Here is a 48,283-nt window from a genome sequence, read left to right on the forward strand (position 1 = left end):
AGTCTTTGAACCCATTATTAATAATTACTACAAGAAAGATAAAGAAGAGGCTTTTTTCAGCATTCTTCCTACCGCAACACAATATGCACGTAATGCTATTTTTTCTGGTTTAATGCCTAGTGATATGGAAAAGTTATTTCCACAATATTGGAAAAATGATACGGATGAAGGTGGTAAAAACCTGCATGAAGCTGATTTTTTAGAAACACAATTAAAAAGATTAGGCTTATCTAATCTTAGTTATGAGTATCATAAAATAACTAATTTAAAAAATGGAAAAAAACTAGCTGATAATTTTAAATCTCTAAAAGACAATGATTTATCGGTTATCGTTTATAATTTTGTAGACATGCTATCCCATTCAAAAACCGAAATGGAAGTGGTTAAAGAGTTAGCATCAAACGATAAAGCATACAGATCGTTGGCCCTTAGTTGGTTTAAAAACTCGCCACTTCTTGACATGATTCAGCAAGCCCAACAATTAGGTTTCAAATTAATATTAACAACAGATCATGGAACTATAAATGTGAAAAATCCATCAAAAGTTATTGGAGATCGGGATACCAGTTTAAATTTAAGATACAAAACAGGGCGAAGTTTAACATATAATGACAAAGATGTACTCGCTACAAAAAACCCAAAAGAGTTGCACCTGCCTACTATTAACATGAGTAGCTCTTATATTTTTGCTAAAAGTGATTTATTTTTCGCTTACCCAAATAACTACAACCATTATGTTAGTTATTACAGAAATACCTATCAACATGGCGGGGTTTCCCTTGAAGAAATGATAATTCCTTTCGTTGTTTTCAACCCCAAGTAATTCCATAAAAAGCAAAAATCATCGATGAAATACATTTTTTCTTAGGTTTTTAGAATTTAAATTATTAATATTGTCATTAAATTATATTTCAATTGGAAATTTGTTATGGAATTAATGAGGTTGAATATGTTTCAAAACAACTCATTAAGAATTTAAAAACAAAAACACTTCTGTTTTATGGAGATATGGGTGTTGGTAAAACAACACTAATAAAAACGCTTGTTAAATCTCTAGGAAGTGATGATGATGTTAGTAGTCCAACATTTTCAATTGTAAATGAATATGAATTAAAAGGTGAAAAAATTTATCATTTTGATTTGTATAGAATAAATAATATTGAAGAACTATACAATTTTGGAATTGAAGATTATCTAGATTCTGAGCATTGGAAATTAATTGAATGGCCAGAAAAAATTGAATCAATTTTAGATGATGATTATGACAAAATTGAGATAAAATTAGACCAAAAAAACAACCGAATTTTAAGTTTAAATAAAACATAAAAAACCAATAACCTGCAAGCTAATGACGCATAAATAACATAATTCGCTTCCACTTTTTGAAGTTTTACGGAAAACCCACAACGTAAATATGCAAAATTATTGTTTTTAACATAATTTTAACATTTATCGATAAACTTCAGGATACTCTTTATATACTTTTGAGGTATTAATTAATTTAAATCCCTTATAATATGAAGACTAAAAAGTATTTAATTGCAATTGCAATTTTCGGAGGTGTGTTGTTTATGGCGCAAGCTGCTAACACTTACAATGTTGATGCACAAGACACAGCAAAAATCGAAAGAAGTAAAATTAGGCTTGCTCCCAGAGGATAAAAGAAGCTTAGTAATAGGTACAGTTGTAGGTACATTAATCGCTATAACTCCGTACTTGTTTTATTTATATGAAAGTGTTCCAGATATACAAATTTGGGACACTTTTTTATTTACTTTTAATAGTAATTTCTATCAAAGTGCTAAGACCGCTATTTGGATTTTAACAGGTAAATTAATTCCTGTTTACTTATTATTTATTTGGTTTTTTACCTGCAGACATTGGTGGTATCATGTACTATTAGTGCCTATTGCCATGTACATATTTCAAATTATGAATATATTAAATGATGATATATCATATGTTGATGAGTTACAGATGATCTATTTAATACCCGTTATGGCTATTGTGATTCCTTCTATATATTTAATTAGAGCTAGAATTTTCAATAAAATTAATGATGCCAATAAATCTTTAGAAGAATTAGAAGAAGAATTTAAAATATCACCAAAAAACTTTTGGGGTAAGGTCAAAGAATATTTTTAAAACTATTCTAGTCTATCACGTTCGTTAAGTTCTATTTCCTTTTTATTAGTAGTTAATCTAAAGTTTCCAAACTTATAATTAAACCCAAAAGTAAGCAGTCTATTTTCTATTCTTGAATTAAGAAACAGATCTTGGTTTAAATATTTAGTGGTTTGTCTAAAATTTAATTTATTAAAAATATCTACAACTCCTAAATTAATAGACGCTCTATTATTCCATAATGATTTTCTGAAACTTATATCAAAACTAGATTTTTCACTATAATTAGAAGCGTCTTCAACAAAAGGCGATATATACAAATACGATATTTCAGCAGTTAAACTTTTATCTTTTAATAATGACAAATAATTATTTATTTGTCCATATACACTCCATTGCTTTGTATTAAGCAATTGATTACCACTTTCTATAGCAAAAAACTGGTTATCATAATAATAAACAGAAGATAGAACATATAAATACCAATTATCAAGAATTGGCGTATAGGTTGTAAAATCCAAACCATAAGTAATACTTCTATCAATATTAGTATTAATTATTTTTAATAACTTTTCATCATTGTCTTGAAATACTATTTGAACAGCTGGATCGCTTTCATAACGGTAATAAGCCTCAAAAGTATATTTTTGGTTAAATGTATAACCTAATGTAAAAACATCATCTATTTGAGGTTTTAAACCCGGGTCTCCTGTTATATAAGAATTGTCATTTAAAAAATACTTAAATGGGTTTAATTGACTATATCTAGGTCTGAAAATTCTTTTCTGATAATTAAAATAAACTTCATTTTTATCATTTAAAGCATGTAATATATGGAGTGATGGAAAAAACTTTATATAATCTGAATTGTTTACAGAATTATTTGATTCAGAGGTTCCTTTAATATCTGTTAATTCTGTTCTTAAACCCAATTTCAAACTCCATGAATCCCAATCTTTTGAATAACTAGAATATGCAGCATAATTAATTTCATCATACAAAAACGAATCAGAATTTTGTAAATCTTGCTCCCTAATGTCGTTTTCAAAATTATACTGAGTTAAAATATTTTCAGAGTTTATATTAGATATTTTTGCTCCTGCTTCAAATAATTCAGAATTATTTATTGGTAATTCATAGTCTATTTGCCCAGTATATAATTTTATCTCTTGACTTGAAAACGTTTGAAATCGATTGTTTCTAATTAACGATTTGTCAGGAAACAAATAATCTGTATCTACATTTTGAAAACTAGAAAAATCATAATTAGTATGATGCAAACTTATTAAAAGCTTCTCTCCCTCTTTTCTAAATTTATGCATATAGTCTAGAGTAAAAGCAAGATTAAAGGCCTCGTCAACTTTTTGGTTATCTGTTATAAATGTAGAATCCAAAACTTTATTATTGCTAAAAACATCTGTTTTAGAATTCACATCATTTTGAGTATTAGCCCTTGGAGATATAAGCATACTTGTTGAAAACCCCAAACTATTATTTCCATTTAACGCATAATCAATATTTGCATTTATATTTTGATTTGCCGTTTCACGAGTTCTTTTAAAATCTGTTTCCCAACTGGATGTTACTTGATTGTTATCTATAAAATTAACAAACTCATCATTATCACGAAAATCTTTTCTTGGGCTTATACTATAATTTAAATAGGTATTAAGCTTTTTAGCTTTAAAAAAATGACTTGTACCAAAAGCATATTTTGGAAATTGACTGCCTTGTTTATAATTTCCAAAAACACTTCCATTATAACCAGCAATAATATTTTTACTTGTAGTAATATTTATTACTGAACCGCCTTCGGCTTCATATTTTGCTGGAGGATTTGTAATGACTTCAATTGATTTTATATTACTCGCTGATGTCCCTTCTAGAAGTTGTTGTATCTCATTTGAAGATAAATGTACTCGTCTATCATTAATATAAATGACAGGTTCAGATAGTTTTACAGTAATTTTATCATTATTTACAAAAACACCAGGGGTATGTTTTAAAACATCCAAAACATTACTATTAGAAAGGGTTGTGTTTTCAACATTAAAAACTAGTCGATCAACCATTCTTTTTACAGTTGGTCGTTTTGCTATTACTGTTACGCCATCAAGTTCTTGCAAACGTTCTTTAAGTATTACTAATCCTAAATCAGTATGATCAATAAGTTTTATTTCTTTTAAAAAATCTTCAAAGCCTAAAAAGGTTATTTTAATATTGTAATCTCCTTTTTCAATATTATCAATTTTAAAAAAACCTGCTTCATTGGTTGTTGAACCTTTAATATCTTCTGGGTTTTCTTTATTTATTAATATAACATTGGCATATGCTATAGCTTTATTAGTTGTATCATTTACACTTCCGCTTATTGTATAATGTTGAGAGAAACAAAAAGATGTAAATAAAAAAGTTAAAAAAAATATTGGTTTTGTATACATGTAGCAACTTATAATACAAACTTATAATAATTAATTTAAACCATTTTGAGGCAAACCCGTAAAAAATTTTAATATCTTTCTTACATGAAAAATAAAGCCCTTTCGATTTATATGTAATTACTAAGAATAGAATTATTATTTTTAAGTTTACATCTGCAATTAAGAAATAATTTGTAATTTGAATTTTAATAATCCATTCTAAACCATGTCGAAACAACCACTTTCGCCTTTTACTAAGCAACAACTTTTACCTCAAGAAGAAACGCTTGAAATATTTAAGAAAAAAGGCGAGTTATTTATTGGTATTCCTAAAGAAACAGCTTTTCAAGAAAAGCGTGTTTGTTTAACTCCAGATGCTGTTTATGCATTGGTTAATAACGGTCATAGAGTTTTAATGGAATCTGGTGCTGGTAAAGGTGCAAACTTTAGCGATAAAGATTATAGTGAAGCTGGTGCTGAAATCACAAAAGATACTGCAAAAGTGTTTTCCTGCCCTATGATTCTAAAAGTAGAACCCCCTACTTTAGACCAAATAAAGCTTATAAATCCGCAAACCATTTTAATTTCTGCTTTGCAACTTAAAACGCAAACAAAAAAATACTTTGAGGCGCTAGCATCAAAAAGAATTACGGCTTTAGCTTTTGAATTTATTAGAGATACAGATGGTAGTTACCCCGCAGTAAGGTCGTTAAGTGAAATTGCTGGAACCGCATCCGTACTAATTGCTTCAGAATTGCTGTCTGATACAAAAACCGGAAATGGTTTAATGTTTGGTAATATAAGTGGTGTACCGCCAATAGAAGTTGTTATTTTAGGGGCTGGTACTGTTGGAGAATTTGCAGCAAGAAGCGCTTTAGGTCTTGGGGCTGGTGTTAAAATATTTGATAATTCTATAACGAAATTAAGACGGATTCAATCACAATTAGGACAGCCACTTTTTACATCTACCATTCAGCCTAAAAATTTACTTAAAGCATTAAAACGCTGCGATGTTGTTATTGGAGCTGTTAGAGGTACAAACAGGTCGCCAATTGTAGTATCGGAAGGTATGGTTCAGTCTATGAAAAAAGGCGCTATTATTATTGATGTTAGTATTGATATGGGTGGTTGCTTTGAAACAAGTGATGTTACCTCACACAAACAACCAACATATATAAAACACAACGTTGTTCATTATTGTGTGCCTAATATCCCTGCAAGATACCCCCGTACTGCTACAGTTTCAATTAGTAATATTTTTACGCCTTATTTACTTAAGATTGCTGAAGATGGTGGGATAGAAAATTCTTTAAGATTTGATAAAGGTTTGAAAAATGGGTTGTACTTTTACCACGGTATTTTAACAAGCAAACCTGTTGGTGAATGGTTCGATTTAAAATATAGTGATGTTAATTTGCTCATATTTTAATTGAACACTTACTATTTTAACCCTAAATGTTTTAAATGACACTTATTCAGCGTATTGGATATTATCTTGGAGGCTTTTCTATAGGATTAGTTATTCTAGCTTTCTTTTTAAATGGTAAAAAAACATCTTGCAGTTACGGTCCAGACGCCAGAGTTTTAAAAAATATAAACACAAAGACCATTAATTATAGTGAAAATATTTCTCAGCTTTTTAACAATAAAATTATTGATGCTTCAGATATAAAATATATTCTAAAAAAAGGGGATATTAATTTTTCTAAAAGTAATCCAAGACTAGAACCTTGTGCTGTTTATGTTGTGGAAGGTAAATATAACGATGAAAAAAAAGAAGCCACTTTAATTGTTGAAAATTGTGATAGCATCGCAACAATTTTAAACTTAAAACTTCACAAATAGCATGTCAAAACGACTATTTGACATTGTTTTTTCATTACTAGGACTAATATTACTATTCCCTATTCTAATAATAATTTCTATTCTTATAAAATTAGATTCAAAAGGCCCTGTGTTTTTTATTCAAGGTCGAGTTGGTAAAAACAATAAGGACTTTAATATTTATAAGTTTAGAACCATGAGCATGCTCTCTGATAAAAAAGGACTGCTTACTCTTGGAAATAATGATGCAAGAATAACCAAAATTGGATATTTTTTAAGACGTTATAAAATTGATGAATTTCCCCAACTAATCAATATTATTAAAGGAGATATGAGTTTTGTTGGCCCTAGACCAGAACTCCGTTATTATGTTAATTTTTATAATGAAGCTGATTTAATAATATTTCAGATTCGGCCAGGCATAACAGGCTTAGCTTCTTTAAAATATAGAAATGAAGTTGAGCTTTTAAAAGCCGCTGAAAACCCCGAAGAGTTTTTTATAAAAACGATTATTCCAGACAAATTAAAATATAATAAGGACTACATAAACAGACGCAATTTCTTTTTCGACCTGAAACTTATTGCACTCACAATTATAAAAGTGATAAATAAATAAATTTCTACTTCTATCTTATTTGTAGTAAATCATAATTATTCCTAATTTGCAAATGTATTTCACCTAAAAAATACATCGCTTTAACGAATATTAATAGCCCCATGAATAAAGAAACTGCAAATCATATTGATGAATTATTATATGATTCTGGTCTTTTCCCTTCAAAAACAAAAAATCAAATAGATAAAATTTCTTTCGATTTTTCTGACGAAACCATTTTAATAACAGGAGCTGCTGGGTCTATTGGAAGTGGACTTACCAAACAATTGATTCACTGCAATTATAAAAAACTTATTTTAGTTGACATCGCAGAATCTCCGCTATATGAACTCCTCAAAGAGTTAGAATTTGAAGCTATTAGCAATATAGATTTTCTGATACTTAATATTACTGATGAAGCGTCATTAAAAGACCTATTCGAATCTCAAAAACCTTCTATTGTTTTTCATACAGCAGCATACAAACACGTTCCTTTAATGGAAAGCAATCCTTACGAAGCTAATAAGCTTAATATCCTTGGCACTAAATTACTAGCGGATTTATCAAATAAACATCAGGTTAAAAAATTCATTTTTATTTCCACTGATAAAGCAGTAAATCCTATCGGGATTATGGGGATATCTAAAAAAATTGGAGAGCATTATTTAAATCAATTAAACACAATAAGCAGTACTAAATATATTATTGCAAGGTTTGGAAACATATTTGGTTCCAACGGTTCTGTGGTACCTCTATTTAAAAAGCAAATAGAATGTGGACACCCAATAACAATTACTGACACTACTATTACCAGATATTTTATTAGTAAATATAAAGCCTGTAACCTGATTTTGAAACTTGCTTCTATTCAAACTAATAACCATAATTTATTCACATTTAATATGGGCGAATCAATAAGAATAACAAATATTATTGAAAGATTACTTTGCTTTTATGATAATCTTGAAAAAACCCCAGAACTAAAAATTATTGGTTTACGCTTAGGTGAAAAGATACATGAAGACATTATTTCTGAAGATGAGAGTTTAATTCCAACAGATGATTTGGATATTTTTGCAGTGAAAAAAAATAACCTTTCTAAGGCAGAAAATATTGATTTTACTGAATTAATAAACATCAAACCTCAAATGTCAACTTTAGAAATCAAAAATATTTTACTTAAGTATATTTAAGCTTTAAAGTGTTTTTCTACGCTTTTTTTCTTTAGCTAATAGCGCTAACTCTCTTCCCGTTTGTCCAGCAACCGAAGTGTTTTCCTCAGCTCGTCTTATCAAATAAGGCATAACATCTCTCACAGGGCCAAAAGGAACATACTTTGCTACATTATAACCTTTATTAGCCAAATTAAAACTGATATGGTCACTCATACCATATAATTGCCCAAACCAAACTCTCGGGTCATTATTAAGTAAACCGGTTTCAGACATCAATTTCATTAATAGATAAGAACTATCTTCGTTATGAGTTCCTGCAAATAATGACATACAATCTAAATTATTAATCATATAGCGCAATCCTTTATTAAAATTTTCATCCGTTAAGGCTTTACTAGTACAAATTGGAGATTTATATCTTTTCTCTTCTGCTCTATCATTTTCTTTTTCCATATAAGCGCCTCTAACAAGTTTAAAACCAAGAAAATATTTACCTGTTTTAGCTTTTTTATGTTCTTCTTTTAAAAACAATAATCTATCATGTCTATACATTTGCAAAGTATTGTAAACAATAGGTTTTTCAGTATTATACTTTTGCATCATTTGAGTAACCAAAGCATCAGCAGCACCTTGCATCCAACTTTCTTCTCCATCAATCAATACTGCAACATCATTATCTTTTGCTTTCTCACACACGACGTTAAATCTATCAATAACTCTATCCCATTCAAGTTTTTCTGCTTCAGTTAAATTATCTCCTCTAGTTATTTTTTCATATATTTTAAAACGACCAAAACCTGTAGGTTTAAATACTGCAATCGGAATAGCATCAATTTCTTTTGCAAAATTTATAATATTTAAAACTTTATCTTTTGCTAAATCAAACTCTTTTTCACTTTCTTTTCCTTCAACAGAATAATCTAAAACAGAACTCACCCCCTTTTGGTACATGTTATCAATAACAGATAAACAATCTTCTTCATTAACACCACCACAAAAATGATCAAAAACTGTCGAACGTATTAATCCTTCAATGGGTAAATGTGCTTTAATAGCAAAGTTAGTAGCAGCAGTGCCAATGCGAACTAACGGTTCAATAGAAATCATTTTAAATAAGAAATAAGCACGTTCTAATTCAGAGTCAGTTTTTAAAGAAAAAGCAATTTCTGTGTTATCAAAAATTAAATCTGTATTCATTTTATCAAAATTTATATAAATATAATTATAGCTAAGTTATAATTTTATATAAAATCTCCTTATTTTCACTGCCTTAAAAACAAAGTCTTTTTCATGGATTCTATTAAAGCTAACAATAGTGTAATTCATTTTAACAATAATTGCTATACTCATATAAATCAGCATATTGAAAAAAATAATTTTTCTAAAATTTTTATTTTAGTAGATGAAAACACGCATCAATATTGCTTAACTAAATTTTTAGAAAAATTAAAAACAGATAAAGTAATAGAAGTTATTGAAATTGAATCCGGTGAAATAAACAAAAATATTGATACCTGCTTAGGAGTTTGGAATACACTTTCGGAACTAGATGCAGACAGAAAAAGTTTAATGATTAACATTGGGGGTGGTGTTATTACAGATTTAGGTGGGTTTGTGGCTTGTACTTTTAAGCGCGGAATATCTTATGTAAATATCCCTACTACACTATTATCAATGGTAGATGCTTCAGTTGGAGGTAAAACTGGTGTTGATTTAGGGCATTTAAAAAATCAAATAGGTGTTATAAGTAATCCAGATTTAGTGCTTATAGACACCCAATATTTGGATACTTTGCCAAAAGACCAAATGCGTTCTGGACTTGCCGAAATGCTAAAGCATGGATTAATAACAGGAGAAGGCTATTGGAATAAATTTGAAGATTTATCAAAACTGAATCTAAACGATTTAGATGAACTCATACATGAATCTGTTATAATAAAAAAAAATGTAGTCGAAGAAGATCCTTTTGAAAATGGATTACGTAAGACTTTAAATTTTGGACATACTCTTGGGCATGCAATAGAATCCTACTTTTTAAGTCATCCTAAAAAAACCACATTATTACATGGCGAAGCTATTGTAATAGGAATGATTTTAGCAAGTTATATTTCATCAAAATTAGTCGAATTTCCAGAAGAAACCACTGAGAGTATTAAAAAACTGTTTCTTAGCTATTATGATAAAGTCGAAATTAAAAAAACTGATTATCCCGCTATTATTGAGTTATTGAAATATGATAAGAAAAATAATCATGGTGATATTAATTTTGTGCTTTTAGAATCTATTGGTAAATGCAAGATAGATTGTTTAGTTGATAATAAAGTGATTATTGATGCTTTTGAATATTATGCTAAGTAAATCGAATATATTTACTCAAAAAAAAACATCTTATTTAAAAAAAGATGTTTTTTCGTTTTATAAGTGTGATATATTAAGCCTTTTTGAACCTGCTGAAAATACCTTTTTTTTCTGGGATCCCATAATAACCATATTTTGCACCATATCCAAAATTTGATTGCTTTACATCGTTAACTACAAACATCATATTATTGAGTTTCTTTTCTGTATGCAATTCCTGAGCAAAGTTCAATATTTTCTTTTCGGTATGATCTGCCCTTGTTACATATATAGTATGTCCAGCATACTGACTAATTAATAACGTATCTGTAACTAACATTGAAGGCGCGGTATCTACAATAACGTAATCATAGTTTTCTGAAACATTATCAAATAAGTCTTTAACTCTTTCGCTCATAAGTAATTCAGCAGGATTGGGTGGAACTTTACCTGCTAGTAAAATATCAATACCTATATCATTTATCATGTACTTATTAACTGTATCAGATATTTCAATAGACTTATCAACTATATAATCAGTTAATCCTAATTTTGTTCTATCAGTATTCTTATCTTTCTTATTCTTAAATGCTGAATAAATTTGTGGGTTTCTAATATCAGCGCCTATTACTAAAACCTTTTTTCCCGTATTCGCAATTGTAAGAGCCATATTCAAACTAATAAAAGATTTCCCTTCTCCATTTATTGTAGACGTAACAAATACAACGTTATTAAAGTTCTTATCATTAGTACTCCGCCTTATATAATCAAAATTTGTTCTTATAATTCTAAAAGATTCTGATAAAATAGATCGATCATTTCGTTCAATTAAGCTTTTGCCATTTCCAGAGATTCTGGGTATTTCTCCTAAAACAGTAATGTCTTTTATTACTTTTTCTAAATCTTCTTTATTATGTATTTTTGTGTCTAGCAAATCTTTAATATAGAAAAAAGCAAAGGGAACACATAAACCTATAATCATCCATGCAAGGTATATAATTGGCTTGTTTGGAGAAACAGGACCTCGCTTTGAACTAAACGCAGAATCTACTATCTTAGCATTAGGTGAGGTAGATATTAGAGAAATGGTAGCCTCTTCTCGTTTTTGTAATAAAAATAAATACAATGATTCTTTTATACCTTGTTCGCGTTCAATATCTCTAGATTTTCTAACTTGTCCTGGAACTGCATAAATTTTAGAATTAAGTTTAGTTGATTGATTTTCAAGACTTCTAATTCGTAAACCAACTGAATTACCAGAATTATCCAGACTCTGTTTTAAACTATTTTTTAAGCTACTAATTTGCTGATCTAAATTAACTATTATTGGGTTTTTTTCATTTGAACTTTTTAATAGTCGGCTTCGATCATTTAATAATTCATTATACCTTTTTGCTAATGTATTTATTGTGCCATCAGTTAATCCAACATTTGAAGGTATTTGAGCAAAAGAATCATCAGTAATTTGATTCTTCATATAATTTATCATATTAAACTCAGTACGACTTTTAGCTATTTCTTGCTCTGTTTGTGCATTAGATTTCAAATAAAGTTCAGCTTCAGAGGTAATATTAGTTAATTTATTTCCAGTTTTAAATTGTTCAATATCATCATCAACTTCAGATAAATCCGAAGCAATTAAATCAATTCTCTTATTAATAAAATCTGCTGTATTATTGGATTTTGCACTTTTTTCTTCAATCGAAACTCTATTATATTCATCAATCAATTTATTAATAACATTTTTTGCCTTTTCAATTACTTCATCGTCTAAAGATATATTTAATACTTTTGAAAATTCAGCACTTGGTGCAATGTCGATTGATTTTTTATAGTATTCAGCCACCTTTTCTACTGGAGTAATTTTAACATCGATAATTTTATCGATTAAATTACTCAATTTCTGGATGTTCGGAGTTACAACAATATCTCCTATAGGAGTAGAAACATTTTTACCAAAATCGTGTTGCTCTGAGACTTCTGTTTCTTGTCCAGAGTCAGAAATAAAATTGTAAGATCTTTCAGATAGAATATGAATACTGAAATTATATCTTGACTTATCAATAAGACTGTCAGTCGCAATAAAATTGATCTTTATAGGGGCCTTTTGAAGAGGGTAAAATTCAGTATTATAAAATCTGCCTTTAGCAAAAAACTGCTTATTTAAATTTAGTCCTTTAACCACACCATACATTAATCTTCTTGATGTCAGGACTTCAATTTCATCTTCAACGTTCTTTTTTTCAGTGCTAGATATTTGGCCTAAGTCCTTAAGAACTTCTTCTGCTGGATTAGATACTCTATTATCATCAACTAGCATTATTTTTGCATAAGCATTGTATTGTGGTGCAGTATATCTTAAACTAACGTAAGCATACACAATACAAAGAATACAACTCAAAGCAAACCATTTCCATTGTTTTAGATAAGTTGTAAGAATTTTTTTTATATCAATATTTTTGTCCATCAATTTATTTTAATCTTAAGTTATTATTAAAAAACAAAAATTAGTTTCTTGTTACAAATATTAATGCTGTTGTAATTAAAAAAGAAGATATACTTATTATTGTTCCAATTCTAGTATCACCAGACGCACTACTAATAGCTGAATTATTTGGTTCTACATATACAATATCATTCTGAGTTAAATAATATACTGGAGAGTTAAACAATTCTTTATTAGTTAAATCAACCCTTGTATAAGTTTTAGTGCCATTAAAATCTCTTATAACTAAAATATTTTCTCTATGCCCTTTTATATTTAAATCACCAGCTAATGCAATAGCCTCCAGTATAGTAATTCTTTCTCCAGAAACGTCATATCTACCTGGAGATCGAACCTGCCCAAGTATAGATACTCTGAAATTTAAAATTCTAATATTAATTATTGGATCTTTTAGATATAAAGAAAGTTTTTCTTTAAATAAGTCTTGAGCCTCTTGAACTGTTAGCCCCATTAATTTTACTTTTCCTAAAACTGGATAATCTATATTACCCTCAATATCAACCAGATAGTCGATTAATTGAGGTTGATTTGAATTACCACCATCAACAAATAAATTAAATGGCTTAACAGCTTCTAAATCAAATGTGGAGACATAAACACTAACAATATCATTTACCTTAAATTTAGGGGTAAACGTATCAGTATCTACAATTGTTTCAAAATCTTTTGCATTTTGAAAATAGACAACTTCCTTTTTTGAAACACAAGATGATAATGATAGTAAAATAATAATACAAGTTATAGCAAACTCCTTATTAATACAATTTGAAAACATTCTATATAGGATTTGGGGTTAAATTACGAGATTTTAAATAAATTCTATTGAACTGACTTGAAAACTTTAGATTCATTCGAATTATTTTCTATAATACCTTTAGCTTTTTTGTAGATCTTAACTCTCGTATCGAACTTCTCGTATTCTGAGTTATTAGATTTATATTCAGGTATTAAACTCTTCATTTTCATAACGATGTTATTATTTTGAAAACGATTAGTTATACAAAGTTCTTCAATCTCAGTCTTTATTCTGGTATAATCCAATTCTCTTGTTTTACTAATTAATATTTTTTTATGGTATGTTGAAAGTGTATTTTCTCCATTGGCCAATAACTCTTCATATAATTTCTCACCAGGTCTTAGGCCCGTTATTTTAATATCAATGTCTTCAGGGTATCTTAAACCAGAAAGTTTAATCATATTCTTAGCCAAATCATATATCTTAACTGACTCTCCCATATCAAAAATAAATATCTCACCTCCTTTACCCATCGTTCCTGCTTCAAGAACCAATTGAGAAGCCTCAGGTATAGTCATAAAATATCTTGTAATATCTTTGTGGGTTAAAGTCAAAGCGTTCCCAGACTCGATTTGTTTTTTAAATAAAGGTATTACTGAACCATTAGAGCCCAAAACATTACCGAAACGTGTAGTAATAAATTTAGTTTTACTTTCTTTTTGAAGGCAACTAATGTACATTTCAGCCATTCGTTTTGTGGCTCCCATTACGCTAGTTGGGTTTACAGCTTTATCTGTGGAAACGAAAACAAATTTTTTAACATTGTAGCGCGATGCAGTATCTGCCAATAATTTTGTTCCATTTACATTTATTTTTATAGCTTCATAAGGAGCCTTCTCCATTAAGGGCACATGCTTATATGCTGCGGCGTGAAATACCATTGTTGGCTTGTATGTTTGAAAAATAGTATCAATTCTGAGACCATCTCTTATATCCGCAACAATAGCAGTATAATTATGTTTCCCGTCTCGTTTTAAATCCTGTTGCACATCATAAAGAGCAGATTCAGCTTGATCAACCAAAATTAAATGCTTAACATCAAAATTAGAAAGTTGATTTACTAACTCACTACCAATCGATCCAGCAGCCCCAGTTACCAGAACTGTTTCACCTCTAAATTTATTCAATAAATTAGGATTATCTATTTCAATTGGTGGGCGCCCTAATAAATCTTCAATTTGTACTTGCTTTATCTGTTTCGTACTTAACTCACCATTAATCCATTGTTCAATTGGTGGTACTTTAGTTATTTTTACCTCTGAATCAGATAAGTTATCAATAAGTTTTAATAACTTATTTGTATCGACATTTTGGTCGGCAACTATGATTTCATCAATATCATTTGATTCAACATAATTTTCATCTAAACTCGAAAATGAAACAATAGGAACCCCGTTTATAACTTTACCATTCTTTCTAGCATTATCATCAACAAAAGCAATAATGTTAAAACTAGTTTTTGCATTATTCAATAAGGCATTATAAGTTACGATAGCAGAATCACCAGTACCATAAATAAGAACTCTTCTTGTTAGTAATAATTTAGATTTCAAATATTTATATGTCATTTTAAAAAGCAATCTACTTGCACTAAGCGTTACAAAACTTAGCAAAGCGTGCATAACTATTATAGAAAGCGGGATTGTAAACTTAGGAATAATGTTGGCAAATCTATTTATTAATACTAGAACAATACATATCAAAGCCATTAATACTATAGATTTAAAAACGTTAACAACATCAGTAAAGCCAGTGTGCCTGATAACACTTTTAAAAGAACCTACAACTAAGAAACTTAAAGCTGCTACAACCAAAATTAAAGGTAGTTCAAAGTAAAATTGATTCAAATCAAAATTAAGTGTAAAGTTAAATCTTATAAAATAGGCTAAAAAGAATGTAGCCAAGATTAAAGCCAAATCTATACTAAAAACTAGCCATTTAGAAGCGTATTTCTGTGAATAATAAGCAAAGTAATTATTTATCATAATTTGAGGGTATTAATAATAATATTAAGAATGCGCTGTAAGTCATCTTGACTTAAGTTAGATCCACTAGGTAAACAGAGCCCTTTATCAAAAAGCCTCTCCGAAGTTCCATTTGTAAAATGCAAATAATTTTTAAAAATAGGCTGCATGTGCATGGGCTTCCAAAGTGGTCTTGATTCAATATCGTCTTTTAATAATTCTAATCTTAACTTTTCTCTAAGTTCAAATGATTCTGTTTCAATGCAAGTAATCCATCTGTTTGAGAAAAAATTCTTTGGTTCTTCTAAAAAAGTGATTTCATTAAATTGAGATAAATGTTTTTTATAGAATTCAAAATTCTTTCTTCTAGCTTCCACCCTATCATCAATAACTTCCATCTGCCCTCTTCCAATTCCGGCTAAAACGTTACTCATTCTATAATTAAATCCAATAGAAGAATGCTCATAATGCGGGGCATTATCTCTAGCCTGTGTTGATAAAAACACAGCTTTATCTTTTAATTCTTTTGTTCCAACAATTAGAGCTCCACCACCAGAAGTGGTTATTATTTTATTTCCATTAAATGATAGAATTCCTATATCTGAAAGACTTCCACATTCACGGTTAAAATATTTACTTCCTAAAGCTTCGGCACTATCTTCAACAACAGGAATATCATACTTTTTAGCAATAGCATTAATTTCATTCGCTTTATATGGCATGCCATATAAATGAACAGCAATTATAGCTTTAGGTTTTTTATATTTTTCAATTCTATCCTTAATTGCAATTTCTAGTAATTCTGGCGACATGTTCCATGTATCCAATTCACTATCAATAAAAACAGGTGTTGCGTCTTGATAAATAATTGGATTAGCAGAAGCGGAAAAAGTAAAACTTTGACATAAAACCTCGTCTCCTTCAGAAACATCCAGCAATTGAAGGCCCAAATGAATGGCTGCCGTTCCAGAACTTAGTACTGCAACACATTTATCACCACCTAAATAGTTTTTTAAATCATTCTCAAAACCATCTACATTAGGACCCAGTGGAGCTATCCAATTTGTTGCAAAAGCTTCATCAACAAATTTTTGTTCTGAACCTCCCATGTGCGGAGATGAAAGATATATTTTAGTTTTAGTCAACATTCAATTAACAGCTTACTTTATTAAATATATTGCATAAGTTAACACCCATAGTTAAAACAACTATACTATTTGTTAAAAAAATAACTTTTTGGATATTCCCTCTTGCATATGAAACAAAATTAATTTTTCTTTAATAACTTAAATTAATTTATACTAAACGTTCTAAAAATATTTTATAACCTTACTTTGAGTAATGATTTATATTCGAGAGTTCTTGAAAATATTTTTATTTACTTATTTAATACAATTAAATCAATAATGCTATTAATCAATTCAATTCTGTTTAACAGTGTAAATTTAGTAATTGTTTTAATGCAACAAAGATAGAAAAGGGTTATTTCGCTAAAAGAGTAATTAAAATCGGTTAACTACATATTGCTTATTTTAAAACAGAAAAAATAGTAGGTTGTCGATATCTTATGCTATAATTATAGAGTACTAAGTATTTATTAATTCATCCCATAAAATGGAGCAAAAACCTTGAATTACTTGCTAAGGTTAACGAACTTAAATGAACAAAAATTGATGTGGAACTAAAAGAATACCTTTAGACTAATCCAACTTCTGCATCATAACATAACTTTTAATCTTTTTATAGATTTTCTGTTTTTAAAATTGTTTTTAAAAAAAAATTATACGTGCTTTACAAAAAAAAGTATGTGCGGTATATATTTAACTAACATTCCTTACCAAGAAGATCTTGTAAAAGCAAAATTAGAATCTATATCTTTTAGAGGACCTGACTATACGGGTGTTGAAAAAATAAACAACCTCACACTTGGTCATCTTAGATTATCAATTTTGGATTTAGATGCCCGATCTCATCAACCTATGATTCACGCAAATCTTCATATAGTGTTTAATGGTGAGATTTACAATTATAAATATATTAAGAAAGAACTACTAACAAAAGGGTATAATTTCAAGACTGAAAGTGACACTGAAGTTCTTCTAATAGGTTATAAAGAATGGGGAGCAGGTATACTACAAAAAATAAACGGCATGTTTGCTTTTAGCATTTATGATACAGAAAGTAATATCATATTTTCGGCAAGAGACAGATTAGGAGTAAAACCATTTTATTATTATTGGAAAGATGGACAATTTGAGATCTGTAGTCAAATAAGACCTTTACTCAAAAATAAAAAAATTAACGAAGAAGCAATATCGATGTTTTTAGATTGCATGTTTATACCGAGTCCCTATACTATAGTAGAAGATGTTTTTAAGTTGCCTCCAGGTAATTCTTTAATTATAGATTTAAATTCTAAAAAATTAGAAATTAAAGAATATTGGAACTTAAAAGATGTAAAAATTAGAGATATTTCTTATGAAGATGCCAAATCTGAACTCCATGAATTATTAAAAGATGCTGTAAAAATCAGATTACAATCTGATGTCCCTATAGGTTCTTTTCTGTCTGGAGGTATAGATTCTTCTTTGGTTTCAAGCATTGCTGCCAAAGTTTCTGATAGTCAAATAAATACATTTTCAATTGGCTTTGAAAACCCCATATATGATGAAAGCAAAATAGCAGAGCAATTTGCCGAAATAATAGGTTCTAACCATAAAACGACTATTTGTAGTTCAGAAGACATTTTAAAGTTAATACCTAAACTTGTAGAGGTTTACGATGAGCCTTTTGCTGATACTTCAGCATTACCTTCGTTATTACTTAATTCTGTTACAAAACAATATGTTACAGTTGCGCTATCGGGCGATGGCGGTGATGAGAGCTTTATAGGTTATCCCTATTTTGATTCTTTAATAAAAAATAAATTTATCATCGACATTCCTTTTATTATAAGAAAAAATCTTTCAAACCCTAAATTATTAAAATTATTTGGTTTAAACTCACATAGGGTTAGAAATGCCTTAAATACAAAAACAAGAAATGATTTTATTGAGAATATATTTTCAAGAAAAGGCTTTCTTTTAAAGGAAAAGAAGCAAGGCTATATGAAGCATTATCAAGGTTATAAAAAATGGTCGAATATTTTTTTACAAAAGGCTGCCGATTTAAACATTAAACTCTGGTTAGAAAATGATAGTAATGTGAAAGTAGATCGTGCAAGTATGGCATATTCGGTAGAGGTAAGAAGTCCTTTCTTGGACTATAGGGTTATTGAATATGCAAGATCTTTACCTATATCTTACAGATATGAAAAAGGCAGACAAAAAAAGATTTTAAGAGATATACTAAAAGAATATATTCCCGAAGAAGTTTTTAACCAGCCCAAAAAAGGCTTTGGAGCTCCAATTAGCCTATGGATGAGAAATGAAATTAAAGATGAAGTTCTTTCAGCTCTAAATGATGATTTTTTACATAAAGTACCAAATTTGAATGTTATAAAGTTTAAAAAACTACTAAAAGAACATATGGAAGAAACACACAATCATTCAGCTAATATTTGGAAAGTTTACGTTTTAAGTAAATGGTATTCTGAATTTGGTTTTAACTAAAATCAAATGTTTTAAGCAAAGAAATGAGGTTCTAAAAACCCTCATTTTTTATCCTTAATGCTTTATTTTCTTCTTTTAACCGAGGCATCAATAACAGTTAATCTTCCTGAATTATTTAAAGTATGCATCGCTAATAGTTTTTTATTCCAATTAGGATAAATAGATTGTACTTTTATTTCTTTGTAATTTTCCTCGTCAATAGTTATGATTTCTTTAATTTTCATACCATAACCATAACGCTTTGAACAATTCTGTGAAGGTCTAAAAATTCTATCATTTTCTATAAAAATGTTACCGGCAGGTCTAGATGATTTAACATCGGATACAATAGGGTTAAAAGGATGTGGTATCCAGTCATTAGTGATTAAATTATCAGAATAGAATAAAAATAATTCATCAAATGAAGACGCTCCTTTATTCTCTTTAATATTGCAAAACAACCAATATTTATTATCTTTTTTAAATATTGTAGTATCTACAGCATAAATGTTATCCATTAAAGTTTTAACTAATTCCCATTTATCTGGAAACTCAGTACACTTATATAGTTCTATAGTTCTATTTTGAGCTGTTTCAGGAATCATAAATAATTCATTATCCTCTTCAAAAATAAATGGATATGATAGATGGTAATCTCTTTCAAGAACAGGTTTTGGTTTATCATAATTACCTTCTTTATCCATCTCAATCAGTGCTATTTTTCCTTTGTTTTCAGAATACAATAACTCTTCAAAATAAATAAAAAACTTGTCATTTCTCTCTATAATAAAAGGATCTGCCCAAAACCTATCTTTTGGTGGCAATATTTTTTTAAACCTAAAAAAAGACTTTGAATACTTTTCTGTTTTTTCTAACTTAAACATCAAAATCCATTGTTCGAAAAAGAAATAATTTGTAATCTTTTTACTGAGGTTACCATAAAATATATTCCATACTCCTTTTAAAGCCTCTTTATTACTTGGATATGTAAATAACTTGTTATAATAAAAATATGGAGTTGAATTGATTTTATTAACGTTTTCAATGAACTTCTCCTCTCCTAATGTATGTAGCTCACTTAGTTTTCTTGGTATAAGTGCTAATGCCTTCCAATAATAGTTGTTTTTATTTCTTGTAATACTTGATTGGTCTGTTTTAGAAAAACCCTCAGCTAACTTTACACCGTTATCTAAGTCTTCCGTTAAAATTTGAAGCAACACGCCTGTTTCATCCCATTTCTCAAATACCTCCCAAACTCCGGCAGGTCCTCCTCTATTTACACTATTATCCCCATGATGAAAAGACCAAACACCATACTTTGAGCATTTTAGAATGTCTCCTCTTAAAATTTTAAAGCCTATTCTAATTAAAACATCAATATTTTCAGACTTAATTTTTTCAATGTCATCATCTAAAAATCTATGGCTAAATTTTGTTTCTTTAGGTTTCACCACGATATCCTTACATTTCAATAAATGACTAATATCTTTGGATTCAAAAGCATCAAATTTAACAGAATGACACCTGTCTTCAAACTTTTGATAAAAAGTGTAGATTAAGTTTTTTCTTTGATCCCACACAGACTTAAGCAATGGCTTTTTCAAAGTCTCAACAGACTCTTTTCTCACCGTTAACACAATTTCAGAATGATCAGAAAGATTGATGATTTCAATCATTTTATAAGCCCAAGCTGGTACTGAAAAACTGTTAATAAGTAGGCCAATTCGTAATTTGTTACTATTCAAATTTTATATTTTTTTTATAAAAAACAGCTTTTAATACTTTTTAAACTCAACTAAAAATTCTAGTTGGCAATTAAGTTATCCATCAATGACAATAGATTTTTAATTAGTTATCAAAAGTAATTTTATTTTTATGATAACCCAACTGAAGTTCTAAAAAGTAATTATTTTTTATTTATTTGTTGAATCCAACAATTAATTAATTGCATTCATATTTACTATGTTCCTAGCATCATTTCATTAAAGGACTGTTCATTTAAAAATTTAATATCTCGACAATCATAATAATTTTTCAAACATAATTTACAGCCACATTATCAACTCCAAAAAAAAACTAATTTTTAATACTATTAAAATTATATTGTATATAAATAGTCATCTCTATTGTTTTGGTTTCCTTCCTCATTGTCTACTGTTATTATGAAGTCAGTTTTTTCAATTTAAGTTTTAAACCATTGATTTTTCCCTTTAATAATTCTGACTTAACAAATGATTGAATCATTTTATTTTTATAAATCTTAATAGTATACTGCACCATACTTTCAGGTCCCCATGAGCTTTTATGGAAACTGCTTCCATCCATGAAATCATAATCAAATCTTCCCTCACTCATAATCTCCTGCAGTACCAAAACGCGCAAAAGATTACCAGGTGTTTTGATAATATCATTTTGGTATACATAGGCCTCTTGAAATAAATAAACTTTATTCTCTCCAACAAAAAAATGCTGGTAACCCAAGACTTCTCCTTTCTCTGATATTAAGGCATAAAGCCTCATTATTCCACCCTCAACTAACCATGATATTTTTTTCCTAAAAAAACTAATCCGGTATTTTTTATATCCTCCAAACGCTCCCATATGTCCTTCAGCTTCCCAACGGTTTTGATGAAGTTTTATAAAATTATCTAACGAGTCCTGATCATCAACTAATCTTAATTTTAAATGAAGTTTTGATGCCTCTTTTGTCATTTTTCTAACTTTCGTTCGCATACGAGGCTTCAATAATTTAATATATTCTTCAAAATTTTTCTGGTTTTTTACTATTAAATACTCCACCTCTATTTCATCCTTCATTATACCTTCTATCCTCTTTAGGACACCATTCAAAAAACTTGTAGGTAATAAAAAATTAAAATTCCAAATATGAACGCTTTTGTCGTTAAAAATTTCGGTAATAGCTAAGATAAAATCCTCTGGATTGTTTTCATTTGTTATAGCATCCAAATCTTTACTTTCTAACAAACTACTCAAAAACTGCCAAGTAATTATTTTTTTGCCTAAGATTTTTTTTGATTTTAAATATCCAGGGATAATTGCCTTAACTTGTCCTAGGTATTCAATTACAATAATATATAAGTTATCTCCAGGATGCTGGTCATTATAAGCTAACCACCAATTATATTGCCAATCAAACTTTAAAAAAGGAACTTTCGAACTATTAATTCGATTCCATTCACCTTTCAGTCTCAAAAATTCTTCATTCTTAGTAACTATTCTAATTTCCATTTTGACATATTATTTTAAGTTTAATAATCTTATTTAGTTATGTTTAAAAATGACTGATTCTAAAAAACCTCTATGTTTTACGCCAACCTGTAAGCAGTTCTTTATAAAAATGTTATTACATTATTTTATATACCTTTTTTGCGTCTGTGGTCATGAAACGGTAAATTTTGAATTTTTTAGTTTCATTTCTAAATGAATAGTCGTATTAACAAGCTTGTTTATCTTAATCTTACTATTAAATTTTTCTTGACATAAATTATGGTTAGAATTAACCCTCAATTAGTTTTAATTATTCAATATTTAACAAAAAAACCAGAATTAATTAAACAGGCTGTAAATTTAATGCTTTTAAAAATTATTAATAATTTTCTTGTTAAGGTGTTATTTCTTTCGGTCAATAGGACTAAATTTATATTTTACTTACACTTAAGTGTAAAGTTTGTCGATAAACAGTAAACACCTTTAGCGTTGGGCTATAATAAGCAAAAAAATAAATTTATGGTAATGAAGATTATTACGTGCTCTTGCTATAAATATGAATAACCTCTCTACCTAAGCAACCTTTAGTTCAAAAAATAATGTTTTTTTTCGTACCATTTGTGGCTATTCTAGCTTGAAATCTCTTTTTCTTATAAGTCCTTATATAAAACTCAGGTTTTAAAGGACAGTGAAATTGCAAACTCATACTTTTATTCATAAAAAAACCACTGATAGATTATCAGTGGTTTTAATCACATCCTAAATCAAATATATTTTAGTCAAGAGTCCTATTTAAAAACTCTTCAATATTTGTATAACCATCTCCATCTCTATCTTCTAAACTATCATCTATATTTTTATTATATCCATTCGCATCCTCCCATGCATCAGACATTCCATCATTATCACTATCTGTCAAAGGTGTACCACTATCTAGAATTGGAAATGTACCTGAAGTATTTGCTGCTGTAGATGTTCTCGTTACAACATCATTAATAGCTCTAGTGTCTTCGCTATCTCTTGTAGGATAGGACGCTCCAACATGGTCTTTAAGACTATCAACTAAGTTTACAGCCTTTGTCAATACCACACCATCATTAATAATAGGTGTACTTTTAGGTGTTGTTACCCTATAATCCGTAGTTAATCTTTTTTCAACATCATCTTGTCCACCTCCTGCTTGTATAACACTCCATTCTTCATCCCAATTAACAGGAGAAGTTATAGAAGTTCTTAAAGGACTAATATTACCTTGAGTAAAAATTGATACAGGATAAGCAGTATCTACAAATAACATATTTCTTGAAAACCCAGAATCAATACAAAGGTTATTGATATAGTTTAAGTGTTTAGTTCCTGCTGCTGCAATGTTGTTTGGAAAAGAAGCGTGCCATTTACCCTCTAAAGTTACTGTATTTATAATTTCAAAATAAGTTTCTTCATTAGCATAATTACCAGTTTCGTTTTTAATTAATGGCTGTCTTTGACCTACACTTGCAAAAACAAGATTATAGAATGTTAATCTATCAACGCCACCAGAACATATAATACCTTTATCAATACCTCCCCATGCAGTGTCTATTAAACTGTTTTGTATGGTTACATTATAAACATTTGCTCGATTATTTCCGTCATAATCGTAAATTGCGATGTTTTCATCACTAGCCCAACTAAATGAACAATGATCTACAATTACATCATGGCAACTTGTAATGACAAGACAATCTGAATTTTGTTCTGACACTTCCGATTCAGAACGTCTAATAGTTAAATATCTAATTATAACATCGTTAGCTTGCACTTGTAAAACTACTTCATTTGGAGTACCTTCCATACTTAAAGTAATACCATCTCCTGGTGCTGTTTGTCCTGCAATTGTAATAAATGGGTCATTTATGGTAACAGTGCTGGTTAAGTTAATTCTACCACCAATCTCAAAAACAACTATTCTAGATCCAGAAGCTTCGCAAGCTGCCCTGAAACTACCAGAACCACTATTATTTAGGTTAGTTACTTTAATTATTCTACCACCTCTACCTCCAACGGCGTTTTTGCCATATCCTTCGGCGCCAGGAAAGGCTTTCAATTCAGTCTCTATATCATCTATAACTGCTTCAACAGTTATAGTAACTGTTGCCGTATCACAATTCTCAGAGTTTGATGCATCACAAACAGTATAGTCAAAAGAATCAATTCCAGAAAAACCTGCGTTTGGTGTATAAACTATGGAATCATCTAAAAAATTATTTGGTGTTGAATTATCATTGATAGTCAAAACACCATTAGATGGGTTTGTATTAGAAATTGTGATTGTTTGTGGCAAATTTTCATCATTTAAATAAGGCTCTAAATCAACGGCAATGTTTTCAGTAGTAGTTACAGTATCATCTACTACATCTATTGGAATTACTTCATCCTCAGTGTTCGGAGCGTCTTCTTCTTCAGTAGGCTCAGTTTCTTCTACTACAATTGCAGATTCTTCTACAACAAATATTTCTTCATTATTGCATGATGGTAATAGAAATAATAAAAAGAGGATAATAGTCAATAATTTTGTGTTTACTAGTAGGTTTTTCATAATAATATTAAATTAGATTTTAAGGGGTTGTCAAATATAAATACTTTAAATCGATTATTTTTGCATTTCATCGAAAAACTGTTATTATTTGTAAGTATTAACTTCTATTTAGCATTTCGTCGATAAAATAGATGTATATTTTTTTTTCGTTTCAATCATATACGGCAATTTTAAGCTTAAGGACTATATTATTTTAAAAAAAATTTAGTTTGTCCTAATAATAAGTAGTTGATCGGATATTTAATACCAATTGATAATATCTTGTGGAAAGGTTTTTTGATATATCAAGCACACCAAAACACAGTTTCGATATAATAAAATATTAAACATTAATATAGAATTAAGGTTGGTTAGGTACATAAGTCATTACAACAGCATCCAAATTCCAGTTTTAAATACAATATGGTTAAATTAAGGTAATTAAGATTTTAACGAGTTTTATTTCTTTTCATCTGCAATTACATTAGCATTAATTTCTTTTTCACATATTTGTAATCAAAATAGCAAATAACCCCTCAAATCAAAAAAAAATGAAAATACTTGTAACTGGTGCCGCAGGATTTATTGGTTTTTATACCTCAAAAGTTTTAATAAACAAAGGACACACTGTAGTTGGCTTGGATAATATTAACGATTATTACGATATTAATCTAAAATATGCCCGATTGAACGAGCTAGGCATAAATAAAAATGAAGCTTCAATATTCAACAAGAGATGTAAAAGTCAGTCGTTTGACGAGTTTTCATTTGTTAGAATGAACTTAGAGAATCGTGAAACTCTTCCAAAACTTTTTAAAAGTGAAAACTTTGATGTAGTGTGCAACTTAGCTGCACAAGCTGGTGTAAGATATAGTCTTGAAAACCCTGAGTCTTATATTGACTCAAATTTAGTCGGTTTTTTAAATATTCTAGAATGTTGTCGAAACTTTAATATTAAACATTTAGTATACGCAAGTAGCTCAAGTGTATATGGATTAAACAAGAAGATTCCATTTTCAACAGATGACAACGTAGACCATCCAATCAGTTTATACGCAGCAACAAAGAAAAGTAACGAATTAATGGCGCATACTTATAGTCATCTGTTTAATATTCCAACTACAGGACTTCGATTCTTTACTGTTTACGGTCCTTGGGGACGACCAGATATGGCTATGTTTTTATTTACCGATGCTATAGTTAACAATAAGCCAATTAAGGTATTTAATTATGGGAAAATGGAACGTGATTTTACATATATAGATGACATTGTTGAAGGTGTGGTCAGAATTCTTGAGCATCCTAATAAAGAACGAATTGAAAAAAACGATTTATATAAAGTATATAATATAGGTAATAATAATTCTGTGAAGTTATTAGATTTTATAAAAGAGATAGAATTAAACCTTGAAACTGAAGCTAAAAAGAACATGCTTCCAATACAGCCAGGAGATGTAGAGCGCACTTGGGCAAATGTAGAGGATTTAATCAATGATTATAATTACAAACCCAACACCTCTATAAGTGCTGGTGTTAAAGCGTTTGTGGATTGGTATAAAACATACTATAAATAATTAAATACAAGTTGTATACCTACTTTTTATCGATTAAAATCCTTTAAAAATTAGCACTTTGATTTTAATCGTAAAAAACGTCAACTTACCATAATAATCGTAAATGTTTAAATATTTTTTTACATATTTGCGGTAGCTATTAACCACAAACCCAAATTTAATGCTAAAAAATCTACAAAATAAGACTATACTAGTTACAGGTGGTGCCGGTTTTATAGGCTCAAATCTTTGCGAGACACTTCTTTCTAATAACATAAATACGGTTTGCTTGGACAACTTCTCGACTGGCAAACGTGAAAACATTGAACCTTTTTTAAGTGACAACAATTTTAATCTTGTTGAAGGTGATATAAGAAATATTGAAGACTGTCACAAAGCGTGTAAAGATGTTGATTACATTTTACATCAAGCTGCGTTAGGATCTGTACCAAGATCAATTAACGATCCAATCACAACAAATGATGTTAATGTATCTGGTTTTTTGAATATGTTGGTAGCTGCCCGTGATGCAAAAGTGAAACGATTTGTTTATGCAGCGAGTTCTTCAACTTATGGAGATCATGAAGCATTGCCTAAAGTAGAAGATGTTATAGGAAAACCATTATCGCCTTATGCTATAACAAAATACGTTAATGAATTGTATGCAGATATATTCCAAAAAGCATATGGCTTAGATACTATAGGTTTACGCTATTTTAATGTTTTTGGTAGGCGACAAGATCCAAATGGTGCTTATGCAGCTGTAATTCCTCTTTTTGTAAAACAATTTATAAACCATGAATCACCTATGATTAATGGTGATGGAAGTTATTCTAGAGATTTCACATATATAGATAATGTAGTTCAAATGAATCTATTAGCTATTACTACTAATAATCAAGAGGCTTTAAACAACGTATATAATGTTGCTTTTGGAGATAGAACAACACTACTAGAGTTGACAACATTATTGAAGGAACATCTTTCTCAATTTGATGATTCTATTAAAAATATTGAAATAAAACATCGCGAAAATAGAGTTGGTGATATACCTCATTCATTAGCATCTGTTGAAAAGGCAAAAAAATTATTAAACTATAATCCTAAATACAATATTAACGACGGTATAAAAGAAGCTGTTAATTGGTATTGGAAAAATTTATAATAAAATGAAAATCACAAAAATTTGTTGCATTGGCGCAGGATATGTTGGTGGGCCTACAATGGCAGTTATTGCTAATAAAAACCCACATATTAAAGTAACTATAGTAGATATTAATCAAGCTAGAATTGATGCTTGGAATGATCCTGATGCTTCTAATCTGCCTATTTACGAACCAGGTTTGGCTGAAATTGTTGAAGAAACAAGAGGTAAAAACTTGTTTTTTTCTACTGAAATTGACAAAGCTATAGATGAATCAGAAATGATTTTCATATCTGTTAATACTCCCACTAAAACTTATGGTAAAGGAAAAGGTATGGCTGCTGATTTAAAATACGTAGAACTATGTGCCAGAAATATTGCAGATGTTGCTACTACGGATAAAATTATAGTTGAGAAATCTACTTTACCAGTAAGAACTGCACAAGCTATTAAAAGTATTTTAGATAATACTGGAAGTGATGTAAAGTTTGATATTCTGTCAAACCCAGAATTTTTAGCTGAGGGTACTGCAATTCAAGATTTATTAAATCCTGATAGAGTTTTAATAGGTGGTGAATCTGAAGACGCTATAGAAAGTTTAGCAAGTATATATGGAAGTTGGGTGCCTGAACATCAAATTCTAAAAACAAATGTTTGGTCTTCTGAGTTATCTAAACTTACAGCCAATGCCTTTTTAGCACAACGCATATCCTCTATTAATGCTATTTCAGAGTTATGTGAAAAAACTGAAGCAAACGTTGATGAAGTTGCAAAAGCCATAGGAATGGATTCAAGGATTGGTCCCAAATTCCTTAAATCTTCAGTAGGCTTTGGTGGATCATGCTTCCAAAAAGACATATTGAATCTTGTTTATATAGCTAGAAGTTATAATTTACACGCCGTTGCTGATTATTGGGAACAAGTTATCATATTGAACGATCACCAAAAAAGGCGTTTTGCAGACCATTTAATAAGCACGCTTTATAATACGGTTTCAGGAAAGAAAATAGGTTTCTTAGGATGGGCGTTCAAAAAAGACACCAATGATACTAGAGAATCTGCAGCTATATATGTTGCTGATCATTTATTAAATGAGCAAGCTAACATTGCTGTCTACGACCCTAAGGTTTCAAATGAAAAAATGCAATCAGATTTAAACCATTTAAACACTAGGACTGAAGAAGAAAACAGTAAGTTAGTTCAAGCGACTAAGACACCTTACGAAGCTTTAAAAGGTGCTCATGCTGTTGCTATTATGACTGAATGGGATGAATTTAAAACGTACGATTGGAAAAAAATATACTCTGAAATGAAAAAGCCTGCCTTTATTTTTGATGGTAGAAACATACTTGATAAATCTGAAATGGAAAACATGGGTTTTGAATATTCTTCAATAGGTCAATAAAATATTATGGATAAAGAAAAAATAGCAATTATAGGATTGGGATATGTAGGGTTACCTCTAGCCCGCTTATTCGCTACAAAATATTCAGTTGTAGGTTTCGACATCAATGACAAACGAATTTCTGAATTAAAGCAAGGCAAAGACGTTACTTTAGAAATTGAAGATGATGTTTTGAAGGCAGTACTTAAAGATAGTGCTGATTCTAGTGACGGTTTATATTGTTCTTCTAATATTAATGATATAAAGGATTGCAATTATTATGTTGTTACCGTTCCTACCCCTATTGACAAGAATAACAGACCAGATTTAACACCTTTATATAAATCTAGTGAAACTGTCGGAAAAGTACTCAAGAAGGGAGATATAGTCATTTATGAATCTACTGTTTACCCTGGAGTAACAGAAGATGAGTGTGTGCCTATTTTAGAAAAAATAAGTGGACTCAAATTTAACTCCGATTTTTTCGCTGGATACTCACCAGAGCGTATTAATCCTGGCGACAAAGAACATACTGTTGATAAAATTTTAAAAGTTACAGCGGGTTCTACTCCAGAAATTGGAGTAAAAGTCAATGACTTATATGCCAGCGTAATTACTGCCGGAACTCACCTTGCTCCTACTATTAAAGTTGCCGAAGCAGCTAAGGTTATTGAGAATTCTCAAAGAGATATCAATATTGCTTTTGTAAATGAGCTTGCAAAAATCTTTAATCTGTTAGATATAGATACACATGCCGTTTTAGAAGCCGCTGGCACCAAATGGAATTTCCTTCCATTTAAACCTGGTTTAGTTGGTGGGCATTGTATTGGTGTAGATCCTTATTATTTAGCTCAGAAAGCTCAAGAGGTTGGATATCACCCCGAGATTATTTTAGCAGGTAGACGGGTTAATGATAGTATGGGGCAATATGTTGCAAGTGAAGTAGTCAAAATGATGCTTAAAAATGATATCAAAGTTAATGGAGCAAAAATATTAGTATTAGGCATCACTTTTAAAGAAAACTGCCCCGATGTAAGAAACACAAAAATTGTTGATGTTATAAAACATTTAAAAGATTATAGCCTCGATATAACTATATACGACCCATGGGTTAGTTCTGAGGAAGTGTTACACGAATATAATTTGGAAGCCATTAATGATGTGCCAAAAGATAAGTTTGATACTATTATCCTAGGTGTTGCCCACAAAGAGTTTAACAACCTGAACTATTCTCATTTATTAACACCAAAAGGCTTAATTTATGATGTTAAAGGTATTTTAAAAGATAAAGCTAATAAGTGCCTTTGATTTAAATAACATAATTACTATCGTATAATAAACTAATACCAATATTCTTATTATCCATAAGAAATAAAAACTAAAAGTATTGAATGTCAAGAATTTCCAAATCTATAAAGAATGCGAAAGTTGGTATATTTTTTTTCGTTATATCAATTGTTATACAATTCTTTGCAAGAAAAATATTTCTTGACAATTTAGGAGACGATTTTATAGGATTAGATTCTACAATAAGAAGTATCATAGGTTTTCTAAACTTAACAGAACTAGGTATTGGAACTGCAATTGGTTTTGCTTTGTATCAACCCGTTTTTGATAATGATCGAAACGAAATAAATAAAATTATAGCGCTTCTAGGGGTTCTTTATAAAAGAATTGGCTTATTCATAATAGGATTGGGTGTTATTATTTCTTTATTCTTTCCTTTGATATTTTCCAAAACTGATTTTTCATTTACTTTAATATATTTTGTATTTTATTCTTTATTATTCTCTTCGCTATTAGGGTATTTTGTTAATTATCATATGAGTTTGCTTGGTGCCGATCAAAAAGGATATGTTGATAATACGATATACCAAACACTTAATATAGTTAGAGTAATTTTACAAGCTCTAATTGCAATCTATTTAAAGAATCTATATTTATGGATTGCGATGGAATTGGTGTTTAGTATTATTTTTAGTATCGTACTTAGGGCAAGAATAAAGCAAGAATACCCATGGCTTATTATTAACTCCTCAGAAAAAGCACAAATTATAAAAGAATACCCCGTTATAATTAAAAAAATAAAACAAGTTTTTGTGCATAAAATCGTGGCGTTTGTTAAAGGAGGAACTGATAATATACTTGTTTACGCCTTTGTAAACTTGCAAAGCGTTGCGTTCTTTGGGAATTACCAATTAATTATTATTAAACTTAGTGGCTTAGTAAAAATGTTGTTTTCAGGAACTGGTTCAGCGGTTGGAAATTTAGTAGCTGAAAATGATAAAGAACATATTAACAAAATATTTTGGGAGTTAATGGCAATCCAATTTTTTATAGCTGGTTTTTTAAGTATAACACTATATTATCTTATGGGGTCTTTTATTATACTATGGCTTGGAGAAGAATATATTTTATCAAATAGCATTTTATTATTAATGATTGGTAATTTTTTTATTTATGAAATAAGTTCTCCTATTGAGCGCTTTAAAAATGCATATGGTTTATATTCTGATACATGGGCTCCAATAGTTGAAGCCATAATAAATCTTTCAATTTCATTTGTTTTTGGAAAGCTATGGGGTATTGAAGGAATTTTACTGGGAACCTTAGTAAGCCTTATACTAATTGTAGTAATATGGAAACCATATTTTGTGTTTAAAAATGGTTTTAACAAAAATGTTTGGCATTATTGGAAAGGTATTATACCTATAGTAATAATTTTATCTATATCAACGTTTCTAATAAATTATTCAATCACTTATTTTCCTTACAATGAAAGCTCCTCAAATTTTATTAATTGGGTAATTTATGCATTTAAAGTATCATCAATAATAACACTTATCTATGGTATTTTATTATTTTTATTTATTAAAGGTTTTAAAGATTTTTGTTTCAGATTGAAAAAATTAATTGAACATAAATTATTTAATAATTAATAACACATTTAAATTTGAACAATAAAAAAAAGAAAATTGGTTTTGTTATAGGTTCACTTACATCAGGCGGAGCAGAACGAGTTATATCTACATTAAGTAATGAATTAATAAACAAGTATGATATTACTATTATTACCTTTGTAAAAACTACGCCTTTTTACAGACTTAATAGTGGAATTAAAGTTATAGCATGTAAAGAAACTATCCTCACACCTACTTCAACCTTAAAATCACTAAAGCTTAATTTTGAATTAGTACGGAGTGTTTCAAAAATTATAAAATCTGAGAAATTAGATGTTCTAATTGGTTTTATTACAACAGCCAATATTATAACGACAATAGCAGCCAAATTAAATAGAATTCCAAGTATAATTAGCGAAAGAAATAACCCAATGATGGAGGATGTTCCCAAATTTTGGGTTATGATGAGAAATTTAATTTACCCTAAGGCAGATAGAATAATTCTTCAGACAGAAGGTGTAAAAAGATTTTTTACGAATAGAATTAAATCTAATAAAATAGCGATACTTCCAAACCCAATTTCTAAGGATTTATCTTCTTTAAAAGACGATAAGATTAAAAAAGAAAACATTATTCTTACTGTAGGCAGATTAGATAAAAATAAATGTCATGATTTAATTATTAATGCTTTTAAAAGGGTTAAATCTAACAATTGGAAACTTTTAATTGCAGGAACTGGACCAAAAGAGAATGACCTGAAAGAGTTAATTAAAAGAAACAACTTAGAAAACTCTGTTGAAATTTTAGGAAAAGTAAATGATATAGACAAGCTTTACAATAGTGCCAGGGTTTTTGTGTTTGCCTCCAGAACAGAAGGGTTTCCTAATTCACTGTTAGAAGCCATGTATTTTGGTATCCCTACTATTTCTACAGATTGTAATTTTGGTCCATCAGAAATTATAGAAAATGGTGAAAATGGATATTTAATACCTGTGGGAGATCAGGATATGTTAGAAAAAAGATTAAATACTCTTATTAATGAAAAAGGAGTTAGAGAAAAGTTTTCTGTAAAAGCAAAACTAACTACAGAACGCTTTCATAGCAGTAATGTAGTCAAAAAATGGGATGAAGTAATCTGCTCATTGATTTAAAGAATTTGTGTAATAAATGAAATTGCTAAAAATATTAAAGTTTATTATAGCCGCATTAGTTTTACTAAATGCTCCCGCAGTAGTTTTAATGAATACAAGTGCTACTATAGGAAGTTTGGCAAGCTATAGTACTATTATTTTACTGGCTATATATTATGTCCTTGTAAAGAAAACTGAGCCCAACGTCTGGATGATTGTTTTAGCTCTATCTTATTTTGTTATTTCAAGCTTGCAGTACTATGGTATTCCAAGTGAGTTTGTTTATAATTGCATTAAATACTTGATAGTTGTTATCTGCGGTTATGAATTAATAAAAAAAATGAGTGCTACTGACATGTTTTACCTTTTTCTTATTGGGACTTTAAGCATAGGATTTGAAGCAGTTTTTTTAACAAGTAAATGGGGTAGATACAGTGGTTTTTATATAAACCCAAACGTAGCAGGTTTTATTTGTATTTATGCCTATGCCTTAACTTACGGAATTAAAAACCGTGGACTTAAACTTATCGGACAATTTGTTTTTACATTAATGGGGTTACTAACTTTTTCAAGAACTTTTATTGTTATATGGGTTCTATTAAACTTGATATCCCTTAGAATTAGTATTAAAAATATTAAAATGCTTGGGATTGGTTTTTTAATTTTAAGCACACTATTCTTTATAGATGAAATTGTGGGTCTAAACAATCCCAGATTTGAACAGCTTAAGAGAATTGCATCAAATGAAAAAGTCTCAACTCGAGAAATAAATGAAGATTCCAGAGCAGATACATGGGCATTATATTATGATCAAGTACTAGACTCTCCATTTATTGGAAACGGATGGGGCACTTTTTCTGGTGTAACTGGTCCCCTTGGTGCCCATAATTCATTTTTAATGGTTGTTGGTGAGGCTGGTATTTTACCTTTATTAATTATGATAGCAATGTTTTTTGTGATGTTTTGGCAGGGGTATGTTTATTTTAAATATGCTCCTAATCTAATTATGCAGACCATTGCATTGTCATTAGTTTTACTAGCTAATCACAATTTTTTCAACTTTTATTACTTTACTTTTGCTACAATGTGGATACAGTATCAACTAATGGTCCAAAAGAATAATAAATTGTATAATCAGCAAGAAATAACATCATGATAAAGTCAAAAGCAGATTATTATGACTATTTAAAACAAGATGAAATCGCAAATGGCTTTCAGTCATCTGGTGTTTTTCAATCTATAGTTAATATAATAACTCCAAATCCTATTAAAATTTTTTTAAAGAGGTTAAGAAAAGCTGAGTACTACAAAAATACTAAGTCTAACATATTTAGCAATGCTTATTATTTCTACCTGAGATATTTACTAAAAAAATCTTCAGTTAAGCTTGGCTTCTCAATACCAGAAAATGTCTTTGGACCTGGTTTAGCATTGGTTCATTACGGTACTATTGTAATTAATGCTAAATGTAAAATTGGAAAAAATTGTAGGATGCATGCTGGTGTAAATATAGGTGCTTCAGGTGGGGAAAAAGAAGCCCCTCAATTAGGAGATAATGTATATATAGCCCCAGGTGCTAAAATTTATGGTAATATTTCTATTCCTAACAATACAGCTATTGGAGCTAATGCAGTGGTTAATAAATCATTTGATGAAGAAAATACTGTTATCGCAGGAATACCTGCAAAAGTTATTGGCAAAGTAGATATAAAAAAAATCATAAGACATGTATAATCAAGAAGGTAAAAATATAAGAAGTAGAGTGTCTGATTTTTATCGAAAATCAGACATTGGATATTTATTTCTAAGGCCTTTTTATAAGTTATATGAACTTGTACTTTCAATAATTCCTGACAAATTAATTATTCAAAGAAGTTTTAAAAAACATATGGGGTATTCGCTTGATTTAGAAAACCCTAAGACTTTAAATGAAAAAATTAATTGGCTGAAGCTTTACGACAGAAAAGACTTATATTCTATAGTTGCAGATAAGTATAAAGTAAGAGAATATGTTGAAGAAAAGATTGGTAAAAAATATCTAATACCACTACTGTATCACACAAAAAACCCAAATGATTTAAAACCTGAAAACTTACCTAGTAATGGTAATTATATAATTAAAAGTAACCATGATAGTTCGGGAGGTCTTATTGTTAGAAACCCATCACTAATTAATTGGTATACCGCTAGGAAAAGATTCAAACGTTTACTAAAGGAGAATCATTATTATAGTACCATTGAATGGCAATATAAAAACATAGAACCAAGAATTGTAGTAGAAGAATTATTAACATATGATGACGAAAGCATTCCTGATGACTACAAGTTCCATTGTTTTAATGGAAATTTGGCTTTTGTTATGATTGATTTTGACAGACATTCAGGTGAACGAACAAGAAACCTATATGATACAGATTGGAAGCTGTTACCTTGTAATTGGGGAAGACCAAATGGTAAAGAACTCAATAAACCAGAAAATTTTGAAGAAATGAAAATGTTAGCTGAAACTTTAGCTAAAGATTTCAAATATTCCAGAATAGATTTTTATTTGGTAAGAAACAAAATATATTTTGGGGAAATAACATTTCATCATGCATCAGGATTTCAAAAATTTTATCAAAAAGAATGTGATGAAAAATATGGTAGTATGCTAGATTTAAAGCTCTAAATAAAAAAATAATATATATTATAATCTTATGGATAAAATTAAAGTCTTTTTTGTTATTCCAACACTTTATGGTGGCGGTGCTGAAAGAGTAATATCTTATATACCTCAATTTATAGATAAAGAAAAATTTGATGTAACATTAATTATAGTAGGTTTCGAAAAAGATAGTACTTATGATGTTACAGGGATTCCTGTAAAATATTTGAATAAAGCAAGGGTTCGCTATTCATTATTTGCTCTCTTTAAAATTCTATTTATAAATAAACCCAAGATTGTATTAAGTACCATTGGAGATTTAAATGTAACGATGGGATTTTTTTCTGTGCTATTCCCAAGTATCAAATTTATTGGAAGGCATACTATAGTAAGCCAAACAGTATTTAAGGTGCCAGTAAAGAAAGCAACCATAGGAAGAAAAATAATCGGAAAAATTTTTAGAACTGGCATCAACTTATTGGACGTAGTACTCTGCCAATCCAGAGATATGTTTGATGATATGCAGATTAACAAATACAAGGTATCAAAGCATAAATTAAGAATCATTCATAACCCAATGCGAGATAACTTTAAATTAAAATCTAAAAGCTCAGTACAGGATGGAATGATAAGATTTATTACTGTTGCAAGGCTTGTGCCGTTGAAGGGTCATGAAAGAATATTAAAAACTCTTTCAAAGTTAAACTTCAAATTTCAATACACTATCATTGGCGATGGTAGTGAAAAAAATACTATCTTCAAATTAATAGAAGAATTTGAGATGCAGGATAAAATAGTACATATATCTCATACTAGTGAGGTTTCAAAATATTTAACTGAAAGCGACTATTATTTAATGGGCTCATATGCCGAAGGGTTTCCCAATTGTCTTATAGAAAGTTGTTCTGTAGGCACACCTGTTATAGCATTTAATGCACCCGGAGGGTTAAATGAAATCATTGAGAACGGCGTTAACGGGTTTTTAGTAGAGAATGAATCAGAGTTTATTGAAAAACTTAACTATAAACAAGATTGGGATGCGAAAACAATACGAGAATCTGTTTATAAGAAGTTCAATAAAGACAAAATAATTAAAGATTACGAAAATTTATTTTTTGAGATTTTAAAATAATTAGTATAAACATTTAATTCACTCAGATAATCAGATGGGATCATTAAGGAAATTAGTAAAAAATGGTATTCAATCAACTAGGGTTTACCTTGATAATAGGGATAGAAATCAAACTGCCTTTCGGCTCTTAAAAAGCATAGAGGAAGAAAAAGGAAAACTTAAATTATCTGACAAAAAATTATGTCAAGAATATGCGGTGGATGTTTTAGGTAATAAGGTATATACGCCTTGGCTATTTGTTTATAATGCCTTTTCTGGAGAATTTAAGGAAGGTTGGATCCCCGATAATTATTATGCTCAGTGTGTTATTCCAAATGTGGGTGGTTCTTATGGAGAAATTTTAGAAAGAAACGCTATAACTGATAAATTATTAAATGTTCGCAACTCTTTAGATATTTGCTATTATATTAACAATTTCTTTTATGGAATAAATAATGACGTACTTAATGAAAATAATTTAAAAGAAATACTTTTTAAGGAAAGAGAAAAAGTGGTTTTTAAAACTGAAGATTCTCAACAAGGAGCAGGAATATATTTTTTTGATTCAAATTCATTTACTATCGACGCTATAAGAAAACTTGGTGATGGTGTTTTTCAAAATTATATAAAACAACACTCATTTTTTTTAAATTTCACTAAATCATCTGTCGCAACAATTCGAATTACTGGAATGTCTAGTTTTGTTGGTACGATTTTAAGTGAATAACTTAACTTAGCAATATGGGTAAAATAGTTTATGATCAAAGTTTTAAAAAGACCTTAGTAGAATTATTAAATTCTGGTAAATCTGTAAAAGACCTTACAAAAGAGTTTGGTATTAGTCAAGCTTCCATTCATCGGTGGAATAAAGAATTTAACACTACAACTTCAAAACAAAACAATCAATCTGAAGTACTTAAAATAAAGTCTTTAGAAAAAGAATTAAAGGATGTAAAATTAGAGCGTGATATATTAAAAAAGGCGGTAAGCATCTTTTCCAAGAGCGACAAGTAATATACCAGTTTATTAAACTTAACACTGGTTTATTTCCTGTTGAAAAGATGTGTAAATGTATGAGAGTTAGTAAAAACAGTTATTATACCTGGTTGCGGTCTGGTCAATATAAGCGACAGAAAAGCTCCATATCTCTCTTAAAATCAAGAATTACTACTATTTTTAATCAAAGTAAACAAATATATGGTAGTTTACGTATTCAAAAATCGTTAGAACGCGAAGGGCTAGTTTATTCAAGATCTTACATTGCTTTAATTATGAAAGAACTGGGTTTAAGAAGTGTACTAAGTAAAAAGTTTAGAGTTTGTACAACAGATTCAAATCATACTTTTGCCTTGGCAGATAATGTATTAAATAGAGACTTTACAAGTACGCAATTAGGTGAAAAATGGGTTTCTGATATTACATATATAAAAGTTGGCAATCAATGGAATTACCTTACAACGGTTTTAGATTTAGCAGATAGAAAAATAGTGTCATGGGCATTAACTGAAGATATGAGTACTGAAAATACCGTTTATAAAGTCTGGTTACAAGCAAGAAAAAATAGAACTATAACTAATAATCATATTTTTCATTCTGATAGAGGCGTACAATATGCATCGAATAAAATGACAAGCGTTTTAAAGGCAAGTAAGAAAATAACGCAAAGTATGAGTAGAAAAGCAAACTGCTGGGACAATGCTGTTGCCGAGAGTTTCTTTAAAACAATAAAATCTGAATGCACAAACAGATATTCTTTTAAATTCTTTTTAGAAGCATATCAAGTTATTGACCAGTATATTAAATGGTACAATTATAAAAGACTTCATTCTTCTTTAGGTTATAAGTCACCTCTAGAAATGGAAATGGAATTAATAACGAAAAACAATAAAAATGTAGCTTAAAAATTAGTACCAAATTTATTAGGTAGTCCATACCTCTGTTTGCGATAATATTGGTAATATAAGTATTCGAGCAGGCTGGTTAAAGTTTGCCCTTGGAAATGACACCCATTGCATGGGAGATGCTACAATGAAAATACCTTATGATATTAATAGCGGTAAACTATATAAAGACGCATATTTTGGAACTTGGAAGTCGACTAAAATTCTTCCTGATAGCAACTTTGCATTTGCTGATAAAGTACTACCATCTTTCGATAATTGTATAGCTGAAGTTAAAAGAATGCATGGCAATATGCCTTTCGCAAGATGTCTTGGCTGGGATTTAATAGTAGATGATAATAATAATGTTGCATTTATTGAAGTTAATGGAGGGCATAATGGAATTAGATTTACTGAGGCTGTGCAAGGGCCTTGCTTTAAAGGGTTAGGGTGGGAGAACTTACACAAATTAAATTAGTTCTAAAAATACTAGGGTAAAAATTATAAAATGGGAAAAGTAAAGAATTCGGTCAAAAATTTACTTAAAAAAGGTGAAAATTATGTCTATCATAAGGAAAAAAATATTGAAGCATATAAAATCCAGAAAACTTTTGAGAGTGTAACGGGTAAACTGAACTCAAAAAATAAAAAATTATGCAAAGAATATGCCCTTGATATTTTTGGAGATAAAAAATATGCCCCATGGCTTATGGCATACTGTGCTTATTCTCATCAATTTAAAGAGGGTTGGATTCCTGATAATTATTATGGTGAGTATGTGGTACCCGCTTTAAAAGGTGAATATGGAGCAATCTGTAATAGGTCATTAATAATAAATAAACTATTAAATGATAAAAACTCTACAGATTTAGGCTACTATATTAATAGTTTATTTTTAAGTACAAATAACGAGGTTTTAAATGTTGAGAGTTTTAAAAAATTACTTTTTGAGAATAATAAAAAAGTAGTATTTAAAACTGAAAACTCTTTCCAAGGCAAAGGAATCTATTTTTTTGATAAAAAAACCTTTGATGTAAATCTTATAAAGCAATTAGGGAATGGTGGGTTTCAAAGTTATATAAAACAACATCCTTTCTTTAATCAGTTTAATGATTCATCTGTTGCAAATATTCGTCTTACTTCTGTATGCAAGGATGATGGCGAAATAGAAGTTAGAGCTGGTTATTTTAAATATGGTGGTAAAAATGAAACACATGTAAAATCGAAATCTGCCATATATATTTCTGTTAATGTGAGTACTGGACAATTACATAGCAAAGCTTCCCTACCTGATTGGACACCTATAAATCAATTACCAGGCAATGATATAAAATTTGCAGGTATGGAGTTACCATGTTTTAACTATTGTATTTCTGAAATAAAAAGAATGCATGGTCTCATCCCTTATGTAAGATGTATTGGATGGGATCTAATCTTGGATGAAGAAGAGAATATTAGGATAATAGAATTAAATGGATTACATAACACAATATCATTGCATGAGATGGAACAAGGCCCGTGTTTCATTGGTTTGCAGTGGGAGAACTTGCACAAATAAAACAAATAGTAAAAACTAAAAAAAAAACTAAAATTGATAGCAATAAAGAATTTGACCAAAAATATACTTGATAAGGGCAAAATGTATATTTATCACAGTGAACAGAATGAGGAAGCGTATAGAATACGAAGATTAGTTGAGAATGAAAAAGGTAAACTTAGCTCTAAAAATATAAAATTATGTAAGGAGTACGCACTTGATATCTTTGGAAATAAAAAATACACCCCTTGGCTTATGACCTATTGTGCTTATTCACACGAATTTAAGGAAGGTTGGATTCCCGACAACTATTACGGTGAATATGTAGTACCTGCTTTAAATGGTGAGTATGGTACCGTCTGCAATAGGGCATTAGTAATAAATAAATTATTAAATGATAAAAACTCAACAGATATAGGCTATTATATTAACAATTTGTTTTTGAGTACAAGTAATGAAGTTCTAGATGTTGAGGCATTTAAAAAATTACTTTTTGAGAATAATGTGAAAGTTGTATTTAAAATTGAAAACTCGTTGCAAGGGAAAGGAATCTATTTTTTTGACGAAAAATCTTTTGATGTAAACTATATAAAACAATTAGGAAATGGTGTCTTCCAAAGCTTTATAAAACAGCATTCGTTTTTCAACCAGTTTAATGATTCAGCTGTGGCAACAATTAGACTTACTTCTGTTTGTAAAGATGATGGGGCAATAGAAGTTAGAGCAGGTTATTTTAGATTTGGTCGTACTGGTGACACACATGTTCTTTCTTCTCGTCAGATGAGAATACCTATAAATATAAAAAATGGTACTTTATTGGATGTTGCCTTTTACCCAAAGTCAGAATCTACTAAACGGCTACCAGACAACGATATAGACTTTGCAGGCATGGAGTTGCCTTTGTTTAGTCATTGTGTTTCCGAGATAAAAAGAATGCATAGTCTAATCCCTTTTATTCAATGTATTGGATGGGATATAATTATAGATAAAAATAATAATTTAAAAGTAATAGAATTAAATGGTGGACATAACGGTATAACATTTAATGAGATGGTTCAAGGCCCTTGTTTTAAAGGCTTGGGATGGGAAAAACTATATAAAATTTGATTTCAAAATATTAAGCAATAAAATAAATCTATTGAATCCTGTAAAAAAAAACATCAGTATACTTAACACTAGTCTAACCAGTGGAGGTGCAGAAAAAGTAATAAGCCTTTTACTTAAGGAATTAATTCATGATTTTAATGTAACATTAATTCTTTTTTATAACAAAATACATTTTCCTATACCAGAAGAGGTAGAGGTTGTTATTCTAGGCAAAAAAGACCATGATATACCTTTTTACGAAAAAGCTTTAAATGTTTTTAAGTTTGCAAGTAAATATAATGAAGTAATTAAAAGAAATAAAATAGATTATGTAGTGTCTTTTCTAGCATTTCCTAATTTACTTACTGGTATCATTTCTATGTTAAATAAAGAACCAAAAACGTATATAAGCGAAAGGGGCTTCCCTTCAGACAATACAACAAGTAAAACATCCCATTATATTTCTAAAGTGTTTTACCCATTACTGTATAACAAATGTGATAAATTATTCTCTAACTCTGTTCATATTAATAATGATTTAAAAGATAATTTTGGTGTTAAAATTCCTATGGAAATAATATACAATCCTATAGAACAGCCGAAAAAAGTAATAATTTCAAGTACATTAAATACTGTATCTCCTTTAAACATAATAACTGCTGGTACTTTAAATAAAAGAAAAAATCAAATAATGATTATTAGATCTGTTGAAAATTTAAAGTTTGATTTTACACTGTCCATTTTAGGAGGTGGAGAGCTAAAAGAGTATTTAATAAATGAAATAGACTCTAGAAAACTCAATAAAAAAGTATCACTTATAGGAAAAGTAAAAAATGTAGATGACTACTTAGTCAAAAGTAATTGTTTTGTTTTATCTTCTTTTACAGAAGGTTTTCCTAATGCGTTGCTAGAAGGTATGGCTATTGGCTTACCTTCTATTTCAACAAATTGTCTATCAGGCCCCTTAGAATTACTAAATGACAATAAACCTGTTAGTATAAATAATGGTGAATTCTTTAAAGCACAATTTGGTATACTAGTTAATAATGACGACCATATTGGTCTAGAAAAAGCATTAACTTATTTAAATGACAACCCAGATGAGCGTGAAAAATATAGTCAACTAAGTTTAGAAAGATCAAATGACTATTTACTTAAAACTATATATTCACAGTTTAAAGATTTTATATTAAACTAAAACCCTAAATCACTATGTGTGGAATCAATGGAATAATAAATAAAACAAGTTGTAATGAAAATGAAATAACTGCAGCATTGACCAAAATGAATGATTTAATTATTCATAGAGGACCAGATGAAGATGGTTTTATAGCTACAAAACAAGATAACTTTTCCTTAGGAATGTCAATGAGAAGACTGTCTATAATTGATTTATCAACTGGAAAACAACCAATATATTCTGGTGATAAAAAAATAGTCATAGTATTTAATGGTGAAATCTATAATTATAGAGAACTTAAATTAAAATTAGAAGAGTCAGGAACCACCTTTCAAACGAATAGTGATACTGAGGTTATTTTAAAACTATATGAAAAACATGGTATAGAATCATTTAAATGGCTAGATGGCATGTACGGTTTCAGTATTTACGATCAAAATAAAAATAAGGTATTTATAGCTAGAGATTTTTTTGGAGAAAAACCGCTTTACTATACTAATACTAACAAACAATTTATTTGGGCTTCAGAATTAAAATCAATAGTTGATGTTTTAGATTTAAAGCCCGAAATTTCGAAAAAAGGTGTGAATCTTTATTTAAGGCTAACATATATTCCTGCACCTTATTCAATTTATGATAATATTTTTAAGCTAGAAGCTAATCATTATTTAGAATATGATTTAAAAACCAATTCACATAAGATAAATGAAATTAGCCAAGAAATACTACCAAAGGAGGATGAGGTAAGTTTCGAGGATGCAAAAAATAAAGTTAAAGACTTAGTTTACGAAAGTGTTAATAGTAGGTCTATATCTGATGTTCCGTTAGGAACATTCTTATCTGGCGGTGTTGACTCATCAATAGTTTCACTCTGTCTTTCTCAATCAGCAAACAAAAAAATAGAAACATTCTCTATAGGCTTTAAAGAGGCTAAAATGGATGAAACAGCTAAATCTCAGCTTGTTGCTAAAATGATTGGTAGTAATCATCATGAATTTAAAATTGGAGAAGATGATTTAAAAGATAATATTCATGAAATTCTATTAAATTTTGATGAGCCATTTTCTGATACTGCTGCACTCCCAACCTATTTTGTTTCTAAAAAAACTAGAGATTATGTAAAAGTAGCTTTAACAGGTGATGGTGGCGATGAAGTTTTTGGAGGTTACAACAAATATTATGTTGGTAAGATGAATACAAAGTATACCAATATTGTTCCTAAACCTATTCATTATCTACTTTTAAACTCTTCCAAGTATATGTTATCAACCAAAAATGATAATAGAGGAAAACGCTTTAAAATAAAAAAAATGTTGAAAGCTGTTAATTATGATGGCAATCAATATTGGGATATTATTTCATTAGCTAATACAGAGTTAGAATTAGCAGAAATTTTGACACCATCGCATTATATAAATGACCTCTTTGGAGAATATAAAGACAAATTATATAATGATAAAGTTGAATCACTAACGGATTTTAGGCATGTTGATAAAATCTTAAGTTTAGAAGGTGGTATGCTTGCGAAAGTTGATAGAACAAGTATGCAAAATTCATTAGAATGTAGAGCACCTTTTTTAAATAAAAAAATATGGGATTATACAAATACGCTACCTGAAAAATACTTAATGAATGGATGGAATAAAAAACACATACTTAAAGAAGCCTTTAAAGATCAATTCCCTGAAGAATTTTTAGAGAAAAGTAAACGCGGATTTGGGTCTCCTGTTGGGAACTGGTTAAAGTCTAGTTTAAGAAAAGAATTAGAATCTTATATCGAACCAAAATTTTTATCAGATCAAGGTATTTTTAACCTAAATAAAATGATACCTATAGTACAAAACCATTTAAAAAGTAAGCGTGATAATACTTTTAGAGTATGGTCATTTTATTGTTTTCAAAAATGGTATAGTAATATTTACTTAAAACAATAATAAATGGATAAGAAAAGAATATTAGTTGTAGCATCATGTGCAAATTCATTAATCAATTTTAGAGGCGATTACATACAACGCTTAATTTCTGAAGGTTATGATGTATATACTGCTGTTGATAGCTATCCAGAGAAAGTTTTATCAAAGCTAAAAGAGTATGGCGTAAAAGCGCCTTTGGAATATTATTTACAAAGAACAGGTTTAAACCCGTTTAATGATTTAAAAACCATTTTTAATTTAAAAAAACTAATTAAAGAAAACAATATTGATCTGGTTTTTCCTTATACTGTTAAACCCGTTATTTATGGGTCTTTGGCAGCAAATATGGCTAAAGTCCCTGTAGTTTCATTAATTACTGGGCTTGGTTTTACTTTTACCGGTTTAACTTTAAAATCGAAAGTACTACAACGACTAAATGAATTTTTATATAAAATTTCCATCAGAAAAAACAAAGTAGTTGTATTTCAAAATAATGATGATCGCAGTTTGTTTTTTGATCGACACATTTTAACAAAAAAAAATAAAACGCAAGTTGTTAGTGGTTCTGGTGTTAATCTTGATCAGTTTACTTTTAGACCTAATCATAATTCTAATGGGATTACCAGCTTTATAATTGTCACAAGACTTATTAGAGAAAAAGGAACACACCTGTTTATTGAGGCTGCAAAAGTTTTGAAACAAAAGTATCCAAATACCGAATTTCATGTTATCGGATCGGTACAAAATTCGCCATCTGCAATAAAAGTTGAGGAGTTACAAAGTTTACATGAAAACGGAACCTTAGTGTTTCACGGATCGCAATCTAACGTTTTACAGCATTTAACTAAGCAAGACGTGTTTGTTTTACCAACATTTTATAGAGAAGGTGTGCCAAGATCTATTCTTGAAGCTTTATCTGTAGGTTTACCCATAATCACAACAGACTCTCCAGGTTGTAGAGAGACAGTTTTAGAAGGAGAAAATGGTTTTTTAATACCACCTCAAAACTTAGAAGCCTTAATTAAGGCTATGGAATTTTTTATTACAAATCCTAAACGACTAACAGAAATGGGGTTAAAAAGTAGAGAATATGCCGAAAAAAGATTTGATGTTGACATTATAAATCAAGATTTAATTGATATTATTAATAGCGTTATTAAAAAATAAAAATGATAGTTTAATGTTTTTTTTATAAAAAAGGCCAGATTTAATTTCATGATGATATTCCTATTTTTTCTAATTAATCCTAAGTTTTTTATGGAGTTTAAAATTAATTTTTTTAAAAGATCTAATAAATATTAATTTTTAATTAGCTAAATCCTTTGTTTACAAATTATCTCATAAAAAGGGTTAAAATTGTTTTCAATAAAAAATTTAATCAATACGATTGAAATTCATTTTTTTTTTAATCCTTCATTAAAAATTTTCGGCTGTAATGATAAAATTACTATTGTATTTCTCATTAAATGAAACTAACAACTTTCAAACGAAAGATTAATAAAACATAACATATCCTGAGTTAGTTAGAATAACCAAAAGGGCACAAGAGCGAAACATTAAATTTTTAAGGTATAGATCAGCTTGAATAGCATTTGATAGTCAGAAATCAAGTCACAACAAAAACTTTTTTCTTGTCATAAAATTTAAAATTTATACTGTTTACAAATTTTCCCTATCCTGCAAAGCATAGACTACTACCTCACTAGGCGTAAGGCTCATAGAGTGCAGAAAAACGGTTCTCATGTATATGCTACGAATCTAAGAACCTCATACTTTATGGGTTTTCATAATTCCGCAAAACCCAGTGATTTATAGACAGGCTTACTAAACGGAAATAAACCTCATAATTTGGATAGGTTAATCAAGATGAGCCACCTCAAAAGGATTAAAGTAAATAGTGTTATTACAATTTAATTTATAAAGAAAGAGCTGAGTTTTTAACTCAGCTCTTTTAAATACAATTTTGCTTAGATTATAATTTAATTAATTGTTTAAAAATGCTCTTTCCTGTTTTTTGACTAGTAATTGTTACTAAATATGTAGCTTGTTCTAAATTACTCATTCCACTAGCATTTATTGTTCTATTAATACTTAAATATTTTTTATCAAATACTAGTCTTCCACTTATATCGAATATTTTAATATTCAATTGACTATTATTATAACTTAGAGGAAGTTTTATAGTTATATTATCTTTAAATGGATTTGGATATATTTTTATTTTATTTTCTAAGCTTTCAAAATTATCAAGACCTAAAGTACCAACAGTTTTATTTCCAACAATAGCTGACACTTTTGAAACATCTATGATGTCAAGTGTTGCTGGGTTACAATCATCATCAATACCATTACCAACAATTTCTGTTTCCCCTGGATTGACCGATGCGTCGGTATCGTCGCAGTCAGCAGCACTATTATTGATATCACCTCCCGACCAATCATCTATGGCATACCCTTCAACCATTATGCCCGGGTTACCAGAAGTATTTGCTCCAGAAGGATTAACTATAGTGTGTACTAAATTATCATTTATAAAAACCTTGTAAGTCGTTCCATTAACCTCTCCTCGTATTACATCACCCTCTACCACGGTATAATTAACTCTACCTTTAGCACTTACTGAACCGTTAATCATAACTAACATCTGTACTACATTACCACTACACTGCCATACTACACTCGATGTTGCATCTCATCTAAGTGATATACCCGACAAAGAAAAGCCACATCCTGCAAAATTAGCTTCTGCCCATTGGTCGTCACCAAAAACGCCCTTACGAAAAGCTATAGCAAATGTTCCCCCACCTTTCTTAACTTTATTTGAAACTATACTGGCAGCGCCTCCACCAAGTCCTGTAGAATGGGTCCAGTTTGAACCTAAATTTTCAAAATCCACTCTATTAAAATTATCTGAAAAAAGATTGCCCACGCCATTCATTGTATAGCCATCACCGTCTAAATCATCATCCAAGGTTAATGGATTACAATCATTATCCACGCCATCATATGGCACTTCTGTTGCACCAGGATTTACAGCTGAATCTGAATCATTACAATCGCCTTCATTGGCCGTATAGCCATCGCCATCAGCATCGATAACTGTTGAGCTATCTGAAGTCGCTGGATTACAATCATCATCAATACCATTATCAACAATTTCTGTTGCGTCTGGATTCACATTCTCATCCGTATCATCACAATCGGTATTGTTATTACTATATCCTGCAGGTGCTGTAGATACACATAACAGTTCTGTAGTTGTAGACCCAAATCCATCCCCATCAGCATCTACATAATAAGTTGTTGTCGCATTTATTGTATTATCTGTATCATCACAATCATTGGCATTATCAAAACCATCGCCGTCTAAATCATCATCCAAGGTTAATGGATTACAATCGTCATCGATGCCGTTGTATGGCACTTCTGTTGCACCAGGATTTACAGCTGCATCAGTATCGTCACAGTCAGTAGCTGCATTATTATAGGCGCCTCCTCCTGACCAATCATCCATTGCATACCCTTCAACCATTATGCCTGGGTTACCAGAAGTATTTGCGCCAAAAGGATTAATTATAGTGTGTACTAAATTATCATTTATAAAAACCTTGTAAGTCGTTCCACTAACTTCTCCTCGTATGACATCACCTTCTACTACGGTATAATTAACTTTACCTATAGATCTTACTGAACCGTTAGTCATAA

The 48,283-nt window shown here is 29.6% G+C and carries 39 protein-coding genes (1 of these 39 running past the window's edge); 28 read left to right on the top strand and 11 right to left on the bottom strand.

Going from position 1 to position 48,283, the window contains the following annotated elements; genetic code table 11:
* The 4 genes from P8K68_RS11445 to P8K68_RS11460 form a co-directional block, all read left to right on the top strand.
* A protein-coding gene (locus P8K68_RS11445; RefSeq protein ID WP_300250999.1) for a bifunctional response regulator/alkaline phosphatase family protein crosses the window boundary here: on the top strand, positions 1-823 show its 3' portion. It extends 731 nt beyond the left edge of the window; 823 of the gene's 1,554 nt are visible here — the last part of the coding sequence; its start codon lies off the left edge, out of view; its stop codon occupies positions 821-823.
* Between the two features lie 92 nt (positions 824-915).
* Positions 916-1,326, top strand: coding sequence for a tRNA (adenosine(37)-N6)-threonylcarbamoyltransferase complex ATPase subunit type 1 TsaE (gene tsaE, locus P8K68_RS11450; protein ID WP_300251001.1), 411 nt, complete (start codon positions 916-918; stop codon positions 1,324-1,326).
* Between the two features lie 191 nt (positions 1,327-1,517).
* Positions 1,518-1,661, top strand: a complete 144-nt coding sequence (locus tag P8K68_RS11455) for a hypothetical protein (RefSeq protein ID WP_300251003.1) — start codon at positions 1,518-1,520, stop codon at positions 1,659-1,661.
* The gene (locus P8K68_RS11460) at positions 1,603-2,145 is read left to right on the top strand and encodes a hypothetical protein (RefSeq protein ID WP_300251004.1); all 543 of its coding nucleotides are present in this window, start codon (positions 1,603-1,605) and stop codon (positions 2,143-2,145) included. The genes P8K68_RS11455 and P8K68_RS11460 overlap by 59 nt, the downstream gene beginning before the upstream one ends.
* A 2-nt stretch (positions 2,146-2,147) precedes the next feature.
* Here the strand turns inward: P8K68_RS11460 and P8K68_RS11465 are convergent, their stop codons facing one another.
* A complete protein-coding gene (locus P8K68_RS11465) occupies positions 2,148-4,565 on the bottom strand; it encodes an outer membrane beta-barrel family protein (RefSeq protein WP_300251006.1) in 2,418 nt (805 codons plus the stop codon).
* A gap of 205 nt (positions 4,566-4,770) precedes the next feature.
* Here P8K68_RS11465 and P8K68_RS11470 point away from each other — a divergent pair, with 205 nt between their 5' ends.
* The 4 genes from P8K68_RS11470 to P8K68_RS11485 all read left to right on the top strand — a co-directional run bounded on the left by P8K68_RS11470 (position 4,771) and on the right by P8K68_RS11485 (position 8,156).
* Positions 4,771-5,973: an alanine dehydrogenase gene (locus tag P8K68_RS11470; protein ID WP_300251008.1), complete on the top strand. Its 1,203-nt coding sequence runs from the start codon at positions 4,771-4,773 to the stop codon at positions 5,971-5,973.
* Between the two features lie 35 nt (positions 5,974-6,008).
* Positions 6,009-6,389, top strand: coding sequence for a hypothetical protein (locus P8K68_RS11475; RefSeq protein WP_300251010.1), 381 nt, complete (start codon positions 6,009-6,011; stop codon positions 6,387-6,389).
* 1 nt (position 6,390) lies between these two features.
* Entirely contained in the window at positions 6,391-6,984 is a 594-nt protein-coding gene (locus P8K68_RS11480) for a sugar transferase (RefSeq protein WP_300251013.1), read from the top strand.
* Positions 6,985-7,085: 101 nt separating this feature from the next.
* Positions 7,086-8,156, top strand: a complete 1,071-nt coding sequence (locus P8K68_RS11485; RefSeq protein ID WP_300251016.1) for an SDR family NAD(P)-dependent oxidoreductase — start codon at positions 7,086-7,088, stop codon at positions 8,154-8,156.
* Between the two features lie 3 nt (positions 8,157-8,159).
* Here P8K68_RS11485 and P8K68_RS11490 read toward each other — a convergent pair whose 3' ends face one another.
* Entirely contained in the window at positions 8,160-9,335 is a 1,176-nt protein-coding gene (locus P8K68_RS11490; RefSeq protein ID WP_300251017.1) for a proline dehydrogenase family protein, read from the bottom strand.
* A 93-nt stretch (positions 9,336-9,428) separates the two neighbouring features.
* On the opposite strand from P8K68_RS11490, the gene aroB reads away from it, so the two are divergent.
* Entirely contained in the window at positions 9,429-10,496 is a 1,068-nt protein-coding gene (gene aroB, locus P8K68_RS11495; RefSeq protein ID WP_300251019.1) for a 3-dehydroquinate synthase, read from the top strand.
* A 73-nt stretch (positions 10,497-10,569) separates the two neighbouring features.
* Here the strand turns inward: aroB and P8K68_RS11500 are convergent, their stop codons facing one another.
* The 4 genes from P8K68_RS11500 to P8K68_RS11515 are packed head-to-tail and all read right to left on the bottom strand — an operon-like array spanning position 10,570 to position 16,889.
* Positions 10,570-12,942 (bottom strand): tyrosine-protein kinase, encoded by a 2,373-nt coding sequence (locus tag P8K68_RS11500; protein WP_300251022.1) that lies wholly within the window; start codon positions 12,940-12,942, stop codon positions 10,570-10,572.
* Positions 12,943-12,982: 40 nt separating this feature from the next.
* On the bottom strand, positions 12,983-13,756 hold the full coding sequence (locus tag P8K68_RS11505; protein WP_300251025.1) for a polysaccharide biosynthesis/export family protein: 774 nt from the start codon (positions 13,754-13,756) through the stop codon (positions 12,983-12,985).
* Between the two features lie 44 nt (positions 13,757-13,800).
* The gene (locus P8K68_RS11510) at positions 13,801-15,762 is read right to left on the bottom strand and encodes a nucleoside-diphosphate sugar epimerase/dehydratase (protein WP_300251027.1); all 1,962 of its coding nucleotides are present in this window, start codon (positions 15,760-15,762) and stop codon (positions 13,801-13,803) included.
* Complete coding sequence (locus tag P8K68_RS11515) at positions 15,759-16,889, bottom strand: DegT/DnrJ/EryC1/StrS family aminotransferase (RefSeq protein ID WP_300251029.1); 1,131 nt, start codon at positions 16,887-16,889, stop codon at positions 15,759-15,761. The genes P8K68_RS11510 and P8K68_RS11515 overlap by 4 nt, the downstream gene beginning before the upstream one ends.
* A 657-nt stretch (positions 16,890-17,546) precedes the next feature.
* On the opposite strand from P8K68_RS11515, the gene asnB (P8K68_RS11520) reads away from it, so the two are divergent.
* The gene (gene asnB, locus P8K68_RS11520) at positions 17,547-19,352 is read left to right on the top strand and encodes an asparagine synthase (glutamine-hydrolyzing) (protein ID WP_300251032.1); all 1,806 of its coding nucleotides are present in this window, start codon (positions 17,547-17,549) and stop codon (positions 19,350-19,352) included.
* A gap of 62 nt (positions 19,353-19,414) precedes the next feature.
* On the opposite strand, the gene P8K68_RS11525 is transcribed toward asnB (P8K68_RS11520), so the two are convergent.
* From P8K68_RS11525 to P8K68_RS11535, 3 genes are all read right to left on the bottom strand, one after another.
* Complete coding sequence (locus P8K68_RS11525; RefSeq protein ID WP_300251034.1) at positions 19,415-21,076, bottom strand: hypothetical protein; 1,662 nt, start codon at positions 21,074-21,076, stop codon at positions 19,415-19,417.
* Between the two features lie 415 nt (positions 21,077-21,491).
* Complete coding sequence (locus tag P8K68_RS11530; RefSeq protein WP_300251036.1) at positions 21,492-22,580, bottom strand: GNAT family N-acetyltransferase; 1,089 nt, start codon at positions 22,578-22,580, stop codon at positions 21,492-21,494.
* A gap of 754 nt (positions 22,581-23,334) precedes the next feature.
* A complete protein-coding gene (locus tag P8K68_RS11535; RefSeq protein ID WP_300251039.1) occupies positions 23,335-25,137 on the bottom strand; it encodes an Ig-like domain-containing protein in 1,803 nt (600 codons plus the stop codon).
* A 530-nt stretch (positions 25,138-25,667) separates the two neighbouring features.
* Here P8K68_RS11535 and P8K68_RS11540 point away from each other — a divergent pair.
* From P8K68_RS11540 to P8K68_RS11625, 18 genes are all read left to right on the top strand, one after another.
* Positions 25,668-26,690 carry an NAD-dependent epimerase gene (locus P8K68_RS11540; RefSeq protein ID WP_300251041.1) on the top strand — a complete coding sequence of 341 codons (1,023 nt, stop codon included), beginning with the start codon at positions 25,668-25,670 and terminating at the stop codon, positions 26,688-26,690.
* Positions 26,691-26,850: 160 nt separating this feature from the next.
* A complete protein-coding gene (locus P8K68_RS11545; RefSeq protein ID WP_300251044.1) occupies positions 26,851-27,834 on the top strand; it encodes an SDR family oxidoreductase in 984 nt (327 codons plus the stop codon).
* 4 nt (positions 27,835-27,838) lie between these two features.
* Positions 27,839-29,218, top strand: a complete 1,380-nt coding sequence (locus P8K68_RS11550; RefSeq protein ID WP_300251047.1) for a nucleotide sugar dehydrogenase — start codon at positions 27,839-27,841, stop codon at positions 29,216-29,218.
* 6 nt (positions 29,219-29,224) lie between these two features.
* Positions 29,225-30,505: a nucleotide sugar dehydrogenase gene (locus P8K68_RS11555; RefSeq protein ID WP_300251049.1), complete on the top strand. Its 1,281-nt coding sequence runs from the start codon at positions 29,225-29,227 to the stop codon at positions 30,503-30,505.
* A gap of 83 nt (positions 30,506-30,588) precedes the next feature.
* Positions 30,589-32,136, top strand: a complete 1,548-nt coding sequence (locus P8K68_RS11560; protein ID WP_300251052.1) for a hypothetical protein — start codon at positions 30,589-30,591, stop codon at positions 32,134-32,136.
* Between the two features lie 14 nt (positions 32,137-32,150).
* Positions 32,151-33,248 carry a glycosyltransferase family 4 protein gene (locus tag P8K68_RS11565; protein WP_300251055.1) on the top strand — a complete coding sequence of 366 codons (1,098 nt, stop codon included), beginning with the start codon at positions 32,151-32,153 and terminating at the stop codon, positions 33,246-33,248.
* 16 nt (positions 33,249-33,264) lie between these two features.
* Positions 33,265-34,383 (top strand): hypothetical protein, encoded by a 1,119-nt coding sequence (locus P8K68_RS11570; RefSeq protein WP_300251057.1) that lies wholly within the window; start codon positions 33,265-33,267, stop codon positions 34,381-34,383.
* The gene (locus P8K68_RS11575) at positions 34,380-34,961 is read left to right on the top strand and encodes a serine acetyltransferase (protein ID WP_300251059.1); all 582 of its coding nucleotides are present in this window, start codon (positions 34,380-34,382) and stop codon (positions 34,959-34,961) included. Before P8K68_RS11570 ends, P8K68_RS11575 begins: the two co-directional genes overlap by 4 nt.
* On the top strand, positions 34,954-35,895 hold the full coding sequence (locus tag P8K68_RS11580) for an ATP-grasp fold amidoligase family protein (RefSeq protein ID WP_300251062.1): 942 nt from the start codon (positions 34,954-34,956) through the stop codon (positions 35,893-35,895). The genes P8K68_RS11575 and P8K68_RS11580 overlap by 8 nt, the downstream gene beginning before the upstream one ends.
* Before the next feature lie 28 nt (positions 35,896-35,923).
* Positions 35,924-37,003 carry a glycosyltransferase gene (locus tag P8K68_RS11585; protein WP_300251064.1) on the top strand — a complete coding sequence of 360 codons (1,080 nt, stop codon included), beginning with the start codon at positions 35,924-35,926 and terminating at the stop codon, positions 37,001-37,003.
* A gap of 34 nt (positions 37,004-37,037) precedes the next feature.
* Positions 37,038-37,709 carry a hypothetical protein gene (locus P8K68_RS11590; protein WP_300251066.1) on the top strand — a complete coding sequence of 224 codons (672 nt, stop codon included), beginning with the start codon at positions 37,038-37,040 and terminating at the stop codon, positions 37,707-37,709.
* Positions 37,710-37,723: 14 nt separating this feature from the next.
* Positions 37,724-38,883, top strand: a protein-coding gene (locus P8K68_RS11595) for an IS3 family transposase (RefSeq protein WP_300251068.1) whose coding sequence is annotated in 2 segments (ribosomal slippage) — positions 37,724-37,955 and positions 37,955-38,883 — 1,161 coding nt in all. Because the reading frame shifts where the segments join, the coding sequence is not laid out codon by codon here.
* Positions 38,884-38,995: 112 nt separating this feature from the next.
* Complete coding sequence (locus tag P8K68_RS11600; protein WP_300251070.1) at positions 38,996-39,340, top strand: sugar-transfer associated ATP-grasp domain-containing protein; 345 nt, start codon at positions 38,996-38,998, stop codon at positions 39,338-39,340.
* Between the two features lie 30 nt (positions 39,341-39,370).
* A complete protein-coding gene (locus P8K68_RS11605) occupies positions 39,371-40,420 on the top strand; it encodes a sugar-transfer associated ATP-grasp domain-containing protein (RefSeq protein ID WP_300251072.1) in 1,050 nt (349 codons plus the stop codon).
* A gap of 81 nt (positions 40,421-40,501) precedes the next feature.
* Positions 40,502-41,506 carry a sugar-transfer associated ATP-grasp domain-containing protein gene (locus P8K68_RS11610; RefSeq protein WP_300251074.1) on the top strand — a complete coding sequence of 335 codons (1,005 nt, stop codon included), beginning with the start codon at positions 40,502-40,504 and terminating at the stop codon, positions 41,504-41,506.
* 31 nt (positions 41,507-41,537) lie between these two features.
* Positions 41,538-42,683 (top strand): glycosyltransferase, encoded by a 1,146-nt coding sequence (locus P8K68_RS11615; RefSeq protein ID WP_300251076.1) that lies wholly within the window; start codon positions 41,538-41,540, stop codon positions 42,681-42,683.
* Positions 42,684-42,697: 14 nt separating this feature from the next.
* On the top strand, positions 42,698-44,599 hold the full coding sequence (gene asnB / locus P8K68_RS11620; RefSeq protein WP_300251078.1) for an asparagine synthase (glutamine-hydrolyzing): 1,902 nt from the start codon (positions 42,698-42,700) through the stop codon (positions 44,597-44,599).
* A 3-nt stretch (positions 44,600-44,602) separates the two neighbouring features.
* Positions 44,603-45,745 (top strand): glycosyltransferase family 4 protein, encoded by a 1,143-nt coding sequence (locus P8K68_RS11625; RefSeq protein ID WP_300251079.1) that lies wholly within the window; start codon positions 44,603-44,605, stop codon positions 45,743-45,745.
* Positions 45,746-46,550: 805 nt separating this feature from the next.
* Here the strand turns inward: P8K68_RS11625 and P8K68_RS11630 are convergent.
* Both P8K68_RS11630 and P8K68_RS11635 read right to left on the bottom strand, forming a co-directional pair.
* Entirely contained in the window at positions 46,551-47,213 is a 663-nt protein-coding gene (locus tag P8K68_RS11630) for a T9SS type A sorting domain-containing protein (protein ID WP_300251080.1), read from the bottom strand.
* Positions 47,214-47,270: 57 nt separating this feature from the next.
* A partial coding sequence (locus tag P8K68_RS11635; RefSeq protein ID WP_300251082.1) for a putative metal-binding motif-containing protein occupies positions 47,271-48,283 on the bottom strand: 1,013 nt, incomplete at its 5' end.

It is taken from the genome of Algibacter sp., assembly GCF_029245835.1.
Lineage (GTDB): Bacteria > Bacteroidota > Bacteroidia > Flavobacteriales > Flavobacteriaceae > Algibacter_B.

Bases quoted from the DNA above. Each gene is read 5' to 3' on its own strand.
- P8K68_RS11455 (WP_300251003.1), top strand. From the start codon at position 1,518: ATGAAGACTAAAAAGTATTTAATTGCAATTGCAATTTTCGGAGGTGTG.
- P8K68_RS11460 (WP_300251004.1), top strand. From the start codon at position 1,603: ATGCACAAGACACAGCAAAAATCGAAAGAAGTAAAATTAGGCTTGCTC.
- P8K68_RS11465 (WP_300251006.1), bottom strand. From the start codon at position 4,565: ATGTATACAAAACCAATATTTTTTTTAACTTTTTTATTTACATCTTTT.
- P8K68_RS11470 (WP_300251008.1), top strand. From the start codon at position 4,771: ATGTCGAAACAACCACTTTCGCCTTTTACTAAGCAACAACTTTTACCT.
- P8K68_RS11475 (WP_300251010.1), top strand. From the start codon at position 6,009: ATGACACTTATTCAGCGTATTGGATATTATCTTGGAGGCTTTTCTATA.
- P8K68_RS11480 (WP_300251013.1), top strand. From the start codon at position 6,391: ATGTCAAAACGACTATTTGACATTGTTTTTTCATTACTAGGACTAATA.
- P8K68_RS11485 (WP_300251016.1), top strand. From the start codon at position 7,086: ATGAATAAAGAAACTGCAAATCATATTGATGAATTATTATATGATTCT.
- P8K68_RS11490 (WP_300251017.1), bottom strand. From the start codon at position 9,335: ATGAATACAGATTTAATTTTTGATAACACAGAAATTGCTTTTTCTTTA.
- aroB (WP_300251019.1), top strand. From the start codon at position 9,429: ATGGATTCTATTAAAGCTAACAATAGTGTAATTCATTTTAACAATAAT.
- P8K68_RS11500 (WP_300251022.1), bottom strand. From the start codon at position 12,942: ATGGACAAAAATATTGATATAAAAAAAATTCTTACAACTTATCTAAAA.
- P8K68_RS11505 (WP_300251025.1), bottom strand. From the start codon at position 13,756: ATGTTTTCAAATTGTATTAATAAGGAGTTTGCTATAACTTGTATTATT.
- P8K68_RS11510 (WP_300251027.1), bottom strand. From the start codon at position 15,762: ATGATAAATAATTACTTTGCTTATTATTCACAGAAATACGCTTCTAAA.
- P8K68_RS11515 (WP_300251029.1), bottom strand. From the start codon at position 16,889: ATGTTGACTAAAACTAAAATATATCTTTCATCTCCGCACATGGGAGGT.
- asnB (WP_300251032.1), top strand. From the start codon at position 17,547: ATGTGCGGTATATATTTAACTAACATTCCTTACCAAGAAGATCTTGTA.
- P8K68_RS11530 (WP_300251036.1), bottom strand. From the start codon at position 22,580: ATGGAAATTAGAATAGTTACTAAGAATGAAGAATTTTTGAGACTGAAA.
- P8K68_RS11535 (WP_300251039.1), bottom strand. From the start codon at position 25,137: ATGAAAAACCTACTAGTAAACACAAAATTATTGACTATTATCCTCTTT.
- P8K68_RS11540 (WP_300251041.1), top strand. From the start codon at position 25,668: ATGAAAATACTTGTAACTGGTGCCGCAGGATTTATTGGTTTTTATACC.
- P8K68_RS11545 (WP_300251044.1), top strand. From the start codon at position 26,851: ATGCTAAAAAATCTACAAAATAAGACTATACTAGTTACAGGTGGTGCC.
- P8K68_RS11550 (WP_300251047.1), top strand. From the start codon at position 27,839: ATGAAAATCACAAAAATTTGTTGCATTGGCGCAGGATATGTTGGTGGG.
- P8K68_RS11555 (WP_300251049.1), top strand. From the start codon at position 29,225: ATGGATAAAGAAAAAATAGCAATTATAGGATTGGGATATGTAGGGTTA.
- P8K68_RS11560 (WP_300251052.1), top strand. From the start codon at position 30,589: ATGTCAAGAATTTCCAAATCTATAAAGAATGCGAAAGTTGGTATATTT.
- P8K68_RS11570 (WP_300251057.1), top strand. From the start codon at position 33,265: ATGAAATTGCTAAAAATATTAAAGTTTATTATAGCCGCATTAGTTTTA.
- P8K68_RS11575 (WP_300251059.1), top strand. From the start codon at position 34,380: ATGATAAAGTCAAAAGCAGATTATTATGACTATTTAAAACAAGATGAA.
- P8K68_RS11580 (WP_300251062.1), top strand. From the start codon at position 34,954: ATGTATAATCAAGAAGGTAAAAATATAAGAAGTAGAGTGTCTGATTTT.
- P8K68_RS11585 (WP_300251064.1), top strand. From the start codon at position 35,924: ATGGATAAAATTAAAGTCTTTTTTGTTATTCCAACACTTTATGGTGGC.
- P8K68_RS11590 (WP_300251066.1), top strand. From the start codon at position 37,038: ATGGGATCATTAAGGAAATTAGTAAAAAATGGTATTCAATCAACTAGG.
- P8K68_RS11600 (WP_300251070.1), top strand. From the start codon at position 38,996: ATGGGAGATGCTACAATGAAAATACCTTATGATATTAATAGCGGTAAA.
- P8K68_RS11605 (WP_300251072.1), top strand. From the start codon at position 39,371: ATGGGAAAAGTAAAGAATTCGGTCAAAAATTTACTTAAAAAAGGTGAA.
- P8K68_RS11610 (WP_300251074.1), top strand. From the start codon at position 40,502: ATGTATATTTATCACAGTGAACAGAATGAGGAAGCGTATAGAATACGA.
- asnB (WP_300251078.1), top strand. From the start codon at position 42,698: ATGTGTGGAATCAATGGAATAATAAATAAAACAAGTTGTAATGAAAAT.
- P8K68_RS11625 (WP_300251079.1), top strand. From the start codon at position 44,603: ATGGATAAGAAAAGAATATTAGTTGTAGCATCATGTGCAAATTCATTA.
- P8K68_RS11630 (WP_300251080.1), bottom strand. From the start codon at position 47,213: ATGATTAACGGTTCAGTAAGTGCTAAAGGTAGAGTTAATTATACCGTG.